This is a genomic window from Aequorivita capsosiphonis DSM 23843, from assembly GCF_000429125.1.
GTDB classification, from domain to species: Bacteria; Bacteroidota; Bacteroidia; order Flavobacteriales; family Flavobacteriaceae; genus Aequorivita; species Aequorivita capsosiphonis.
In genome coordinates this window covers 1-57,671 of record NZ_AUBG01000011.1, presented here as the reverse complement: position 1 = coordinate 57,671, position 57,671 = coordinate 1, and the positions used below count along the sequence as shown (strand labels likewise).

59 protein-coding genes (1 of these 59 running past the window's edge) are annotated in these 57,671 nt (G+C 37.2%); 34 read left to right on the top strand and 25 right to left on the bottom strand.

Annotated elements, in window-relative coordinates:
* The 4 genes from G440_RS0109385 to G440_RS0109370 all read left to right on the top strand — a co-directional run.
* On the top strand, window positions 1-1,127 hold the 3' portion of the coding sequence (locus G440_RS0109385) for a DUF4301 family protein (RefSeq protein WP_026451072.1). The gene continues 397 nt to the left of window position 1, outside the view; 1,127 of the gene's 1,524 nt are visible here — the last part of the coding sequence; its start codon lies off the left edge, out of view; the stop codon is at window positions 1,125-1,127.
* Entirely contained in the window at window positions 1,124-1,525 is a 402-nt protein-coding gene (gene arfB / locus G440_RS0109380; protein ID WP_026451071.1) for an alternative ribosome rescue aminoacyl-tRNA hydrolase ArfB, read from the top strand. The genes G440_RS0109385 and arfB overlap by 4 nt, the downstream gene beginning before the upstream one ends.
* A 217-nt stretch (window positions 1,526-1,742) precedes the next feature.
* Window positions 1,743-2,162: a hypothetical protein gene (locus G440_RS20670; RefSeq protein WP_051285261.1), complete on the top strand. Its 420-nt coding sequence runs from the start codon at window positions 1,743-1,745 to the stop codon at window positions 2,160-2,162.
* A gap of 125 nt (window positions 2,163-2,287) precedes the next feature.
* The gene (locus G440_RS0109370; protein ID WP_026451070.1) at window positions 2,288-3,664 is read left to right on the top strand and encodes a sigma-54-dependent transcriptional regulator; all 1,377 of its coding nucleotides are present in this window, start codon (window positions 2,288-2,290) and stop codon (window positions 3,662-3,664) included.
* A 1-nt stretch (window position 3,665) separates the two neighbouring features.
* On the opposite strand, the gene G440_RS0109365 is transcribed toward G440_RS0109370, so the two are convergent.
* Window positions 3,666-6,125 (bottom strand): ATP-binding protein, encoded by a 2,460-nt coding sequence (locus tag G440_RS0109365; RefSeq protein WP_026451069.1) that lies wholly within the window; start codon window positions 6,123-6,125, stop codon window positions 3,666-3,668.
* A 428-nt stretch (window positions 6,126-6,553) separates the two neighbouring features.
* On the opposite strand from G440_RS0109365, the gene G440_RS0109360 reads away from it, so the two are divergent.
* A complete protein-coding gene (locus tag G440_RS0109360) occupies window positions 6,554-8,746 on the top strand; it encodes a TonB-dependent receptor (protein ID WP_026451068.1) in 2,193 nt (730 codons plus the stop codon).
* A 183-nt stretch (window positions 8,747-8,929) separates the two neighbouring features.
* Here the strand turns inward: G440_RS0109360 and G440_RS0109355 are convergent, their stop codons facing one another.
* Both G440_RS0109355 and G440_RS0109350 read right to left on the bottom strand, forming a co-directional pair.
* On the bottom strand, window positions 8,930-9,586 hold the full coding sequence (locus tag G440_RS0109355) for a hypothetical protein (RefSeq protein ID WP_026451067.1): 657 nt from the start codon (window positions 9,584-9,586) through the stop codon (window positions 8,930-8,932).
* Window positions 9,587-9,618: 32 nt separating this feature from the next.
* Complete coding sequence (locus G440_RS0109350) at window positions 9,619-10,062, bottom strand: hypothetical protein (protein ID WP_026451066.1); 444 nt, start codon at window positions 10,060-10,062, stop codon at window positions 9,619-9,621.
* A 271-nt stretch (window positions 10,063-10,333) separates the two neighbouring features.
* On the opposite strand from G440_RS0109350, the gene greA reads away from it, so the two are divergent.
* Both greA and G440_RS0109340 read left to right on the top strand, forming a co-directional pair.
* On the top strand, window positions 10,334-10,810 hold the full coding sequence (gene greA / locus G440_RS0109345) for a transcription elongation factor GreA (RefSeq protein WP_026451065.1): 477 nt from the start codon (window positions 10,334-10,336) through the stop codon (window positions 10,808-10,810).
* Window positions 10,811-10,812: 2 nt separating this feature from the next.
* A complete protein-coding gene (locus G440_RS0109340; protein ID WP_026451064.1) occupies window positions 10,813-11,202 on the top strand; it encodes an HIT family protein in 390 nt (129 codons plus the stop codon).
* 2 nt (window positions 11,203-11,204) lie between these two features.
* On the opposite strand, the gene G440_RS0109335 is transcribed toward G440_RS0109340, so the two are convergent.
* On the bottom strand, window positions 11,205-11,549 hold the full coding sequence (locus G440_RS0109335) for a hypothetical protein (RefSeq protein WP_026451063.1): 345 nt from the start codon (window positions 11,547-11,549) through the stop codon (window positions 11,205-11,207).
* Window positions 11,550-11,552: 3 nt separating this feature from the next.
* Window positions 11,553-12,707 carry a sensor histidine kinase gene (locus tag G440_RS0109330; RefSeq protein ID WP_026451062.1) on the bottom strand — a complete coding sequence of 385 codons (1,155 nt, stop codon included), beginning with the start codon at window positions 12,705-12,707 and terminating at the stop codon, window positions 11,553-11,555.
* Window positions 12,708-12,826: 119 nt separating this feature from the next.
* On the opposite strand from G440_RS0109330, the gene G440_RS0109325 reads away from it, so the two are divergent.
* The 4 genes from G440_RS0109325 (at window position 12,827) to G440_RS0109310 (ending at window position 16,834) form a co-directional block, all read left to right on the top strand.
* Window positions 12,827-13,720: a flavin reductase family protein gene (locus G440_RS0109325; RefSeq protein ID WP_026451061.1), complete on the top strand. Its 894-nt coding sequence runs from the start codon at window positions 12,827-12,829 to the stop codon at window positions 13,718-13,720.
* A gap of 126 nt (window positions 13,721-13,846) precedes the next feature.
* The gene (locus G440_RS0109320) at window positions 13,847-14,227 is read left to right on the top strand and encodes a DUF3127 domain-containing protein (RefSeq protein WP_026451060.1); all 381 of its coding nucleotides are present in this window, start codon (window positions 13,847-13,849) and stop codon (window positions 14,225-14,227) included.
* A gap of 102 nt (window positions 14,228-14,329) precedes the next feature.
* Window positions 14,330-14,968 (top strand): leucyl/phenylalanyl-tRNA--protein transferase, encoded by a 639-nt coding sequence (gene aat / locus G440_RS0109315; protein WP_026451059.1) that lies wholly within the window; start codon window positions 14,330-14,332, stop codon window positions 14,966-14,968.
* A 117-nt stretch (window positions 14,969-15,085) separates the two neighbouring features.
* Window positions 15,086-16,834: an agmatine deiminase family protein gene (locus G440_RS0109310; protein ID WP_026451058.1), complete on the top strand. Its 1,749-nt coding sequence runs from the start codon at window positions 15,086-15,088 to the stop codon at window positions 16,832-16,834.
* An 81-nt stretch (window positions 16,835-16,915) separates the two neighbouring features.
* Here G440_RS0109310 and G440_RS0109305 read toward each other — a convergent pair whose 3' ends face one another.
* The 8 genes from G440_RS0109305 to G440_RS0109270 all read right to left on the bottom strand — a co-directional run bounded on the left by G440_RS0109305 (window position 16,916) and on the right by G440_RS0109270 (window position 21,707).
* Entirely contained in the window at window positions 16,916-17,485 is a 570-nt protein-coding gene (locus tag G440_RS0109305; RefSeq protein ID WP_026451057.1) for a DNA-3-methyladenine glycosylase I, read from the bottom strand.
* A gap of 25 nt (window positions 17,486-17,510) precedes the next feature.
* Window positions 17,511-18,263, bottom strand: coding sequence for a hypothetical protein (locus G440_RS20665; protein ID WP_051285259.1), 753 nt, complete (start codon window positions 18,261-18,263; stop codon window positions 17,511-17,513).
* Window positions 18,264-18,308: 45 nt separating this feature from the next.
* Entirely contained in the window at window positions 18,309-19,013 is a 705-nt protein-coding gene (gene truB / locus G440_RS0109295) for a tRNA pseudouridine(55) synthase TruB (protein ID WP_026451056.1), read from the bottom strand.
* Window positions 19,003-19,344: a HepT-like ribonuclease domain-containing protein gene (locus G440_RS0109290; protein ID WP_026451055.1), complete on the bottom strand. Its 342-nt coding sequence runs from the start codon at window positions 19,342-19,344 to the stop codon at window positions 19,003-19,005. The genes truB and G440_RS0109290 overlap by 11 nt, the downstream gene beginning before the upstream one ends.
* Window positions 19,337-19,624 (bottom strand): nucleotidyltransferase family protein, encoded by a 288-nt coding sequence (locus tag G440_RS19750; RefSeq protein WP_034259312.1) that lies wholly within the window; start codon window positions 19,622-19,624, stop codon window positions 19,337-19,339. Before G440_RS19750 ends, G440_RS0109290 begins: the two co-directional genes overlap by 8 nt.
* An 82-nt stretch (window positions 19,625-19,706) precedes the next feature.
* On the bottom strand, window positions 19,707-20,498 hold the full coding sequence (locus G440_RS0109280) for an undecaprenyl-diphosphate phosphatase (RefSeq protein WP_026451054.1): 792 nt from the start codon (window positions 20,496-20,498) through the stop codon (window positions 19,707-19,709).
* On the bottom strand, window positions 20,498-20,761 hold the full coding sequence (locus tag G440_RS0109275) for a DUF3098 domain-containing protein (protein WP_026451053.1): 264 nt from the start codon (window positions 20,759-20,761) through the stop codon (window positions 20,498-20,500). The genes G440_RS0109280 and G440_RS0109275 overlap by 1 nt, the downstream gene beginning before the upstream one ends.
* A 67-nt stretch (window positions 20,762-20,828) precedes the next feature.
* On the bottom strand, window positions 20,829-21,707 hold the full coding sequence (locus G440_RS0109270; RefSeq protein WP_026451052.1) for a cell division protein FtsX: 879 nt from the start codon (window positions 21,705-21,707) through the stop codon (window positions 20,829-20,831).
* 239 nt (window positions 21,708-21,946) lie between these two features.
* On the opposite strand from G440_RS0109270, the gene G440_RS0109260 reads away from it, so the two are divergent.
* Both G440_RS0109260 and G440_RS0109255 read left to right on the top strand, forming a co-directional pair.
* Entirely contained in the window at window positions 21,947-25,318 is a 3,372-nt protein-coding gene (locus G440_RS0109260) for a leucine--tRNA ligase (RefSeq protein WP_026451051.1), read from the top strand.
* 132 nt (window positions 25,319-25,450) lie between these two features.
* Window positions 25,451-26,146, top strand: coding sequence for a zinc metallopeptidase (locus G440_RS0109255; RefSeq protein ID WP_026451050.1), 696 nt, complete (start codon window positions 25,451-25,453; stop codon window positions 26,144-26,146).
* A gap of 60 nt (window positions 26,147-26,206) precedes the next feature.
* Here the strand turns inward: G440_RS0109255 and G440_RS0109250 are convergent, their stop codons facing one another.
* Together G440_RS0109250 and G440_RS0109245 are read right to left on the bottom strand one after the other, a co-directional pair.
* Window positions 26,207-27,298 carry an Omp28-related outer membrane protein gene (locus G440_RS0109250; protein ID WP_084426687.1) on the bottom strand — a complete coding sequence of 364 codons (1,092 nt, stop codon included), beginning with the start codon at window positions 27,296-27,298 and terminating at the stop codon, window positions 26,207-26,209.
* Window positions 27,299-27,407: 109 nt separating this feature from the next.
* Window positions 27,408-28,781, bottom strand: coding sequence for a saccharopine dehydrogenase family protein (locus G440_RS0109245; RefSeq protein WP_026451048.1), 1,374 nt, complete (start codon window positions 28,779-28,781; stop codon window positions 27,408-27,410).
* A 71-nt stretch (window positions 28,782-28,852) separates the two neighbouring features.
* Between G440_RS0109245 and G440_RS0109240 the strand changes: the two genes are divergently transcribed.
* Window positions 28,853-29,251, top strand: coding sequence for a DUF423 domain-containing protein (locus tag G440_RS0109240; RefSeq protein WP_026451047.1), 399 nt, complete (start codon window positions 28,853-28,855; stop codon window positions 29,249-29,251).
* A gap of 71 nt (window positions 29,252-29,322) precedes the next feature.
* Entirely contained in the window at window positions 29,323-30,924 is a 1,602-nt protein-coding gene (pckA, locus tag G440_RS0109235; RefSeq protein WP_026451046.1) for a phosphoenolpyruvate carboxykinase (ATP), read from the top strand.
* Between the two features lie 117 nt (window positions 30,925-31,041).
* On the opposite strand, the gene G440_RS0109230 is transcribed toward pckA, so the two are convergent.
* Together G440_RS0109230 and G440_RS21690 are read right to left on the bottom strand one after the other, a co-directional pair.
* Window positions 31,042-31,791, bottom strand: a complete 750-nt coding sequence (locus tag G440_RS0109230) for a uroporphyrinogen-III synthase (protein ID WP_026451045.1) — start codon at window positions 31,789-31,791, stop codon at window positions 31,042-31,044.
* Window positions 31,792-31,820: 29 nt separating this feature from the next.
* On the bottom strand, window positions 31,821-32,474 hold the full coding sequence (locus G440_RS21690; RefSeq protein ID WP_169718953.1) for a DUF4271 domain-containing protein: 654 nt from the start codon (window positions 32,472-32,474) through the stop codon (window positions 31,821-31,823).
* Between the two features lie 115 nt (window positions 32,475-32,589).
* On the opposite strand from G440_RS21690, the gene G440_RS0109220 reads away from it, so the two are divergent.
* From G440_RS0109220 to G440_RS0109210, 3 genes are all read left to right on the top strand, one after another.
* A complete protein-coding gene (locus G440_RS0109220) occupies window positions 32,590-33,339 on the top strand; it encodes a polyprenol monophosphomannose synthase (protein WP_026451043.1) in 750 nt (249 codons plus the stop codon).
* A 61-nt stretch (window positions 33,340-33,400) separates the two neighbouring features.
* Window positions 33,401-34,741 (top strand): dihydroorotase, encoded by a 1,341-nt coding sequence (locus tag G440_RS0109215; protein ID WP_026451042.1) that lies wholly within the window; start codon window positions 33,401-33,403, stop codon window positions 34,739-34,741.
* On the top strand, window positions 34,741-35,172 hold the full coding sequence (locus G440_RS0109210; protein WP_026451041.1) for a DUF4296 domain-containing protein: 432 nt from the start codon (window positions 34,741-34,743) through the stop codon (window positions 35,170-35,172). The genes G440_RS0109215 and G440_RS0109210 overlap by 1 nt, the downstream gene beginning before the upstream one ends.
* On the opposite strand, the gene G440_RS0109205 is transcribed toward G440_RS0109210, so the two are convergent.
* Window positions 35,164-36,177, bottom strand: a complete 1,014-nt coding sequence (locus G440_RS0109205; protein WP_026451040.1) for an NAD-dependent epimerase/dehydratase family protein — start codon at window positions 36,175-36,177, stop codon at window positions 35,164-35,166. The two genes, G440_RS0109210 and G440_RS0109205, sit on opposite strands and share 9 nt — an antisense overlap.
* A gap of 192 nt (window positions 36,178-36,369) precedes the next feature.
* On the opposite strand from G440_RS0109205, the gene tyrS reads away from it, so the two are divergent.
* The 3 genes from tyrS to G440_RS19745 all read left to right on the top strand — a co-directional run bounded on the left by tyrS (window position 36,370) and on the right by G440_RS19745 (window position 38,242).
* Entirely contained in the window at window positions 36,370-37,668 is a 1,299-nt protein-coding gene (gene tyrS / locus G440_RS0109200) for a tyrosine--tRNA ligase (RefSeq protein WP_026451039.1), read from the top strand.
* 31 nt (window positions 37,669-37,699) lie between these two features.
* Window positions 37,700-37,933, top strand: a complete 234-nt coding sequence (locus G440_RS0109195; protein WP_026451038.1) for a hypothetical protein — start codon at window positions 37,700-37,702, stop codon at window positions 37,931-37,933.
* A 105-nt stretch (window positions 37,934-38,038) separates the two neighbouring features.
* Entirely contained in the window at window positions 38,039-38,242 is a 204-nt protein-coding gene (locus G440_RS19745) for a hypothetical protein (RefSeq protein WP_051285257.1), read from the top strand.
* 254 nt (window positions 38,243-38,496) lie between these two features.
* Here G440_RS19745 and G440_RS0109185 read toward each other — a convergent pair whose 3' ends face one another.
* Both G440_RS0109185 and G440_RS20660 read right to left on the bottom strand, forming a co-directional pair.
* Window positions 38,497-39,471, bottom strand: a complete 975-nt coding sequence (locus G440_RS0109185) for a LuxE/PaaK family acyltransferase (protein ID WP_026451037.1) — start codon at window positions 39,469-39,471, stop codon at window positions 38,497-38,499.
* Between the two features lie 89 nt (window positions 39,472-39,560).
* Entirely contained in the window at window positions 39,561-40,538 is a 978-nt protein-coding gene (locus G440_RS20660) for a T9SS type A sorting domain-containing protein (RefSeq protein ID WP_051285255.1), read from the bottom strand.
* Window positions 40,539-40,765: 227 nt separating this feature from the next.
* On the opposite strand from G440_RS20660, the gene G440_RS0109175 reads away from it, so the two are divergent.
* On the top strand, window positions 40,766-41,446 hold the full coding sequence (locus tag G440_RS0109175; protein ID WP_026451036.1) for a response regulator transcription factor: 681 nt from the start codon (window positions 40,766-40,768) through the stop codon (window positions 41,444-41,446).
* Between the two features lie 6 nt (window positions 41,447-41,452).
* The gene (locus G440_RS0109170) at window positions 41,453-42,490 is read left to right on the top strand and encodes a sensor histidine kinase (protein WP_026451035.1); all 1,038 of its coding nucleotides are present in this window, start codon (window positions 41,453-41,455) and stop codon (window positions 42,488-42,490) included.
* Here G440_RS0109170 and G440_RS0109165 read toward each other — a convergent pair.
* A complete protein-coding gene (locus G440_RS0109165; protein ID WP_026451034.1) occupies window positions 42,455-43,531 on the bottom strand; it encodes a glycosyltransferase in 1,077 nt (358 codons plus the stop codon). The genes G440_RS0109170 and G440_RS0109165 overlap by 36 nt on opposite strands.
* A 116-nt stretch (window positions 43,532-43,647) precedes the next feature.
* Here G440_RS0109165 and trmB point away from each other — a divergent pair, with 116 nt between their 5' ends.
* The 10 genes from trmB (at window position 43,648) to G440_RS0109115 (ending at window position 52,550) form a co-directional block, all read left to right on the top strand.
* The gene (gene trmB, locus G440_RS0109160) at window positions 43,648-44,322 is read left to right on the top strand and encodes a tRNA (guanosine(46)-N7)-methyltransferase TrmB (RefSeq protein ID WP_026451033.1); all 675 of its coding nucleotides are present in this window, start codon (window positions 43,648-43,650) and stop codon (window positions 44,320-44,322) included.
* A gap of 38 nt (window positions 44,323-44,360) precedes the next feature.
* Window positions 44,361-44,987 (top strand): LysE family translocator, encoded by a 627-nt coding sequence (locus tag G440_RS0109155; protein ID WP_026451032.1) that lies wholly within the window; start codon window positions 44,361-44,363, stop codon window positions 44,985-44,987.
* A gap of 1 nt (window position 44,988) precedes the next feature.
* A complete protein-coding gene (locus G440_RS0109150; protein ID WP_026451031.1) occupies window positions 44,989-45,312 on the top strand; it encodes an MGMT family protein in 324 nt (107 codons plus the stop codon).
* A 310-nt stretch (window positions 45,313-45,622) separates the two neighbouring features.
* Window positions 45,623-46,762, top strand: a complete 1,140-nt coding sequence (locus G440_RS0109145; protein WP_026451030.1) for an Mrp/NBP35 family ATP-binding protein — start codon at window positions 45,623-45,625, stop codon at window positions 46,760-46,762.
* Window position 46,763: 1 nt separating this feature from the next.
* Window positions 46,764-47,003 carry a NifU family protein gene (locus G440_RS0109140; protein ID WP_026451029.1) on the top strand — a complete coding sequence of 80 codons (240 nt, stop codon included), beginning with the start codon at window positions 46,764-46,766 and terminating at the stop codon, window positions 47,001-47,003.
* A 71-nt stretch (window positions 47,004-47,074) separates the two neighbouring features.
* On the top strand, window positions 47,075-48,127 hold the full coding sequence (locus G440_RS0109135; RefSeq protein ID WP_026451028.1) for an NAD(P)/FAD-dependent oxidoreductase: 1,053 nt from the start codon (window positions 47,075-47,077) through the stop codon (window positions 48,125-48,127).
* A 102-nt stretch (window positions 48,128-48,229) separates the two neighbouring features.
* The gene (locus G440_RS0109130; protein ID WP_026451027.1) at window positions 48,230-48,559 is read left to right on the top strand and encodes a 2Fe-2S iron-sulfur cluster-binding protein; all 330 of its coding nucleotides are present in this window, start codon (window positions 48,230-48,232) and stop codon (window positions 48,557-48,559) included.
* A gap of 91 nt (window positions 48,560-48,650) precedes the next feature.
* Window positions 48,651-49,994: a porin gene (locus G440_RS0109125; RefSeq protein WP_026451026.1), complete on the top strand. Its 1,344-nt coding sequence runs from the start codon at window positions 48,651-48,653 to the stop codon at window positions 49,992-49,994.
* 33 nt (window positions 49,995-50,027) lie between these two features.
* Window positions 50,028-51,110, top strand: a complete 1,083-nt coding sequence (locus G440_RS0109120) for an imelysin family protein (protein ID WP_026451025.1) — start codon at window positions 50,028-50,030, stop codon at window positions 51,108-51,110.
* 57 nt (window positions 51,111-51,167) lie between these two features.
* Window positions 51,168-52,550 (top strand): di-heme oxidoreductase family protein, encoded by a 1,383-nt coding sequence (locus tag G440_RS0109115; RefSeq protein ID WP_026451024.1) that lies wholly within the window; start codon window positions 51,168-51,170, stop codon window positions 52,548-52,550.
* Between the two features lie 12 nt (window positions 52,551-52,562).
* Here the strand turns inward: G440_RS0109115 and G440_RS0109110 are convergent, their stop codons facing one another.
* From G440_RS0109110 to G440_RS0109095, 4 genes are all read right to left on the bottom strand, one after another.
* Window positions 52,563-53,255: an SGNH/GDSL hydrolase family protein gene (locus G440_RS0109110; protein ID WP_034259345.1), complete on the bottom strand. Its 693-nt coding sequence runs from the start codon at window positions 53,253-53,255 to the stop codon at window positions 52,563-52,565.
* A gap of 178 nt (window positions 53,256-53,433) precedes the next feature.
* Complete coding sequence (locus tag G440_RS19735; RefSeq protein ID WP_034259309.1) at window positions 53,434-53,691, bottom strand: DUF2442 domain-containing protein; 258 nt, start codon at window positions 53,689-53,691, stop codon at window positions 53,434-53,436.
* A gap of 4 nt (window positions 53,692-53,695) precedes the next feature.
* A complete protein-coding gene (locus G440_RS0109100) occupies window positions 53,696-53,953 on the bottom strand; it encodes a DUF4160 domain-containing protein (RefSeq protein WP_026451022.1) in 258 nt (85 codons plus the stop codon).
* Between the two features lie 173 nt (window positions 53,954-54,126).
* Complete coding sequence (locus tag G440_RS0109095) at window positions 54,127-55,305, bottom strand: acyl-CoA dehydrogenase family protein (RefSeq protein ID WP_026451021.1); 1,179 nt, start codon at window positions 55,303-55,305, stop codon at window positions 54,127-54,129.
* Window positions 55,306-55,467: 162 nt separating this feature from the next.
* On the opposite strand from G440_RS0109095, the gene G440_RS20655 reads away from it, so the two are divergent.
* On the top strand, window positions 55,468-57,671 hold a 2,204-nt coding region (locus G440_RS20655; RefSeq protein ID WP_051285253.1), incomplete at its 3' end, for a CARDB domain-containing protein.

The window sequence follows — 57,671 nt, the reverse complement described above, 5'->3', positions numbered from 1 at the left end:
AAGAAAAGTATCCCGATTATGTCAGTTTTAAAAAGGGAAAAAGATACTATTTGTTCGTTCAAGAAATGCTTGAAGAGACTGGTTTAAACTTTAGCAATACGCCAAAAGGCCTTGTTCCTTTTCATAAATATGGAGAAGACTACGTTACTGCTTTTGGTGAACAGTTATATGAAGCAGCTTTTTACGCAACTTCCAATGGAACATCAAACCTGCATTTTACCGTTTCTGAAGATCACGAAGAAAAGTTCAAAAAACGCTTTGACGATGTAGAACATATTGTTGAAAAGAAAACAGGAGTGAATTTCGATATTTCCTATTCCTTTCAGAAAAAAGAAACAGATACGATTGCTGCAACGCCAGAAAATGGAATTTTTTTGGATCAAAATAGTGATTTGCTTTTCCGCCCTTCAGGGCACGGCGCGTTGCTTCAGAATTTGAATGATGTGGACGCAGATATCGTTTTTATCAAAAATATTGACAATGTAGTTTCTGAGAGTTATGTTGAAACGATTGCTTTTCAGAAAAAAATGTTGGCTGGAAAACTGATTTCGGTTCAACAGAAAATATTCGGATTTGTAGAAAAACTTCACTCTGAAAATGTTTCTGAAGAAACGTTACGAGAAATAACAAGTTTTATTTTCGAAGAGTTAAATGTTCAAAATATTATAGTGGATAAGGAAAGGCTGCTAAAAATTCTAGAACGTCCCATCCGTATTTGTGGCGTTGTGGAAAACACGGGCGCGCCTGGCGGTGGTCCATTCTTGGTAGAAGACAAAAATGGAAATCTTTCCTATCAAATTGTTGAAATGTCGCAAATTGACATTCATAATCCAGAACAGAAAGCCTTGGTTGATATGGCTACTCATTTTAATCCTGTAGATTTAGTTTGCGGTATTCGCGACTACAAAGGTGTGAAATACAATCTTTTGGAATTTTCAGATCCTGATACTGGTTTTATTTCGAATAAATCTTATCAGGGAAAAGCTATAAAGGCACTTGAATTACCTGGATTGTGGAATGGCGCCATGGCAAACTGGAATACGATTTTTGTAGAAGTGCCGCTTATTACTTTCAATCCTGTAAAAACAGTTAACGATCTTTTAAACGAAGTACATCAACCAAAGTGAACATAGAAGTCTTAATATCAGAACTCAGTTTTAAAGCCATCCGCAGCAGTGGTCCTGGCGGGCAGCATGTTAATAAAACGGCTTCAAAAGTTGAGGTATCGTTTAATTTGAACGCTTCCCAAGCCCTTTCGGAAAGGGAAAAGGAGCGACTAAGGCACAAACTATCTTCAAAAATCTCTTCAGAGGGATTCATAACGCTCCAATGTGGCGAAACTAGAAGTCAACACCGAAACAAAGCTATTGTAATTGAGCGATTGATTCAAATTCTTCAACAAAACCTAAAAGTTGCGAAGCCGCGAAAAAAGACCAAACCATCAAAAGGTGCCATAGAGCGGCGTTTAAAGTCTAAAAAAGAAAACGCTATGAAAAAGGCCAATCGCAAACCTCCCAAATATTAATAGCATTTATACAGAAAGTGTATAAATTTTACACGAATTCATTTCTTCTTACACACTTTTTTAAAAGTTTACTAAACTTATATATTCTCTAAAATACTGATAACCAATATTTTAATATTGGTTTTGGTTATTGTTGTTCTATGGCACTACTTTTTCTATATACAAGACAACAAACAAACTTAGAAACATATATAATAACTAGTAAAAAATACAAACTATGAAAAAGTTAATTTTAAGTGCAGCAATCGTATTAGGAGGTTTAACTGCCGTAACCGCACAAACTGACAAAGAAGTAACTGCAATGAACGAGAAGCCACAAACAGCGGTTGAAGCTCAAGTTGAAAGCCGCTTAGATGCCGCTCAAGATGTTGAGAATACAGCTGTAGAAGAAGTTGCTGCTACTGAAGTTGCCGCTGCCGATGTTGTGCAAGACTACAAAGAAGTAAAGTCTGCTGATTTGCCACAGGCCGTGAAAGATGCAGTTGCTGCAGATTTTGACGGAGCCGCTATTTCTAAGGCTTATGTGAATGCCCAGGGAGATTATAAAATTGAACTTGCCACCGCTGATGCTAAACAAGCAACAGTATATGCAAATGCAAAAGGTGAGTGGATTAAAAATGAATTAAAGAAGCAGTAAGCTGCAGGTATTTTAGATTCAATACTTCTGAAAAAGGCGTCCTATTATTGGATGCCTTTTTTTTGTGATAATTTTAGAGATTGGCCTCTCATATAGTCACTATTTTTACCTTTTTAGAAAATGTGATGACGCAGAAAATACACATAATTGAAGACGACGCAGCTTTTGGAAAAATGCTCACCTCTTTCCTTGAACGGAAGGGTTTTGAAGTTAGCGTTTCCCTTACTGGGGAGGGTGGACGAAAAGCTTTAGACGAAAACCAATTTGATCTTCTAATTACCGACCTAAAATTACCGGATGACTCAGGGCTTGAGCTGTTGGAATACTCCAAAAAGATTGCTCCAAAAACAAAAGTTATTTTAATGACGGGTTACGCCGAAGTGGATACTGCGGTAAAAGCTATCAAAAAAGGTGCTTTAGATTATATTTCCAAACCCTTTAGACCTGAGGAGCTGTTGATGATTATTGAAGAGGATTCTAAACAGAATGATGAATTTACAGTTGAGAATAAAGGTTTTTTGAAAGCGAAATCAAAAGAAGAGAAGCCAGATTCATCAGTTAAACAAAGATCACAACCTAGATTTGTTGTTGGAATCAGTGAGTCTTCAAAGAAGTTTAATGAATATATAAAGCTCGTTGGACCTACAGATATGTGCGTCTTGATTCAAGGTGAAAGTGGAACTGGAAAGGAAGTTGCTGCAAAAGCGATTCATGATTTTAGTTCCAGAAGAAATCAAAGTTTTGTTGCTGTGGATTGTGGTGCGATTCCGAAGGAGATTGCGGCCAGCGAATTTTTTGGTCACGTAAAAGGAAGTTTTACAGGCGCCATAAATGATAAAAAAGGACATTTTGAAGCCGCTCACGGTGGAACTCTTTTTTTAGATGAAGTAGGGAACCTTTCCTATGAAAATCAAATACAATTGCTGCGAGCCTTGCAGGAACGAAAAATAAAACCAGTTGGAAGTAATACTGAAATTGAAGTTGATGTCCGTATTCTTTCAGCTACCAATGAGGATTTGTTAAAAGCTGTTGCTGACGGGAAATTCCGAGAAGATTTATATCATCGGTTGAATGAGTTCTCCATCCATATTCCCTCTTTACAAGAAAGAAAGGAAGATCTATTCCTTTTTATAGAATACTTTTTGGCTGAAGCAAATGCATCTTTAGGAAAAGAAGTTTTGGGACTTTCAAAAGAAGTGGAAGAAGCTTTTAAAAATTACGCTTGGCCAGGAAACCTTCGGGAATTGAAAAATGTTATAAAACGCTCTGTTTTACTAACGAATGCTTCCTTGGTTCCATTGGATGTAATTCCCAGAGAAGTGCTTTTTTCTAAAAAAGTGGAACCAGAAAAAGTAGATTTTTCAAAAGAAAGCAATGAAAAGCAACTAATTCTAAACGCCTTAAAAGAAGCCGAGTTCAACAAAACCAAAGCCGCAAAGTTGCTGAATATTACTCGTAAAACGCTTTATAACAAGTTGGAGCACTATCAAATAGAGCTTTAAGCTATCTGTTTTCTAGAGCCTTTTGTAAATCCCTTATATTCAATATCAGTTTCTCTAGGTCTATTTGTACTTTATTCCAATACGCGTCATTTTTAAATTCATCATATTCTTCCATCCTTTCAAGAATCGGAATCACATTTCTAGCATTTATCTGTCTAAACATGGTTAACATCCGGTGTGCTATTTCCTTGATAGTTTCTAAATCTTTTTCAGCTATACATTGCTTTATTTGCTGCAAATCTTTTTCTGTTTGCACATCAAAAATTGATAGCACTTCTTCCAAAGCTTGTGGGGTGTTTAAAAATGATTTTAAAAGAGAAAGATCAAATTCTTCGGAAGTGGATGAATCTGTTTGAGCTATTTCCTCAAAATCTGAATTTTCAGAAAATCCTTTTTGTTCTGAAAAAATCCGCTCTAAGGCTTTAACCAAGGCCTGTTTTGAAAAAGGTTTGGGAAGCATTTCAGAAAATCCTTTTTCCAGATAGAAATCCCGGCTGTGTTCTCTACTTCCGGTCATTGCGATAATTGGCTGGTTTTTATAAGAAGCTATGGCGCCTTCTTTTAAGCTTTTTAAAACAAAAAAACCATCCGTATTGGGCATTTGAATATCGGTTAATACAAAATCAAAGTCTGTCTCTTTTGCCGCAGATGCAAAATTTGCGTAACTGTTAAATGCTCCAGAAGTAATATCCATTTGTTCAAAAATCTCCTGTAACAGCGAACGCATGGCATCGTCATCATCAATGATAACTGCTTTTAATCCACTAAATGAATTGGTGGTTTCAGTAGAATTTTTAGGAGCAATCCTTTCCGAGTTTTTTAAGGGGAGACTTAATATGAATGTGCTTCCTTCGTCTAGAACGCTTGCCACTTTTAAAGTTCCGCCTAAAAGTTCTGTCAGCTTTTTTGAGATAGCCAATCCCAGGCCACTACCGCCAAACTTGTGGGCAATTTCAGTTTCTGCCTGTGTAAATTCGTTAAAAATTAACTGTTGCTTTTCCTTTGAAATACCAATTCCCGTATCAATGACAGTGATTTGAACGGTGGAAATTTTGTCCTTCTTTTCAACTTCGTCAACTCTTATTTCGACACTTCCATTTTCGGTAAACTTAAATGCGTTGCCTATTAAGTTGTTGATAACCTGCCGAATTCGCAACGGGTCACTTTCAAAAATCTGGTTCTTTATCTTATCAGAAATTGAAATTTTTAATGCTACCGGTTTATCTGGATATTGTTGTTTTACTGCGTTTCCAGCATCTACAATAATATTTTCCAATGAAAATGGAATGCTTTCCATCGGTAATTTTCCAGCTTCCAGTTTTGAATAATCTAGCAAGTCATCTACCAGATGCGAAATAAAATATGAACTTGAAGTAATCTGCCCTAAATAATACTTCTGTTTTTCCGTAAGTGATGAGTTTCCAAACAATTCTGAATAACCGCTTATGGTATTTAAAGGTGTCTTTAAATCGTGACTTACTGTGGAAATGAGTTGTTCGCGACTTTTCAAAAGCATTAAGGCATAGTCCTTCGAATCTTCCAGATTTTTCTTAAACTTTTCAGCTCTAAAAAAGTCGGATAGGATAAAGTATGAAAATAACAAAACTACAATCCCGCCTAAGATCCCGGCAAACTTTAAAACCTCGCCCGTTCTATTCATGGATTGCGCTCTTTGCTCTTTTTCCAAGTTGTTATTCTTAGTAATTTCGTTGTCGAAACTTGTTATAATTTCCCGTAAACGTTCTGAAATTTTAAGATCGTTGCGGATCAATTCGTTTTCCTTTTGCATTAAGGATTTTCGGATTCGAGAGCTTTCCTTCTTAGCTTCCGCAACTATATAGCGGGAAGCTGCCAACATAGAATCTACGGTTTTTGACCGTACCGTTGAGGTGTCGCGTGTTGCATCGCTATTGAGATAATCTGCATAAGATTGATACACTCTACGCTCTCTACTGCTTAATTTTGATGGATTCTGGACTAAGGATTCCACGGAGTTTAATCCTACTGAAGACTCCAATTTACGTACTTCCCGCATGATGTCATCGAGGGAAGTATCTTTTTGATTGGTTAACCGCAGAATCCGCAGCTGCTCGATATTTCGATTTTTATCTTCAAGTAAAAATTTTACGCTATCCAGCTGTACTGCTTGAAAACTGTTGATAGCGAGCAACTTTATCTCTTCTATTTTTTTGAAAAGCGAATCATTTTTTGATGTGTACTTCTCAAAATCTTCATCGCTTTCCGTTAAAAGTGCTAGCCTTGAAAATCCGTCTGTTTCGTAAAGTAAATTAATAAGCGTTCCTGTTTCAATAAACTTTTTTTCACCTTTAGAATCATTGACTGCAGCGGTGTAGTTTTTAAATTCAGAGAATAAAAACACACCCACAAGCACGGATAAAGCGCCTAGTAACAAATAACTAAGAATGATTTTGAAAGTAAATCTATTTTTTGAAGTGGCCATTGGCCAAATGTAAAGACTATCTTAAAATTGAAGTATTAAGGATATGGTAAAAAAATGATACTTTGACTACGCTCAGTAACCGAGAAAACGGAAGGGAAATCGAAATCGAAAATAAAAGTGAATATGAAATCGAAAAAAGATATGTAATTTTGCCGAACATCTCAAAGGGGTGCCAAGGGATTTTAGATTTCGGATTCTAGATTTTTGATTGCAGAAGTAATTCTGAAATCATTAATCGAAATCTACAATCGAAAATCATTCTGGCTGAGATTATACCCAAAGAACCTGGGCGGGTAATGCTGCCAAGGGAAAATAATAGGAACCCCCTGTGATATTGCACGACGCAATGTTATCAGGGTTTTTTTATGTAAGCATTTAATCAACAGAGAATAATGCCCCTTTTATTCGTAAAATCTAAATTATTACGAATGAAAAAATTATTGATTTCCGCAGTTTTTACTTCCATGTTTCTTTCTATTTCTGCTCAGGAAACGCCAAATGAAAAATCACAGGACACTTCAAAAGTTCAAGCTTTGGATGAGGTTTTGGTACAATCGGTCCGTGTGAAGGCAGATTCACCAATTACACATTCCAATCTTGACAAAGAAGAATTGGAAAAAAGGAATCTCGGTCAAGATGTTCCGTATATGCTCAACTATCTTCCTTCTGTTGTTACCACAAGTGATGCGGGAGCTGGGGTGGGTTATACCTCCATTCGCGTTCGTGGTAGTGATGCCTCGCGCGTAAATGTTACCTTAAATGGAATTCCGTACAACGATTCGGAAAGCCAAGGTTCGTTTTGGGTGAATTTACCCGACTTTACTTCATCAGTTCAAAGCTTACAATTACAGCGGGGCGTCGGGACTTCCACCAACGGCTCAGGTGCTTTTGGTGCAAGTTTGAATTTATTGAGCGATGCCGTTTCCAATGAAGCCAATGGAGAAATATCAAATTCCTTCGGAAGCTATAACACACATAAACACAACGTCAAGTTCAGCACTGGCTTACTTTCAGATCATTTTGAATTAGCAGGAAGGTTGTCAACCATCAAATCTGATGGTTATATAGACAGAGCCAGTTCAGACTTGAAATCATATTTTCTACAAGCTGCTTTTGTGGATAGCAACACCTTGATAAAAGCTTTGGCTTTTGGAGGTAAGAACATTACTTATCAATCGTGGAACGGTTTGGAAGATCCTGAAAAACTGAAAAATGACAGAACCTATAATACCGCTGGAATGTACACTGATGAAGATGGAAACATTCAGTTTTATGACAATGAAATAGATAATTATGCCCAGGACCATTATCAACTATTTTGGAATCAGCGTTTTGATAATCACTGGAGTACCAATTTATCAATAAATTATACCAGAGGCCGAGGTTATTTTGAACAATACAAAGAGGATCAGAAATTTAAAACATACGGATTTGAGCCTATCGTGAACGGGAGTGATACCATAAATAAAACCGATTTAATTAGGCGTCGTTGGTTAGATAATCACTTTTATGCAGCCAATGCCAACGTAAACTATAAGAATAATAAAATTGATTTTACTGGCGGAGCCTTTTATAGCTACTACACTGGCGATCATTATGGCGAAGTAATCTGGGCGCGATATGCCAGTAATTCTGAAATTCGAGAGCCTTATTATGATAGCAATGCGAAGAAAACTGAATTCACCGTTTTTTCAAAAGCTACTTATAGAATCAACTCGCAATGGAGTGTTTTTGGAGATTTACAAGGTCGGTTTTTAAACTATAAAACTACAGGAATCACTTCAGATTTGGTTGAAATGATTTATGATGAAAGCTATGCATTTTTTAATCCGAAAGCTGGATTGACCTATAAATTGAGTTCTTCTAATCAATTTTATTTTTCATACGGAAAAGCACATCGCGAACCTTCGCGCAATGATTATGAACAAGGAATCATTACCCCAGAAAAATTGGATGATTTTGAATTGGGATGGCGTTTCGCTTCTGCAAAAACAAAGGTGAATACGAATGTGTTTTATATGAATTATACCGATCAATTGGTGCTTTCAGGTGAATTGAATGATGTAGGTTCAGCTTTAAGAACTAGCAGCGGAAAAAGTTATCGCCTCGGATTGGAAGTAGATGCTGAAGTTCAGCTTTTGAAAAATTTGAGAACCATGCCTAATATAGCATTAAGCACAAATAAGAATATAGATTTTGTTACTTCTCGCGATGGAGAATTGGTGAATCTTGGAAGTACAAACATTTCATTTTCACCAGCTGTTGTTGCTGGAAATATGTTGGAATATACGCCAACAAAAAAATTGCAACTTGGTTTTCTTTCAAAGTTTGTAGGAGAGCAATATATGGGAAATATTGATAGCGAAGCTTCAAAATTGGATAGCTACTTTATTAATGATTTAAATATTGTATATACTTTTGATGGGCTTCCGTGGATAAAGGAAATAGCTCTTTCAGCTTTGGTGAATAACATCTTTAACGTTAAATATGAATCCAACGGTTATTTTTATACTTACGATGATGATTACAGCGATCCAGGAACGGTTACCACTGTTGATGGCGCAGGTTATTATCCGCAGGCAACTATTAATTTTCTTATTGGAGCTACCGTTAAGTTTTAAATTTAATCTGGATGCTTAGAGCAGCCGAAGTATTGGTAGGAAGTATTTTTTACTTTAAAATTTGTGATTTCGGCTCCGCTTTATGAACAACATGGTTGTAGAGCGGAGTAGAAGTAGTTTGGTGTAGGGGTAAACTTTTAGTAGAAATTTTAATAAAGATTTTGGTAGCGTAAATATTTCTTTTTATTTAGTATTCGTTGTTGCTATGTATTCTGCAATAATCTGGGGTATTTCATTTTTTCCTAAGGTATTATTTTCAATCTTCTCCAACAAAGCAGGGTCTTCAGTTAAATGATACATTGCACATCTTTTAAAACCACCGATAACATTGGTAATATAAAACATATTTGCTTTTTCCGCATCTGCTTTTTTAATATATCTTCCGATAGTTGGATAATCAGAGCCTTGTTGGTATCTGTAGAACAAAACGATTTCATCTGTTTCTTCATTTACTCTATATGCTGCAGATTGAATATAAAAAGTAACGTAGTCATTTTTAGCCTCAACCAACATTAAAGCTGTCCCTGAAGAAGAATTTCCTTTTAGTGTATTTACAATTGCCGCTTTTTCATATAAATAGTTTTTACCATTTGGAGATTCAACTTTTAATTTTTGTATAAGATTTCGCTTTAAACTTTCCTTCTCACCATTCAGCGATGTTTTAAAAATTACATTTTTTAATTTTGAAACATTTGGAACTTGAGCAAAACCATTTTTGATAGTTCCGTCAACCATTTCCATTTCTGCTTTCCAAAAAGGATTTGTATTTATATTAAATTGAGCATACGTATTCGCAAAAATGAAAAGTGAAAATATTAGTAGGTATTTTTTGAGGTTCATATTTTTAATTTTACTGCTTTACATATAATTGATCAATTACTAATTATAATATTATTCCCATTGCGCTCGGCACGATATTGCAACATGGGGTATTTTGTATCCGGTTCTGTGGTATGTCTTCCAAGGTTGACTATGTTGTATTCGTTGGTGTCAGTTTCGCACGGACAAGTGGCAATGGGCCCATCTACCTCCATTCTGGAACATTGGCTGGGAACGTGGTTGGGGTCGGAAAGTTCAAAAGCCAAATATTGGGTTTCACTTACACAAAAAACCACAACGCCTTTAATTCCTTGTCCGGTAATTACCGAGTTTCCAGGAAATTTTAAAGAATTGTATTCAGGTAAGTTTAAATTCAACCTTAAGTTAACTAAGGGATCTGCCAAAAATGGATTTCTATCTAATTTGTCATCGCTTTTTGAACATGAAAGCATGATAAAGCCAACGAGAATTAAAAGAAAGAGCGGTTTGTTTTTCATTTGTATGTAGGTATAAAGTAAGAAAGTTTTGACTGTAATGCCAAACTAATTTTTTTTAGCTGCTATATTATTATAATCTGTTATTGAGAGAATTAAAATTTGAGGCCGAAATTACAATAAATAACAAAGCAAGGAAATTTTTAGTATATTTGTTTAATACAATCCCGTCATCGCATGGGATTTTTTCAGTTTATTTAAGTGAGTCCCGCCACTAGTCGGGATTTTGTATATTAAAGAATAGGTATGTTCTACATACACAAACGATGAAATTATGAGTAAAGTATCATATTATAGCCCAGAGGGATTAAAAAAATTAAGAGAGGAGTTAGATCATCTTCGCGATGTTGAACGCCCAAAAGCGTCTAATGCTATTGGTGAAGCCCGAGACAAGGGAGATTTGAGTGAAAATGCTGAATACGATGCCGCCAAGGAAGCCCAAGGAATGCTCGAAATGAGGATATCAAAATTGGAAGAAGTTCTTGCAAACGCCAGATTAATTGACGAATCGAAATTGGATTTGAGCAAAATTTTAGTTCACTCTACAGTGAAGTTAAAAAACCAGGCGAATGGCATGGAAATGAAGTATAAACTTGTTGCCCAAAGCGAAGCCGACCTAAAAAATGGAAAAATTTCCGTAGATTCACCTATTGGGAGAGGATTATTAGGCAAACAAAAGGGAGATGTTGCTGAAATTCAAGTTCCAAATGGAATTCTTAAATTTGATATATTAGAAATATCTAGAGATTAATTATGGCGTCAATTTTCACAAAAATCATTGAAGGCGAAATACCCTGTTACAAAGTAGCAGAAGATGATAATTTCATCGCCTTTTTAGATATAAACCCGAATTCAAAAGGACATACCTTATGTGTTCCAAAAGAAGAAATTGACAAAGTTTTTGATATGGGGGAACATCTGTATCTACAGTTGATGCAATTTTCCCGAAGAGTTGCCCAGGCCATTGAAAAAACCGTTCCTTGCAAACGCGTAGGGATGGCAGTTGTAGGGCTGGAAGTACCTCACGTGCATGTGCATCTTATTCCGTTAAATGAAATGGATGATATGCGTTTCACCAAAAAAGTGAAAATGACTTCCGAAGAGTTTGAAGCTTTGGCGCTTGCCATTAACGAAAAATTCTAGCCTTATGAAGCTATCAAGAAGTAAATTCCTGCGGCAACCAAAATAATTGCCACCACAATCAATATATAAAATAGCGGTTTTACCTGTAAATATTGTTTATTGGTTTCCGCTATTTTTCTGTTATAATCATAAACTCTTTCAATATCTTCTGTCCAGTTTACTGGGTGTATCTGACTTTTGCACTTATGGCAATACAATTTTTCGTCAACCTGCTTTTCGGGTTTGTGGAAAAACGGGGTTTCTTTTTCGTCTTGGGTAAAAGTAAATTCCAAGCCATCTGTTCCGAAACAAGTTGGACAATTGTTGTGAAGTCTTGCAGTATGCAAGCTATGGGTTTTTTTGCTCATCTTTTAATTTTCAATCTTTAATGCAATCTCCATGGTTGTTCCCTGATTTGGAACACTTTTTAAAACGCGTATTTTCCCTTTATGGTATTCCTCAATAATACGCTTTGCAAGTGAGAGTCCAAGTCCCCACCCACGTTTTTTTGTGGTATGGCCCGGTGTAAATATTCTTCTGAATTCACTTTTGGTCAAACCTTTTCCAGTATCTGTTATATGAACCAACGCATATTTTGAGTTTTTGCTTATGGAAATAGTGATAGCTCCTTTTCCTTTCATTGCGTCAATGCCATTTTTTACTAAATTCTCAATCGTCCAACTTAAAAGTTGTGGATTCATTTCAATATAGATAGGTTCTTCAGGAATATTCAGTTGAAAATTAATCATCTTAGAAGTGCGTTTCTGAAGGTAGTAAAAAGTAGTTTTTGTTTCTTCAACTAAATCACAACGCTCCAATTTTGGAATAGAGCCAATTTTTGAAAAACGATCCGTTATCATTTCCAAGCGGCTAATGTCTTTCTCCATTTCTACAATATATTCCGGATTTACATTTTCATCCTTTAATATTTCGGTCCAACCAACCAAGGAGGAAAGAGGCGTGCCAATTTGATGGGCGGTTTCTTTTGCCATTCCTGCCCAAAGTCTATTTTGTTCCGAAGATTTTGAGGTTTTATAAAATAGATATACAGCTAAGATGAAAAGGAATATTATCAATATAAGCGCCGCGGGGTAATATTTCAGTTTGTTTATTAATGGTGAATTCCCGAAATAAATTACAGAAAGAACTTGATCGTTGTATTTTACTTCCAAAGGTTTATACTCTGAAATAAATTGATCGATTTTCTTTTTTAAAGCTTTTTCATTGTTGAGTACTTTCTCATCTATATTCCTTCCAGTGTAACTGTCTTCTTTTAAAGAATGTAAAATCATGGGCGTGGAACTATTACTTTGAATAATAGTTAGCGCAGTCTCACTCAGGCTCACGCCATCTCCAACCTGGCTTTGTTCAAGTTCCTCTTGTGCAACTGCCCAAATCTCCATTTTTCTACGCTCATTTTCCTTTAATTGATTAAAGAAAATATAAGTATTCCATAAAATCAGGCAGACTACAAAAATTGAAGCTAAAATAAAACCCCAACGGGAGAGTGATTTGTTGCGAAACATATAAAATAATTGTTATCCTCTTGGTTTGCCGAAGGCAGGTTTAAATATAAAGCAAATATGTTGATATTATTGTACAATGGAGTTTTTACAAGCTATAATCTTTGGTACATTTGCAGGTTATGATATCAATTGAACCAAACGAATTATCCACTGGAAAGTTGCACGGCTATCTTTTAGGTGCGGTATCGCCAAGACCTATCTGCTTTGCAAGTACTGTGGATGCTGAAGGAAACGTCAATCTTTCCCCATTTAGTTTTTTTAATGTTTTTAGTGCAAATCCACCAATTTTGGTGTTTTCGCCGGCAAGACGTGGGCGCGATAATACGACCAAACACACTTATGAGAATATTCTTGAGGTGCCAGAGGTTGTTATAAACATTGTAAACTATGCAATGGTTCAGCAAGTTTCACTTTCTTCTACGGAATATGCAAAAGGTATAAATGAATTTACAAAAGCTGGTTTTACTGAATTGGATTCAGAGCATATAAAACCACCACGCGTAGCGGAAGCTCCTGTGCAATTGGAATGTAAAGTGAACGATGTTATTAGCCTTGGAAAAGAAGGTGGCGCGGGTAATTTGGTTATTTGTGAAGTGGTAAAACTTCATATAAAAGAAGAAATTCTAGATGAAAATGGATCGATTGATCCCTATAAAATCGACACGGTTTCAAGACTTGGAGGGGGTTGGTACAGCCGGGCGAAATCAGGCCTTTTTGAAGTACCAAAACCTTTAACAACCTTGGGAGTTGGTATTGATAAGCTGTCTGAAGAAATTCGTAATAGTAAAGTGTTAACCGGTAATGATTTAGGGATGTTGGGGAATGTAGAAAGTTTCCCTAATTCAGAAGAAATTATTACCTTTATAAACGCTTCCGAAGAATTAAAAGGAATTTTGAATTCTAATAATTCTGAAGTAATTCATAAAAGAGCTCAAGAGTTTCTTTGTGAAGGAAAAGTGTCGGAAGCTTGGAAGATGTTGCTGGCAAATTCTGGATTCACCCCCGACCCCTAAAGGGGGAGAAGTGACATACGGAATTGCATTCACAGTTGCCGTATTCTCGCGATTTATCGCGTGCCATTTCAATAAAAAATAACAATATAAAATAGAGAATAGCAATAAAGAATAAATAATAAAACAATGGAATTACAAGGAAAAATCAAAATGATAGACGAAACTAAAACCTATGGCAATAACGGTTTTAGAAAGCGAGAGATGGTAATTACTACCGAAGAGCAATATCCACAGCACATAATGATTGAGTTTGTGCAGGATAAAACCGATTTGTTGAACAGCTATAAAGTAGGGCAGGATGTAAAAGTTAGTATCAATGTTCGCGGTCGTGAGTGGGTAAACCCACAAGGCGAAACAAAGTACTTTAACAGCATTCAAGGATGGCGTGTTGAAAACGTATCACAGGATGTGCCTTCAGGAGGAAATATGCCTCCAATGCCTCCAGCAGAAGCATTTGAACCTGCAAAAGACTTTAACGAAGAGGAACACGACGATCTTCCGTTTTAATTTAGATTGTTACAACCATAATTCTATGGATAATTGGAACCCTCGAAGCGTAATTAAATGCTTCGAGGGTTTTTTATGAATAAAAATCAGCAATTTTGAAGGATGCACTACCTCACTAACGAACTTTGGTTTCCAAATCCTGAGCAAGCAACCGCTGATGGTCTGTTGGCTATTGGTGGTAATCTTTCAACCGAGCAATTGCTTCTTGCATATAATTCGGGTATTTTTCCTTGGTTTGAAGATGGGCAACCTGTTTTGTGGTGGAGCCCAGATCCGAGAATGGTTTTGTTTCCTGAAAAATTTAAGGTATCCAAAAGTCTTCGGAAAACAATTAGAAGTGAGAAATTCAAAATCACTTTTAATCAAAATTTTGAAGCAGTAATTTTTAATTGCGCAAATGTGATACGAAATGGACAAGCCGGAACTTGGATAACCAAAGAAATGCAGGAAGCCTATTTAAAACTTCACAATACGGGCCATGCGGTGTCGATTGAGGTTTGGGAAAATGATAAACTCGTTGGCGGTCTTTATGGAATAGATCTTCCCCAGAAAAGAACGTTTTGCGGTGAAAGTATGTTCAGCTTGGTAAGTGATGCTTCAAAAGTGGCGTTTTATCATCTTTCGGAATATGTAAAAAGCAAGAATTATAAATTTATCGATTGTCAGATTTACAATTCACATTTGGAAAGTTTGGGGGCGGAAGAGATTGATAGAAAAGAATTTTTGCAATTTCTTTCTTGATGTATCCATTATTTAGAAAGGAGATTATTTTATTGATTGAAGATTAAACTCTTTTAGTTTTTTTTCAGATGAAATAATTTAATAACCTATCTTCGTATTCCATAACCCGCTAACTTTATGAATACTAGATACGCAAAATACCTATTGGTGTTGTTGATGGCGTTGCAATCTGCATTCGCTATTTCACAGGAAAAACCTAATCTTCCTCACAACCTTACCGAAACGGAGAAAGGTCTGATCACGGAATATCAATTTACAAGTACGCGACTTTCCGCACCGCCTTCAGGTCCCGTGCGAGCCGCCGCGGAATGGGAGGAAGTAGAATATCTTTTGGTTACTTGGAATCCTTCATACCCAAATATTCTTCGGCAAATCGTGGAAGCAGGCCTGCATGAATGTAAGGTTGTTATTACCACTCAGAACGAAGCTTCAGTTTCAAATTACTTGACCACAAACGGTGTAGATATTACGAATGTAATTTTTTTAAATGTTCCTTGGGATAGCATCTGGATTCGTGATTACGCGGGAAATACAATCTATTCAAACGAAGTAGGCGATCTTGCCTTAACCGATTGGATTTACAACCGTCCTCGTCCTAATGATGATGTAATGCCCATCGCACACGCCGCACAAGCTGGAATACCATTATATACTACCAATTCAGGAACCAACGATTTGGTGAATACTGGTGGAAATTATATGAGCGATGGAATGGGGAATGCATTTGCTTCAAAATTGATTTTAAATGAAAACGGTCCTGGAAACCCTTACGGAGTAAGCGTAAAAACCGAAGCTCAAATAGACGGCATTATGCAAGAATATATGGGTATTAACCGATTTGTAAAGATGACGACGCTGCCCTATGACGACATTCATCACATTGACATGCATATGAAGTTGTTGGACGAAGAAACTATTCTTGTTAGCAAATATCCTCCTGGAGTAGCTGATGGTCCGCAGATAGAAGCAAATATTCAATATGTTTTAGACAACTTTCAATCACCTTTTGGTGCACCCTATAACATTGAGTGGATAGATTCCCCTCCAAGCACAAATGGAAACTATCCAGATACTGGTGGTTCTTACAATACGTACAGCAATGCTGTTTTTGTAAATAAAACTATTATGGTGCCCACATATCGTCCAGAAGTCGATGCGCCCGCACTTGCAAAATACGAGGAAATGCTTCCGGGATATACTGTTGTAGGGATAGATGTAGATAATCCTGGTGAAAATTTGATTGTCTCCAAAGGTGCTATTCACTGTATTACACATACCATTGGAGTTGCAGATCCACTTTGGATTGTGCATCAACCTAGTGATGAAGCAAATGCGGGAAGCACTATAGCTATTGAAGCATATATTAGACATAAATCCTTAATAGCACAGGCAAAGGTCTTCTGGCGTGAAGAAGGAGAAAGTGATTATAATGAACTTGAAATGGTGCCAAGCAATAGCGATTATTGGATGGCAGATTTTACCATTCCTAACATTTCTGGGAACATTCAATATTATATTTGGGCAAAAGCTATGAACGGAAAGGAATTAACTCGTCCCATTGTAGCCCCAGCAGGATATTGGACCATTCAAGTGGAAAACCTTTCGGCAGATGCGTGGGCGCAAAATCATATTTCAGCAGCCTATCCAAATCCAACAACTGGTAAAGTTTTTTTTAATATGAATGCTATTCAAGGCCCTGTGAAAGTAGAAATCCATAACCTATTTGGGCAAAAGTTATACGAAGCAAATGTTGAAAGTGGCAACGGGAAGATAACATTAGATTTAAATCAAAATTGGCAGGGAACATTGCTTGTAACCTTTGAAGGTGACTTCGGAAAAATCCACAAAAAGATAATTAAACTATGATTTTTTTTGAAGAAATTTGAATGAAGATTTTTAGTCCTAAGTCCTAAGTCCTATAGTTCTAGGTCTATTTTTAACAATGAATCACACTTCGCTAAATCGAAAACAATCTTCAATATGATCATTTACCATCCCTGTGGCCTGCATGGTAGCATAAATAACAGTGCTTCCTACAAATTTAAAACCGCGTTTTTTTAAGTCCTTGCTCAATGCGTCACTTTCTGGCGTATTTGCAGGAGCATTAGTATGATCTTTCCAAATATTCTTTATAGGTTTATGGTTTACAAAACCCCAAATATAATTGCTAAAACTTCCAAACTCTTTTTGAACTTCCATAAAAGCCCGTGCGTTTGAAACAGCAGAATGAACTTTCAGTTTATTCCGAATTATTCCTTCATTTTGAAGCAATTCGTCAATTTTTGATTGATCGTATTTTGCTATTTTTTTATAATTGAAATTATCAAAAGCTTTTCTAAAATTTTCTCTTTTACGAAGAATGGTGATCCAGCTCAAACCCGCTTGAAAAGTTTCCAAAAGCAGAAATTCGAATAATGTTTTATCATCTTTTACAGGAACGCCCCATTCTTCATCGTGATATTTCACATAAAGCGGATCAGTACCACACCAGCCACAACGCACTTTTTCTGAATTCATAGTTTTTATTTTTTACTGACCACTGCTATTGCTGCCCTGGAAAATTAAATGTAATGGTTCCCAATTGTTTTTCTCTTGATGCATCCGTATTAAAACGAGCTTGTTGAGAATATTCTGAGGCAGCATCAATCAAACATTGGTTGGAAGTTGTAGAAGCGGTTTTATTGTACGAGTTCTTTATCACTTTCCCCAAATTATTTACTTCCACATTTATAACCACTTTTCCCGATCCATAACAAGTATAAACTGGATTGGGTAGGTCAATATCTCTTCGGTTTACCAATTGATAGCTTATCGTCGTGTTTCTATTTCCGCCCTTAACTACAGCTTGACCTTCTTTTTCGCTTTCACTATTAGAAAAATCTGATTTCTTTTTCTTTTCAGGTTTTTTAGTAATCGATTTTTCGTTACCATTATCCGAATTTTGCGATTCTTCCATAGCTTCACTCATTTCTTGGAGCTTTCCCTCTGTGGTCTCTGTGATTTCTTGGTTTTCGTTTTCAACGGAAGAAATATATTTCTCTGCCTCATTATAAGCTCGATTCGTTTCAACCTTCACTTTTTCAGGAGTGAGTGCGGCTAATTCCAAGTCTTCCGGTAAAAGATCTTCAGGGGCAATAAGTACGTCATAGACATCTTCCTTGTTTTCTTCCTGTTGTTTAGAAATTTTTACGCTAAAAAGAAATAATACCAAACACCCCGTAAGTAGGGAGGTTATAAGAAAAGCTCTATATGAATAATTGAAATTCATTACTGCAAGTACCGAAATTTTCAGCAAAATTGCACAAAAACAGCTGAAAATTAAGACGTTATTAGTGATATTTTAACGTGGTAAGGATGTTTCAAAAGCTTCGATGCCAACAGCATTTTTAACTGAAAAATCACCAATTTTAGTTCTTCGAAGCGCTGAAAGGTGAGCGCCATTGTTTAAAGCTTTTCCAAAATCATTAGCCAAGGAGCGAATATAAGTTCCTTTGCTACAAACTATTCTAAAATCTACTTTAGGAAGATCGATCTTCGTTATTTCAAATTCTGAAACAGTAACAGTTCTAAAAGGAATTTCAACTTCTTCTCCATTTCTGGCATATTCATACAAGCGTTTTCCCTCTTTTTTCAATGCTGAAAATACGGGAGGTTGCTGCTGAATTTCGCCTATAAATTGCTTTGTTGCTTTCTTGATTTCTTCCGAAGTAATCTCTGAAATATCAAAAGTTTGATCAATTTCAGTTTCTAAATCGTAGCTCGGTGTTGTTGCGCCTAAGGTGAAAGTTCCGGTATATTCCTTTTCCTGAGCTTGGAAAGTGTCTATTCTCTTCGTGAATTTCCCGCTGCAGATTATCAAAAGTCCTGTGGCCAAAGGATCTAAAGTTCCGGCGTGTCCAACTTTAATTTTCTTTATTCCGAAGGATTTTTTTATCAGCCAGCGAACCTTGTTCACCGCCTGGAAGGAAGTCCATTCCAATGGTTTGTCGATTAGGATTACTTGGCCTTCTTTGTAATCCTCGGCTTGTAGGGTTTTAGTATTCATTTTTGAGGATTTCTGTAATTTGGTCTTTAAAGGGAGGGATTATTTCTGTCGCAATTTGATAAAGTCTGATTGCTTCAATCCCTTCATAGTTATGGGCTGCAATATTTCTAAGACCAATTATTTTCCTAAAAGGAATTACAGAATATTTTGATTTCAATTCCTTTGAGATTTCCTTTGATACTTCCCCAATATTTATAAAATTCAATACACAAGCGTCATATACCATTTCGCTGTGAGTGAATTCTTCAGGCCTCAGATCCTTTGAATATTTTATAATTCGCTCGGAGTACTTTATTATTAAGTCGAGCAAGACGCGATCGGTTTTAATCATTGGGATAAATTTCAATAAGATCTTTTTCTATATATCGGCCAAAGCTTGTGCGGATTCCACATTTTAGGACCAAATCGATTTTTCGATTAAGTTTTTCTTTTAAATCCATATATGCGCCTCCCAAATCTAGCAGGGATAAGTTATAATCAACATCCAAAAGAATATCAATATCACTGTCATCGTTCATTTCACCACGTGCATAACTTCCGAATACACTAATTTGTATTGGATCGAAAGGCAAGAGTGTCTCAATGATTATTTTGTTGATTTCTGGATTCATAGTAAAACAAAGATAGTGAAAAGACCTGTAGAAGTATATAATAATGTGTCTTACGTCCTATCTCCTTCTGTCTTACTCCCCTCTATACCACCGTAAGTTTCATTACAAAAAAGTGGATCAGCAATATCGAAACTCCAGCGAAAATACGGTAGTAACCAAAGATTTTAAAACCGTTTTTACTCAAATAGTCGATAAAAAATTTAATAGCAATCAATGCCACGATAAAGCCAACTACGTTTCCTATAATAAGGTAGTTTACCTGATCAGAAGTCAGTTCAAAACCGGCTTGGTAATAATCATAACTTTTCTTGACGGTTGCTCCCAACATGGTTGGTACCGCAAGGAAGAAGGAAAATTCAGCAGCGGTTTTTCTGGAAAGCTTTTGCGTCATACCTCCTACAATACTGGCGCCACTTCGTGAAACACCGGGAATCATAGCGAGACATTGAAAAAATCCAATTTTAAGAGCCGTTAAATAAGTGATTTCTGCTTCTTCACCTTCTCCATCTCCAAACCAATCGTCAACTTTGATGAGAATAAAACCACCAATTATTAAAGAAATAGCAACGGTCAGTGGGCTTTCAAGAAGGCTGTCGATAACATCATTAAACAATAATCCTAAAAAAACAGCGGGAAGGAAAGCGACGAACAGTTTGTAATAGAAATCCATGCTCTGGAAAAATCGTTTAAAATAGAGCACCACCACAGAAAGAATAGTTCCCAGCTGGATAACAATGGTAAAGAGTTTGGTAAAATCATCTCCGGCAATCCCAAAAAATGAGGATCCTATGATTAAATGTCCTGTAGATGAAACGGGTAAAAATTCGGTAAGTCCTTCAATAATGGCCAGGACTATTGCTTGTAATGTATTCACTAATTTTCTTCTTTACTTTCTGGTTTTAATAATATGGCGTAAACTTCAATGGCAAATCCTATCAATACTAATGCTGGGGCTAAACGAATGCGACGCCAGTTGTAAATTTCCGGATTAAAAACGTTTGGATCGTCACTTCCACCGCCTGACATTAGGATAAAGCCAAGCACAATAAAAGCAATGCCGATCAACATAAACTTGTAGTTTTTTCTGCCAAAAATAAATTCCGGCATATAATCTTCTTTTCGTTTTTTCTCTCCCATATTAAAAAGGTTTCAGGTTCAAAGTTTCAGGTCTAAAATCTCAAGTCTTAAATCTTACATCTCAGATCTAATAATACAAATCGTCCGTGCGTAAATTTAAAAATCGTTGAGTGGCAATAAATGTGCTGATCCAGGTTATGATTATTCCCATTAAAAATATAAACACAAAAAGAACGGTCAACAGGATAGGATCGCTCAATAATTGTAATTGTGGGAAACTATCGTTGAGGTAATAAAGCACCACGCCCATTCCGATCATTGCTACTAAAGCGCCAATTATCCCAAAACGAACGCTTTTCCAAACAAAAGGTTTGCGAATAAACTTTTTAGTGGCACCCACCATTTGCATTGTTTTTATTGTAAATCTTTTGGCGTAAATTGAAAGTCGGATACTACTATTTATAAGCAATACGGCAATAAATGTAAAAATTCCGCTGATTACCAAAATCCAAAAGCTGATTCGTTTCACGTTTTCTGTAAGCTGTGCGATTAATGGTTTGTCGTAAATTACATCGTCCACAAAGCCTTTGCTTTTCAACTCACTGGTAATTTCCTCCATTTTTTGCGGTGTAACATAATCCGCTAAAATGTAAACATCAATGCTATTTTGCAATGGATTTTCGCCCAAATATTCTATAAAATTCTCACCCAAAGTTTCCTGGTGTTCCTTTGCTGCATCCTCTTTTGAGACAAATGCTGCGCTTTTGGTGTATTCCGCCAAGGCTAAACTTTGTTTTAACTGGGTGATTTCTACTTCTTTCGCACTATCTTTTAGAAATACGGTTATAGCAATTTGCTCCTTAAAATAATCGGCTACTTTTTTTGAGTTTAAAACCAGCAAGCCCAACAATCCCAAGAGAAACAGAACCAGTGAAATACTGATAACTACGGAAAAGTAAGAGGAGATTAACCTGCGTTTTTGATATTTTTCAAAAGAAGAACTCATAAGGGTTGCTGAATTTTGCGGTAAAAATACAAGTAATTTTGCATCTTGTGTTAAACAACGTTGAAAGTTTCAAATTTAGTCTTTATTGAATATTTTTTTCATACAAATCGTAATTACCCAAAAGCAATTTTGCATACTTTCTAAAATTGTTACGGCATTTCGTACAATAGCATTAAATTTGTCCGCAAACTCCGAAACTTTTGCGAAGGAGTTACTTTTTTTATCTGAAATAACTATCAATGAGCAAATATCACTTCAACGAAATAGAAGCCAAATGGCAAGAATATTGGGCCAAAAACCAAACATTTAAAGCTGAGAATCTAAGCGACAAGCCAAAATACTACGTTTTGGATATGTTTCCTTATCCATCAGGAGCTGGTTTGCACGTGGGGCATCCACTTGGTTATATTGCCAGCGATGTTTATGCAAGGTTTAAACGCCATCAAGGTTTCAATGTTTTGCATCCTATGGGTTATGATTCCTTCGGACTTCCAGCGGAACAATATGCAATCCAAACGGGGCAGCATCCAGCCGAAACAACCAAAGTGAATATTGAGGGAGGCGTTGACAAGAACGGAAATGAAATTGAGGGCTATCGCAAACAATTGGATAGAATTGGTTTTTCATTCGATTGGAGCCGTGAAGTACGTACTTCAAATCCGGAATACTACAAATGGACACAATGGATCTTTTTGCAACTTTTTGATAGTTGGTACGATAAGGATTTAGATAAAGCGCGTTCCATTGAAGAATTGCGTATTATTTTTTCTTCGGAAGGAAATGTAAAAATAAATGCTGTTTGTGATGAAGGAATTGAACGTTTTATCGCTTCAGAATGGATAGACTTTTCAGAAACCAAGAAACAAGAGATTCTACTTAAATATAGATTGACCTATTTGGCCGAAACTGAAGTAAACTGGTGTCCACAACTAGGAACCGTTTTGGCAAATGACGAAATCGTAAACGGCGTTTCTGAACGAGGAGGATACCCTGTTGTCCGCAAAAAAATGAAACAGTGGAGTATGCGTATCACAGCATACGCCCAACGATTGCTGGACGGACTTAATGAAATCGATTGGCCGCAGCCATTAAAAGATTCACAGACCAACTGGATTGGTAGAAGTAAAGGAGCCACTGTAAAGTTTAAAGTCCTCCCCCCAACCCCCACCCAAGCAGAGGCTAAACTTTGGGGAGAACTGAGGGGTAAGAAACTTGGTTATAAGTTCAGACAACAACATCCTATTGATAATTATATAGTTGATTTTGTATGTCTTGAGAAAAAATTGATAATTGAAGTAGATGGAGAAGTCCATCAATATCAGTTGGAAAAAGACGATGAGAGAGAGTTATTGCTAAAAGAGAAAAAAGGCTATAAAGTTATCAGATTTAATAATCTTGACGTTCTCAATAATCTTCAAACTGTAATATCGAAAATTGAAGCGATATTACAAGTCCTCCCCTCGGGGGAGGATTTAGGTTGGGACTTTCCTAAGGATGAATTGGATGAAAAATTTTCCATAGAAGTTTTCACCACCCGTCCCGACACCATCTTCGGCGTAAGTTTTATGGTTTTGGCGCCGGAACACGATTTGGTTTCAAAAATAACTACTGCGGAACAAAAGGAAGCAGTAGAAAACTATGTGGAAGCAACGGCCAAACGAAGCGAACGCGAACGAATGGCGGATGTAAAAACCATCTCAGGTGTTTTTACAGGTGCCTATGCTGAACATCCATTTTCAGGAGAAAAACTTCCAATTTGGATTGGCGATTACGTATTGGCTGGTTATGGAACCGGAGCTGTTATGAGTGTTCCCTGCGGCGATCAACGTGATCATGATTTCGCGAAACATTTTAATATTCCTATTCCCAACATATTTAAAGATGTGGATATTTCTGAAGAAGCATATTCTGGTAAGGAAAATATAACAATCACTAACAGTGATTTCCTAAATGACCTAACCTATCAGCAAGCTACTGAAAAAATAACCACTGCTTTAGAAGAAAAGGGCATCGGTGAAGGGAAGATAAATTACCGCTTACGCGATGCAGTTTTTAGCCGACAAAGATATTGGGGTGAACCCTTCCCAATTTATTATAAAGATGGAATGCCGCATGCAATCCCAACAGAATATTTGCCATTACGACTTCCTGAGGTTGAAAAATACCTTCCCACGGAAACTGGAGAGCCGCCCTTAGGTCGCGCCACAAAATGGCACTGGGATACGAAAAAATGTTCAGTAGTCAGTAATCAGTTTGCAGACCAAGAAAATGTGTTTCCTCTTGAACTAAATACAATGCCGGGTTGGGCTGGAAGTTCGTGGTATTTTTTTAGATATATGGAGAGTGAAAAACGCGATGAGGTATTTGCTTCAAAGGAAGCCTTGGACTATTGGCAAAACGTAGATTTATATATAGGTGGAAGCGAACACGCAACCGGCCATTTATTATACAGTCGTTTTTGGGTGAAGTTTATGCACGATCGCGGTTTGGTTCCTGTTGAAGAACCATTTAAAAAGCTGATTAATCAGGGGATGATTTTGGGGGAGAGTGCGTTTGCCTATAAGCTTGTTGGCTTAAATGCTAATTATCCTAATTTTATTCATAATACAAATATTTTTGTTTCAAAAACATTAAGAAATCATATTGTTCACAATAAGGAATGGAAGAATGATGATTTTCTAAATATAGTCAAGGGGAATTTAAAATCTAGATTAATTGGGCAAAGTATAATTGATAAAATTGTTGGCTTCACGATAATTCCTTTACACGTAGATGTTTCTTTGGTAGATATTCACAATGAGTTGAATATTAAAACTTTTAGGAATTCAAGAGAAGAATATAAAAACGCAATTTTCATTTCAGAAAACGGAATAGTAATAGATAATAATAATGAAAAATACATTGTAGGGAGAGAAGTAGAAAAAATGTCCAAATCCAAATACAACGTGGTAAACCCCGATGATATTTGTGAGCAATACGGTGCAGATACTTTACGACTGTACGAAATGTTTCTTGGGCCGCTTGAACAAGCAAAACCTTGGAATACTGCAGGGATTACGGGAGTGCACGGATTCCTTAAAAAACTTTGGAAATTATATCATTCCGGAGAAAACGAAAGTTTTTACATGAGCGATACTCCCCCTTCGGGCGCTGGCGGGCTAAAAACGCTTCATAAAACCATAAAGAAAGTTCAGGAAGATATTGAAGAGTTTAGTTTTAATACTTCTGTTTCGTCATTTATGATTGCTGTGAATGAGCTTTCTGCAGAAAAATGTAATGCACGTGAAGTTTTGGAGCCGTTGGCAATTCTTATTTCGCCATATGCGCCTCATATTGCCGAAGAGCTTTGGAATAAGTTAGGGCATTCAGAAAGTGTTTCCACGGCGCCATTTCCAAAATTTGAAGAAAAGTATTTGGTAGAAAGTAGCAAAGAATATCCAATCTCTTTCAACGGGAAAATGCGATTTACACTAGAATTGCCGTTAGACTTAAGTAAAGATGAAATTGAATCTGCCGTAATGGCACACGAGAAAACAGCGGAGTATTTAGAGGGTCGCACGCCTAAAAAGGTGATTATTGTCCCTGGGAAAATCGTAAATATCGTGGGATAAAAATTTGCACGTTATTTGCTATATTGTTACTGAAAACCTTCTTGATCTGTTTGTCTTTTTGGTGAGTAAAGTTTACCACAAAGGCACAGAGAGCACAGAGAGAAAACAAAAAACTTAATAATAATAAAACCTATGTACGGATATTATATAATTGCGGGCGTCATCTTTTTGGTTAGTTGGTTAGTAAGCAACCAACTGAAAAGTAAATTCGAGAAATACAGTAAAATCCATCTTCAAAATGGAATGAGCGGAAAGGAAATCGCCGAAAAAATGCTTGCCGACAACGGAATTACAGATGTAAAAGTGGTTTCAGTAGCGGGTAAATTGACAGATCACTACAACCCAGGAGACAAAACAATAAACTTAAGCGAACCGGTTTATATGCAGCGCAACGCCGCCGCCGCTGCCGTTGCCGCACACGAATGCGGACACGCGGTGCAGCATGCCACCGCCTATGGTTGGTTGAAATTTCGTTCGGCTATTGTACCGGCAGTGGGAGTTGCCAGTAAGCTGTCTAATTTTGTTATTATGGCCGGTCTTATAATGACAGCGATGAATTTTATGGGTGCTTTAGGTACAACCCTATTTTTAGTGGGAATCATTCTTTTTGCGGCAACTACTGTTTTCGCTTTTATCACCTTACCCGTAGAATACGATGCCAGTAATCGTGCTTTAGCTTGGTTGGAAAGTAGCCAAATGCTCACACCGCAAGAACATGCTGGAGCCAAAGACGCGCTAAAATGGGCCGCTAGAACGTATGTAGTTGCAGCCATTGGGTCATTGGCCACCTTACTCTATTTTATCTCTATTTTTATGGGAAGAAGGTAGAAGTATTGACGATTTTTGATTTCAGATGTAAAACAAAACCCGCGAATTTTCGTGGGTTTTTTATTTAACCACCAATTTCTTTGTTAATGAATCAGTAGCCGTTCGAATTGTAACGAAATATACTTCTTTTAATACGTTTTCTACGGAAACTTGTATTGCCTGATCTCCTATATCAAAAGTACCCGAAGCTATTCTTTTTATCTCCTGACCAAATATGTTATACATTATAATATCGGCCGTTATAGTTTCTTTTAAGTTTAAATTTAGAGTAAAGTGATTATTTGTTGGGTTCGGTGAAATGGAAAGTGAGCCAAATAAGCTTTCTTTTTCTATTGATAATACTTCAGACAACGGCTTCTGATCTGCATTTAAAATTTCACGCTGTCCAATTTCAGGAACACTGAAAGCTAAAAATCCAATTACTGAAATTTTCGTTTCATCATAGTTAGCCGGAAGCGTATATATAAAGGTTTCAGAATATATTGATCCAGCACTAACGGATGGTGGAATGATTCCTGCATTTCCATAGACACCTGGCAAATTTGCACGTAAAACATGTCTATGAGTGTATCCAATAATCGGATTTCCGGCCCCTTCAAACGGATGTCCTGAAGCACCGTCATAATAATTTGTTTGATCGAAATCAGATCCAGTCTCAGTAACCTCATCTTCTACTACACTCATCACAAAACGCATATCTCCACTAGCAGAATCAATGAATTCTGCTGTTATTGTACCTGTAATAGTTCGTGTAGCGGAATCATAATTAATGGTAAGGTCAACTTCTGCGGGCGTATAACGAGTTAATTGTTCTACTACATAGTTTCCCCAATCATTACGATTTAAAATCTCATTAGATTCACCTGTAAATTTTTTCCTATCTACCATTCCAACTGGGGTGACTCCATTTGAGAATTCAGGTTCAATCCCATTATCGTATGCCATTCCATCAAGACTATGTATGGAAATACCAATTACATTATCAGGATATTGCGTAAGAATATTTTCCATTATAAAATCCGAATCTGGACAATAACCATTCCAAGCTCCATTGAACTGTTCTAAAACAACTTTTTTTGTAGCTCCATTTGTCTGAGAAAAACTAAAATGCGCCATCAGTATTATAAAGAATAGGAGTGTTATTTTCTTCATTTTATATGATGCTTTTAATTTTTCTTATTTATCTGGTGTCAATGATATTCCAAATTTTGGCAAAGTTTAAGATTTGTTAAGCCGTTACTTTACTGCATACTACTGCTGTCTACCCAATATTAAGATTCTCTGGATTATACCCCAAGTATTCCACTTCCTCTTCCCTAAAAATTACTCCGTTTTCTTCAAGCTCTTTTAAAATGGGTTCATAAACCTCTTTGGCGATTGGGCGTTGTACTCCAGGAGTTGTGATTTTGCCATTGAGAATTTTTATTGCAGCAATTCCAACGGGAAGTCCTACGGTTTTTGCCATAGCCGTGTGTGTTTGGTCTTCACCTATTAAAGCCATATGGCTGTCAATCTGATGTTTTTTTCCATCTAATTCATAACCGAATTTGTGGTACATCACTATCATATCCTTATCTTCTGGCGCCAATGTCCATTTTTCCTCCAATATTTTCTGAAGTGCCATGGCCGGAGTTGCATCCTTAATGCCAATGGTTTTTTCTTTGTTGAAAAGGTCTAATTCCTCTAACTTTTCCCACATCAAATCATCTTGATCGATTTTCAGTGCATAACGTAGTTTAAGTTCAACGCTATCTGACGGCGAATATGCCAAAAATAAGTTTACAAATTCACGGTAGGTCAAATTTTCAGAATCTGGAATGGTGTAAGTATCATCGGTCATTCCCAATTGAACAAACATATTCCAAGCCTTGCTAAACCCTACTCTTCTTATTGTTCCACGATATAATGTGAGAATATTGTCAAGTCCGTAAACCGATTGGTACTGTAGAGAGTTTCTATTGGCTAATACCTCAAACTTCCCATAACCTTCAATATTGATGAATTCTGTTCTTCGGAAAAGTCTGTGATAAGGAATGTATTTAAATTTTCCTTCTTGGATAAATTCTGCTGCTCCACCTTGACCGGCTAAAACCACGTTACGCGGATTCCATGTAAATTTATAATTCCAAAGGTTGTCATCGCTTTCTGGTGCGATTAAACCTCCGCAAAACGATTCGAAAAGCAGCATTTTTCCACCTTTTTCCCGTATTCTATCAATTATTTGCATAGCGCTCATATGGTCTACACCGGGATCGAGACCTATTTCGTTCATCATAACTAGTCCCTTAGCTTTGGCCTGTTCGTCCAAGGCTTGCATTTCATCACTTACGTATGATGCTGTAACCATAGGTTTTCCAAGCTCAATACATTCTCTTGCAACCTCAATATGAAACCGGGCAGGCAACATAGATATTACCAAGTCACTGTTTTTAACAGCTTCTTTTCTTTGCTCATCTTTAAAAACATCGAGCATGATTCCTTTGGCATTTGGGTGGCCTTGAATCAATTTCTGAGCAGATTCTAGTGAGATATCGCCAATGGTGATAAAAAGTTTTTCTTCCTCGCTTTTGTCCAGTAAATAACGAATTAAACTTGTTGCTGATCTACCTGCACCTATAATTAAAATGTTTCTCATTGGGGGGAGTTTTTGTTATCTTTGAAGCTTAATTAAATGAAGGGCGAAATTACTAATTCCAAATTTCAAAAATGACGAATTTTGATAAAAATATGGCTGTAACGGCTTCTTTTCTTGCTGCAGTTACTATTGCTTTGGGTGCTTTTGGCGCACATGGATTAAAGAGTATTGTGGATGCTTCCGCGATCAATACATTTGAAACTGGCGTTCGCTACCAAATGTACCATTGTATTGCAATTTTGATTTTAGGACTAACACCAGCTATTTCAGAAAAGATAAAAAAGACCGTTTTTTGGTTATTTATTGTTGGTATGCTTTTCTTCTCCGGCTCTATATATTTACTAGCGCTGAACGAGGTTTTGCCCTTTAATTCGGCAAAGATTGGATTTATAACGCCTATAGGCGGTTTGCTATTTATTGTAGGTTGGTTTTGGTTGGCATTTTCATTGCTTTCGTTAAAGAAGCGATAAATGTTTTTTATATTTTCCCCAATCTCTTTTAGATTTGCTACTTTTGTAACCTACTAATTATTAAAAAAGGTATGGTCGATAAAAACCAAGCTACGGAAACGATTTCTGTTGATAAATACGGAATCAAAAATGCAAAAGTTAAGTATCAACTTTCTTCTGAAGAACTTCACGACGAAACATTACAAAAGGGTCAAGGGAAAGAAGCCAGTAGTGGCGCACTAGCGGTGCACACTGGTGAATTTACAGGTAGATCTCCCAAGGACAGGTTTATTGTAAAAGACGATGTTACGCGTGACGAAGTATGGTGGGGAAACATAAACATTCCATTTCCGCCAAAGATGTTTGATGCGTTATATAACAAAGTCACTGATTATCTTTCGGAGAAAGAAATTTATGTGCGTGATAGCTATGCTTGCGCAGATAAAGATTACAAGCTCAATATTAGGGTGATTAACGAAACCCCATGGTCCAATTTATTTGCCCACAATATGTTTCTTCGTCCAACCGAAGAAGAATTGGCATCGTTTGACCCTGATTGGCTTATTATAAATGCACCTGGATTTATTGCAGATCCAGAGGTGGACGGAACGCGGCAGCACAACTTTGCTATCCTAAACTTTACTCGCAAAATTGCCTTGATTGGAGGAACTGGTTATACGGGTGAAATTAAAAAAGGTATTTTTTCTGCACTTAACTTTATTATGCCGGTGGATAAAAACACCTTGCCAATGCACTGTTCAGCAAATGTTGGCGATAATGGTGAAACAGCCATTTTCTTTGGTCTTTCAGGTACAGGGAAAACTACACTTTCTGCAGATCCAGAACGTAAATTGATAGGAGATGATGAGCACGGCTGGACACCAGATAACACAATATTTAACTTTGAAGGTGGATGTTATGCGAAGGTTATAAACCTTTCTGAAGAAAATGAGCCAGACATTTTTAATGCTATAAAACCAGGGGCACTTCTTGAAAATGTGGGGATGGACGCAGATGGAAATGTAGATTTTGCAGATACTTTCATTACCCAGAATACTCGTGTAAGCTACCCTATTTACCATATAAACAACATTCAGAAGCCATCAATTGGCCAGAATCCAAAAAATATTTTCTTTTTAACTGCTGATGCTTTTGGCGTTTTGCCTCCTATTTCAAAATTGACTCCAGGGCAAGCGGCCTACCATTTTATTAGTGGTTACACGGCTAAAGTTGCTGGTACGGAAGAAGGAATCAACGAGCCTACTCCGAGTTTTTCAGCTTGTTTTGGGGCGCCATTTATGCCACTTCACCCCACTAGATATGCAGAAATGCTAAGTAAAAAGATGAAAGATGCTGGCGTTAATGTTTGGTTGATTAACACAGGTTGGACCGGTGGTCCTTACGGTGTTGGTAACAGAATGAAGTTGAAATATACGCGTGCCATGATAGCTGCGGTGTTAGAAGGTAAAATGCAAGATGTTGAATTTGTGAAACATCCAATTTTCAACTTAATGATGCCAACTTCTTGTCCAAACGTTCCTTCTGAGGTTTTAAATCCGAAACAAACTTGGAAGAATAAAAGCGCTTATGACATTCAAGCACACGAGCTTTCAAATTCCTTCAAGGAAAACTTTAAGAAATTTGAAGCATACGCTAATGACGAGATTCTTGCAGGAGCTCCGGCTGTTGAATAATTTCGTGATACCATAATATTAAAAAAGGCTTGCCAATTGGCAAGCCTTTTTTTAATTCTATGTAATTGCACTTAAACCTTTAAATTTTTAATGAGACATTTAAAAATATAATGGGTATTATTTTTTGCCGTTCATTTCTTTAATATATTTCTCCAACGCCATGGTCATAGAAGGTGTTTCAGGGGTTGGCGCCTGAATGTCCACGCGAAGGCCCATCTCATTGGCTGCTTTTACGGTTGTGTTCCCAAAAACGGCTATGCGTGTATCTTTTTGATCGAAGTCAGGGAAGTTCTCAAATAATGATTCAATTCCACTAGGACTGAAAAATACCAGGATATCATAATAGACATCACGTAGGTCTGAAAGATCACTAATTACAGTTCTGTAAAAAGTGGCTTCTTTCCAATCGACTTTTAATTCGTTTAGAACTAAAGGAACTTCAGGCTTTAGTTTATCGGAAGTGGGAAGTAGAAACTTCTCGCTTTTATATTTTTTGATTAATGGTGCCAATTCAGGAAATGTCCTTTTGCCCACATAAATCTTTCTTTTTCTATAAACTACATACTTTTGAAGGTAATAGGCCACAGCTTCACTTAAACAAAAATATTTCATGGTGTCAGGAACTTTAAAACGAAGTTCCTCCGCGATTCTGAAAAAATGATCCACAGAGTTCCTGCTGGTAAGAATAATCGCGGTATATTTTGTTAGATCAACTTTTTGCGTGCGAACGTCTTTCCCAGACACACCCTCAACGTGAATAAAAGGTATAAAATCTATTTTCACCTTTTGTCTTTCTATTAAATCAAAATATGGCGAATTCTCAATTTTAGGCTCTGGCTGGGATACTAAAATAGTTTTCACTTTCATAAATAGCTTGTTTTTTTTGGTATTAAAGTTTAAAAAAGACTTTTATAAAGGATAATATAGGGAGCGATTTCAAAAGCGCAAAGGTACACAATAAAATAGAAGAAATTATCCAAAATTAATTTTCCCTTTTTTTTGTAACTGTATAGCAGTGATATAGCGTTTATAAGTACGATCACGCTACCAAAAGCGACCAATGCGATAGCGGAGGGAGTGACTGCATAAAGAAAAAAAAGGTTGCCTATAAAGAATAATATACCAAAAAAATTGCGATAACTCAACTTTTGATATAAATATTCGTTGATAATTCCATCTATAGAGAAAATACTACCAATGATTTTCTCAAGAGATAGTTTTATTAATACAAATACACTATATCCTGTACAAATTTGTATAAACAGCCATTTATTATTTTGAGCTTCAGTAGGATTAAAAACTTCGAAAAGCAGGAAAATAAAAATCGAAACGCAAATAATCTGCCCAACGAAAAGCATCATATTGAAAGGGTGATTCAATTCGTCATTTTTGCCGTAGGCGAAAAAGTATTGATTGTTGATGGGTAATAATGAAAACTGGTGGAACCTTCTAGGATAAAAGTATTTGGATAGCGCCAGAATAATAAAACACCCAACAAGTAGATAGGTAGCCCAATCGTGCGATTCGATAAGTCTTTCACTGAAATCCACCTTCAATTTTTGCGGTAAAGGTACTGTAAATTAAATTTCCTGTTATCAGTATCAATTAGATTTTACTTCACATTTATTTGTTCAAAAAACGGTACATTTGCGGTAAAAGAGGAGTATGTTCAAGGCGCTGGTGGTGGTTCCCACTTACAATGAAATTGAAAACATAGAGCGCTTGTTGCGCACTGTTTTCTCATTGCAGCGAGAGTTTCACGTTTTGGTGGTTGATGATAATTCTCCCGATGGCACAGCCCAGTTAGTTGAAGACAATTTTATAAAATATCCCGAGAAGTTATTTATACTTAAACGTCCAGTCAAAAATGGCTTGGGAAACGCATACATCGCTGGCTTTAAATGGGCTCTTGAAAAAGAGTACGAGTACATTTTTGAGATGGATGCCGATTTTTCGCACAATCCAAATGATCTAGTTAGATTGTTTAACGCATGCCATAAGGAAGGTAATGATGTTGCCATAGGTTCTAGGTATGTAACAGGAGTAAATGTGGTAAATTGGCCAATGAGTAGAGTTTTATTGTCTTGGCTAGCTTCCAAATATGTTCGGTTTGTGATGGGAATGGATATCTATGATACCACGGCTGGTTTTATCTGTTACAAAAGATCAGTTTTGGAAAGAATAAATCTTGACAATATTCGTTTTGTGGGCTATGCTTTTCAAATTGAAATGAAATTCAAGGCACATTTAAGCAAATTTAAAATCATTGAAGTGCCGGTAATTTTTACAGACCGCACCAAAGGAGAATCCAAAATGAGTTCTGGAATAATATCTGAAGCTATTTTTGGAGTTATCGGAATGAAAATAAAAAGTGTATTTAACCGCAAAAGATTCAATAAAACATCCTTTCATTAATGTATATCCAAAGGAGAGCACGTCTCAAATTGTTTCTTAAACATAAATAAATATTAGGTAAATGAAATCAGTTTTAATTAAGAATGCGAATATTGTTAACGAAGGAGAAATTATTAAGGGTGATGTCTTAGTTCAAGATGGTAAAATTGCAGAAATTGCCCATAGCATTAGCATGAAATCTGGTGAAACCAAGATAATTGATGCTGATGGTTGCTATCTATTGCCGGGAATGATTGATGATCAAGTGCATTTTCGCGAACCTGGTTTAACGCATAAGGCAACAATCGAAACCGAATCTAAAGCTGCAGTGGCAGGAGGGATTACTTCTTTTATCGAAATGCCTAACACTGTTCCCCAAGCAACGACCATCGAACTTCTAGAAGAAAAGTTTGATATTGCCGCAAAAACCTCTTGGGCCAATTATTCATTTATGTTTGGCGGCACTAACGATAATTTAGACGAAATTTTAAAAGTTGATCCACAGAAAGTAGCGGGCTTAAAATTATTTTTGGGATCTTCCACAGGAAATATGCTAGTTGATGATCCAAAAACCATAGAAGAAATTTTCAGCAAAACTAAATTGCTTATTTCTGCCCATTGTGAAGATGAAGCTACCATAAAAGAAAATCTGGAAAAGTATAAGGCAGAATATGGCGAAGACATTCCAATGGAATGCCATCCAAAAATAAGAAGTGAAGAAGCTTGTTATATTTCTTCTTCACGAGCGATAAAACTTGCAGAAAAAACCGGAGCGAGACTTCATGTTTTTCATGTTTCGACTGAAAAGGAAACCCATCTATTCAGCAATAAGAAGCCGCTTTCACAAAAGAAAATTACCGCTGAGGTTTGTATTCATCATTTATGGTTTACGGACGAAGATTACAAAGCTAAAGGCACTAAAATAAAATGGAATCCTGCAGTAAAAACGCAAAAAGACAGAGATGGTCTGCTTAAGGCATTACTCGATGATCGTATAGATGTAATCGCTTCAGATCACGCCCCACATACCCTTGAAGAGAAGAACAACAAATATTTGAACGCTCCATCAGGTGGACCTTTGGTGCAGCACGCTTTGGTAGCGCTTTTGGAAATGTATCATAAAGGAAAAATTTCTTTGGAAAAAATTGTCGAAAAAACGGCGCATAATCCGGCTATTTTGTTCCAAATAAAGGAGCGAGGTTATATTCGAGAAGGTTATAAGGCAGATTTGGTTTTGGTAGATATCAATTCGCCCTGGACCGTGAAAAAAGAAAATATTTTGTATAAATGCGAATGGTCACCTTTTGAAGGAACCATTTTCAAATCGCGTGTTACGCATACTTTAGTGAATGGGGTGGTAGTTTATGAAAATTCAAAATTCCCCAATAAAAGCAATCCAGAAAGACTTACTTTTAATAGATAATGAAACAGTTTGCAATTCTTTTTATATCCATTTTAAGCTTTTTTGGTTGCCAAAATGTTGACCAGCCTGAAAAGCCTAAAAATCTTATTCCGAAGAATAAAATGGTTGATATCCTTACAGAGACCTATTTATCTAATGCGGCCAGAAGTGTGGATAACAAATCCATAATAGCCAAGGGTGTAAAAATGGATTCGCTTATCTATCAAAATTTTGGAGTGGATAGTGTACAGTTTGCAAGAAGTAATGCATTTTATGCTGCCGATATAAATGCTTACATGGGTATTTTTCAGGATGTAGAGACCCGATTGGGTGTGATGCGGATAAAAATGGACAGTCTGGTAGAAAAGGAGCGTGATGTTAAAGATAGCATTAACAATTTACAAAGATCGAAAATTGATATATCTAGCGCAAAGAAAGATAGTTTATTGTAACACCTTTCCGCTTTCTTTTGCTATCCGTTTAAGCGTTTCTTCTGTTGTGGTAAATTGAAATCCGAAACGTTTCTTAATTTTTGACGCATCGTAAAGTGAGGTCGTAAACATAGATCGAACTGTTGCCTTTACCACTCTTCGCTTTATTCCAAAAAGTTTGTTTAGCAACCCGTCAATGGTGCTTAAAAAGATCATAAACCCTTTTGAAAGTTTTCTTTTGGGTGGCTTTTTTCCAAAGAGTGGTGCTAGTCTCGAGAGTATTTCTTTATACGAAATGTTTTCGCTCACCAAAATAAAGCGTTCATTTTTTGTATCGGACTCCATCAACAATAGCATTGCTTTTACAACATCTTGAACATCTACTATTCCCATAGAACCAGAGGGGTAAAAGGGGATTCCGCTAGAACCTAGAGGGACTATCATTCCACTTCCACCTTCACTTAATGAGGTTCCCAAAATGATACCAGGATTGACGATTACTGCATCCAAACCTTCTTGCGTACCGCGCCAAACCTCCATTTCAGCTCCGTATTTTGTAATGGCATACACGCTGTTTTTATCATCAGGGTTGTAATGGGTCTCTTCGGTAATTAGATTTTGGTTTAGGGCCGTTCCTAAAGTAGAGACCGAACTTACATAGCATATTTTTTCAACTTTGTTCGCAAGACAGAGATTCACAATATTTGCTGTTCCTTCAACATTCGCTTTTTTGAGCACTTTATATTTTGAAGGGTTAAAATTGATAAATGCCGCACAATGGTAAACCTTGGTAATGTTTTTAAAAGCAATCGTTAGTTCGGGAATGTCGGTGATATTTGCTTCTACCCATTCTATTTTATTGAAAAGTAAATCTACATTAGGCGTGTAAAGTGCAAAGACTTTTTTCACCGATGCAATATCGCTGTTTCTTCTATGAATTGCGCGCACCTTTCCTGTGCCCTCTTTTAAAAGAAGGTATAAGAGATGAGATCCCACCATTCCTGTGCCACCTGTTACTAAAATCATATAGCGAAAATACTGAAAATGAAATCATAAATGAAACTGAAATGTAAACCGAATGTGCTTTTCATTAGATCTAGATTATTGATGGAACCTAAAATGCGAAACTTGGACTTTGAACCTTGAATCTTTAATTGAGAAACGTATCTTTGCATCCTCAAATTCCATAGCCTGAGCGATGGAGTAAAAATTATAAAAATGAAGCTAAAAAATTTCGTTGAAGAACTACAATGGCGTGGCATGATACACGATGTAATGCCTGAAACTGAAGCACACCTAATGGAAAAAATGCGTTCTGCATACGTAGGTTTTGATCCAACTGCAGACTCCTTGCACATTGGTAACCTGGTTCCAATCATGCTTTTGTCGTTCTATCAGCGCTGCGGTCATAAACCGGTTGCCTTGGTTGGTGGTGCCACAGGAATGATTGGTGATCCATCCATGAAAAACAGCGAGCGCAATTTACTTGATGAGGCCACGTTGAAAAAAAATCAGGAAGGTGTAAGAAACCAACTTTCTCAATTCCTCGATTTTTCGGAAAATCTTGAAAACCCTGCAACTCTGGTCAATAATTACGATTGGATGAAAGAATTTTCGTTTCTTGATTTTATAAGAAACGTAGGAAAACACATTACCGTCAATTATATGATGGCGAAAGATTCTGTAAAAACCAGATTGAGCGGCGAAAGTGCAGAAGGTCTTTCTTTTACTGAATTCACCTATCAATTAATTCAAGGATACGATTTTGTTCATTTATACAGAAATCTCGATTGTACATTACAAATGGGCGGTAGCGACCAATGGGGAAATATAACCACTGGTACTGAACTAATACGAAGAATGGATGCTGGAAAAGGTTATGCATTAACCTGTCCACTTATTACCAAAAGCGACGGCAGCAAATTTGGTAAAAGTGAAGGTGGTAACATCTGGCTGGATGCAGACCGCACTTCACCTTACAAATTCTACCAATATTGGTTAAATAGCGCTGACGAAGACGCAGAAAAATATATCAAGATTTTTACATTTCTCGATAAGGAAACTATTGAGGGTTTAATAGCAGAACATCAAGAAGCACCGCATATGCGTTTGCTTCAAAAGCGTTTGGCGGAAGAAGTAACAACTACCGTTCACAGTGCTGAGGAATATGAAAAGGCGGTAAAAGCTTCCGAGATTTTATTCGGAAACTCTACTTCCGAAGATCTTAAAACACTCGATGAAAAAACCTTTCTAGATGTTTTTGACGGTGTTCCACAAGCTGAGATTTCAAAAGAAGAAGTAAATAACGGAATTGATATTATTGCCGCTTTGGCTGAAAAAACAGGCTTTTTAAAATCGAATAGTGAAGCCCGTCGCGCCTTAAAAGAAAACTCTATCTCAGTAAATAAAGAGAAAGTTACTGAAGACTTTAAAGTTTCCGAAAACGATTTAATAAATGGTCAGTTTGTGCTATTACAGCGCGGAAAGAAAAATTATTTTATTATCAAAGCGGTATAATTGCTTATCTTTAGGTTAAATTATTTGAATTATGGAAACCACAGAACTTCGAAAAAAGGTGATAGCCTTTGCAAACCTAGCCGACGAAAGGGCATTGCGGGTTGTATATGCTGTTTTTGAGAATTATGAGGACACAAATGAATATGAACTTCCTGAAGTTGCAGAAAAATTGATTCAGCAGGCGATGGAGGAGAGTGATCAAGGATTAGTAAGGCTTCATAACGAGGTTATTGCTGATTTTAAAAATAGATATATTTCCAAATAAATGGAGGTTTTTTGAACTCCAACGTCGGAAATCACTTATGCAGCAGAGATTGATTTCATTTTAAAAAAATGGAATGAAGAACAAGTAATTCAATTTATTGATTTAGTGGAAGATTATATTTTAACCCTAAAAACAGGAGTGTTGATAGGCAAGGCTTATAAATTCGATAATGTTCGTGTTTCTGTTATTTCAAAGCAAACTACTTTGGTATATAAAGTTTTTGAAAAGGAAGGAAGAATAGATTTGTTATTATTTTGGAACAATAAAAAAAACCCTCAGGAATTTCAAAAATTTCTGAAAGAGATATAAAAGCATTAATACCGCTGATGTGATGCTTCTGTGAATAAAGGAGAATTCATTTCATTAGCAGATTTGGATAAGCAAATGCAAAATTGATATTAAGGCTTACAGTAAAACAAGAAAATCCCCGGCACGAATGCGCGGGGATTTCCAGGTAACTAACCAACCAAATTATGAAAAATCATCACTTTTTCACTGTTATTTGGTCGTAGTGCTATTCAATAACTTACGTTGATTTTCAGCGTTTTGTGTTAAACATTTCCCTATAAAACCATCAAATTACAGCCGCGAACATCACTGGAATCAAAACGTCCCAGAATTTCAAAAGTTCCATCTTCAAGAGTCTTTCCTAAGTCTTGCGTGGCTATAAAAGAGCAGGAGTAGAGGTTGGCCAAATCTATTACATTTATTCCACCAGTTTTTCCTGTAATATAGGTAAGTGCGTCTTCGGTGTCGCGGGTTAGAATTTTCATCCACGGAGGACAAGAAAAAACTCCATCGCCCACAGAATAAGCTTGGGAGAGCAGTTCCGTCATTCCGTATTCACTGTGAATTTTTTGCACGCCGAAACCCTTTTTTAAAATCTCGTGAAGTTCTTCTTTTATCATTTCTTTTCTGCGGCCTTTCATTCCACCGGTTTCCATGACAATCGTATTTCGAAGCTTGAAAGTTCTTTTTTCAATCAAATCCAACAAGGCATAGGACACCCCTATGAGCAGAACTTTTTTATTTTTTTCTTCTAAAGCGATAAGCTTTTCTATCAATGCCTCCGTTTCGTATAAATAAAACCCACTGTTCGGGTTGTCGCTCTTTTCAATTAAACTTTCAACCATATAAATTAGTGAAGAACCTTCCCGTTCTAAATAGGAGGGGAGCAAAGCCAGTATAGTATAATCGCTAACGTCGCCATATTGCTTTTTAAATGCAATCTGGAAACTCTCTTCATAAATAGAAGCATCGGCTACATAGTGTTTGCTTGTATGGCTTCCTGTGGTGCCGCTGCTGGTGAAGATTAATTTTTTAGAATGATTATCTGCTATTATTTTCTGGCTTTTAAAAAATTGAATGGGCAAAAACGGAATTTGTGCGATTTTATTTACTTGGGAAGGATTCGTGTTTAAGAGATTGCAAAAGTTTCGATAGACCGAAACATTTTCATACTGAAAACGGAATATTTGGAGTGCAAGACGTTCAAAATCTTTATCAGAATTAATATTGAATATTTCCTTTTCTAACATATTTAGGGATCTGCAATTTCACTTCAAAAATACTTAAATAAAAAAGCTCCGGCCGAAACAGGAGCTTTAAAATAGAATTTTATGGCAGTTTACTTCATAACCAACTTTTTGGTGGTAGAAGCTTTTCCTTGTTCTATTTTTAGAATATAAACCCCGCTGTTTAAATCTGAAATATCAAGTCGTTCCCCATTCAATTTGGTATTTAAAACTTGTGTTCCCAGCACATCGTAAATTGAAACATTTTTTACCCCATTCATTTTTGAGATGATGTTTATATAGCCATTCGTTGCGGGATTAGGATATATACCAAATTGACCCGCGGCTAAATTTCCTACTCCAATGGCTCCAAGAAACTCAATATTGTCAAACCAAAAAGACTCTGAAGTTGCATTATTGCGTCCTTCAATTATTAATTGAACAGTAGTGTTGGACGAAAGATTAGCAATTACATGTTGCCATTCGAGCTTGTATTTACCCTCTCCTGGATCATAAGGCACAAAATCGTCAAGATCGCTTCCTGTTGAATTGAAAAGGTCGATTTCAACATTATTGGTAAGGTCTTTGGCATAGATTCGCAATCTGTCAGATCCTGCTTCATTAATGGTTCCATCGCCTTCATAGTTTCCATTTGCAGGGTTGCTATTTATAGATAAAAGAAAATCCAACGAAACTGCGGGAGTTGGAACGCCAGATAAATCTACTGGATCAAATTCCAAAATATAGTTTCCATCGGTATCGTTCATTCGGTATCCATTTGCACCATCCGTATAAAATACAGTAGAAGAAGGTTTGGTTTTAGTAACGCCAACATAATCAGCGTCGGTGGAACCAACACCTGGAGTGTCATAAGGAACGTAGGATGCTTTAAAGCCCAATTCTTCACCATCTTTTGTGTGGTTAACGCGTGGTTCTTCGGGATTATTGATAAGATTATGAGCCACATTTGGATCTCCAGTGTCGGTATATTTACCAGAAAATAGCTCTGGGTCCTCAAAACTGGTGCCTGCAATCTGGGAAAAAGAAGCTGCACTTATCAAAAGCGCTGTAACTAAGGTAATGGTTCTCATAGCGTTCTTTTTTAAGGTTAGTTAAGTAAATATATGAAATTAAATTGTTATTTAAAAGCTTGACTATGAATAAATTACAAGTTATTGCTGTAATTGTTAATTTTTATATGATTACTGAAAAGCTTTGTTACTAAAAGGTTATGTTATGGTTAACAATAAGCGTGCTACACATTTGCTGCCGTGAAATAATAGTATCTTTGAAATGCAAAAATGCTTTACTCTAAAATATGAAAAAAAGAGAAATCACGATTTTATTGGTAGATGACGAACCGGATATTCTTGAAATTGTCCGATACAATTTGGCTTCTGAAGGATATAAGGTTGAAACAGCCGAAAATGGAGTTGAGGCTATAGCACAAGCAAAAAAAAGTATTCCGCAACTCATTATCATGGATGTGATGATGCCAAAAATGGACGGGATAGAGGCTTGTGAAAAAATCAGAAAACTCCCAGAGCTTTCGGAAACCATTATTACCTTCTTAACCGCTCGCGGAGAAGATTTCTCTCAAATGGCAGGTTTTGAAGCCGGAGCAGATGATTATATAACCAAACCAATTAGGCCGAAAGTCTTGGTAAGTAAGGTAAAGGCGTTGCTTAGAAGATTTAAGAACAACGGCGAAGTGGATAATCTAAAACATGGCAATCTTACCATAAATCGTGAAGAATATAAAATCTTGCTGGATACCGAAGAAATGATCTTGCCGCGGAAAGAATTCGAATTACTCGCGCTATTAGCTTCAAAACCAGGAAAGGTGTTTAAGCGTGAAGATATTTTAGATATTGTTTGGGGCAATGAAGTAATCGTAGGTGGCAGAACCATAGACGTCCACATTAGGAAACTCCGGGAAAAAATAGGCGATGATAAGTTTAAGACCGTGAAAGGTGTTGGCTATAAGTTTGTAGTTTAATAAATCATGAAATTTTCGAAAAAATATAAATTCGCGGCTTCTACTTCCTTGTTGATTGCCTTTGCTTCAACATTGGCAATTGGCGTTTTTTTGTATTTTCTTTTCCAAATTACTTCCTGGTGGTTGCTGAGCTTCTTTATTGTTTTATTTTTTATCACATTCTTTATTCTTCAATATCGAGTGGAAAAATTTATTTATTTCAGAATAAAAAAGATTTACAAAGACGTTCGGATCTTAAATGAAAAAGATTTTCCAAAACCTGCGGTAACTACCGATATGGAGGTGCTAACGCGTGAAGTGGAGCGCTATGTAAATGTAAAAAAGCTCGAGATTGAAACTTTAAACGTTCGCGAAAACTATCGGAAGGAATTTATGGGGAATATTTCACACGAACTAAAAACGCCTCTTTTTACCGTTCAAAGCTATGTTTTGACACTGTTGGATGGTGCAATGAAAGATAAAACTGTTAGAAAGGAATATCTTAGGCGGGCCAGTAAAGGCGTAGAAAGGCTGATATATATTGTGAATGAGTTAGACATGATTGCCAAACTTGAAGTTGGAGGTCTGGTTCTTAATAAGGAACGTTTTAATATAATAGCCTTGATTCAGAATATTTTTGATTTGCTGGAAATGAAAGCAGCAAAGAAGAATATTTCGCTCGTTTTTGATAAGGAATATGCAGAAGATATTTTTGTAAATGCCGATCGTGAGCGGATTGAACAAGTAATAACTAATTTATTGGTCAACTCTGTAAAATACGGAAAACAGGATGGCACCACAGAGGTGAGCATTGAAAATATAGTTAAAAATAAAGTCTTAGTACGGGTTACCGATAATGGTGAAGGTATCTTAAAAGAAAATCTATCTCGAATTTTTGAACGGTTTTACAGAATAGATAAAAGTGGTTCCCGAAAAGAGGGCGGAAGCGGCTTGGGGCTTTCCATAGTGAAACATATTGTGGAAGCCCACCAAGAAAAAATATATGTTGAAAGTCAGTTCGGCATTGGTTCAGAGTTTTCGTTCACTCTTGAAAGGAGCGAATAATTCGGAGTAATTAACTTCTGATGAGGTTAAGGTACTCAAACCCTTGTAAACCGCAACTTTATCGAGTTCTTCTAATTTGAAATTGTTCTGCTTACAGAAAGGAGCAACTCCCAGTTTTTTAAGATGCTTGGCTAGATATTCTTGTTCGTACTGTCCGGGTGTTGGGATGAAAAAGACTTTCTTCTCAAGTACCGTTAAATCCATTATCGTGGTATATCCTGAGCGACAAATTACTATTTCACTTTTATTTATTGTTTCTTCAAGTTCAGAACTCGTCATATAGTTAACTAGTTCTATACTTCCTAAAGTTTCCCATTTTTGATTTTCTTCAACGACGCCGCGGATCATTATAACTCTTTTTTTACTTTTTTCAAATAAAGGCTTCAACATTTCTTCCAAAGCAGTACGTTGTGGTTCTGGGCCCGAAATCAAAATCAAAATATCAATCGTTTTTGATACTTCTTGTTTTTTCATTCGGCTTAAAACACCAATGTAATTTACTGCTAAATCATTCTTTGTTGGGTGGCCAAGCTTCCCGCTCAGATTCTTAATAACTTCATTTGTATCTGGCACCCAACAAATATTAAATTTTTTGATAATTCGTTGGTGCACTTTACTACTAAAAAATGAAGTGTTTCCGCTTAAAACATTTAATTGGTGTGTAATAAAAACCGAGGGGATCTTGTTGTTTCGAACGCCAAATCTATTGTCGCTGATTATTCCTTGGATTTTATCTTCGGAAACAAGCTGCGCCACAATCCTCTTTTCAGAAGCAATTATTTTCTTCACTTTTGGAATTTGTAGGAGCATTTTCCACTTGAAAAGAATTCTAATTTTAGGATAACTAATATTGTATGAAGGAAGTTCTATTGCTTCCAACTGTGGAAATTCTTTTTGAAGAAGCATAAGCGCCGCACCATCTGAAGCCAACAAAACATGATAGTTATGATCCAGTAATGCCCGGATAATGGGAATGCATCGTGTAGCGTGGCCTAAACCCCAATGGAGAGGCGCAACCATTATTGTTTTACTCTTCGGCATAAAACAAAGGTAGCAATAATTGCTGCCGAAGTATATTTCCTTAATTTTACAGACTCAAATACGAAATGTGAAATATGATTTCATTATTTCGAATTTTAAACCTTGAATTTAAATCTGTGGGAAGTAAAAATAAACTAAGACGCTTTAAAGAAAACGAAACCTTCGCCAATGTGGTACAGCCTTCGCGTGAGGAAGTAATGAACGATTCACTAAAGCTGAAGGGGAATTGGCGTAAAAAATTCTTCAAAAATGAAAACCCATTAGTGCTGGAATTGGGCTGTGGTAAAGGAGAATATTCTGTAAACCTCTCAAAAGCATATCCTGAAGTTAACTTCTTGGGAATAGACATTAAAGGCGCCAGGTTCTGGCGAGGTGCAAAAACCGCATTAGAGGAAGATCTAAATAACGTTGGTTTTTTGCGTACACAAATCGAGTTGGTTGACGAGCTTTTTGAGGAGAATGAAGTAGATGAAATTTGGATAACCTTCCCAGATCCGCAGATAAAATATAAACGAACCAAACACAGATTGACCAACTCGGAATTTCTAGATAAATACAGAAAAATCTTAAAGCCAGGAGGTTTTGTTCACCTTAAAACTGATAGTGAGTTTATGCATGGCTATACGCTTGGTCTATTACACGGTTTAGGTGAAAAAATAGAGTATGCACACCATGATGTTTATGGAAGTGACGGGGCACCAGCTGCGGTCACCAATATCCAGACCTATTATGAACAGCAGTATTTAGAAGTGGGTAAAAAAATCACTTATATCCGCTTTAAGTTCCGTTAGGATTAATTTCAGTATATTCACAAAAACAATCCGCCCGAATGGCAATACTTTACAACTTCCTAATAGGTCTTTTTGGATCTTTTATAGGAGTACTACCGCCAGGTTTGATAAATATGTATGCCGCTAAAATAAGCATGAAAGAAGGCAGAAAACGCGCTTTTCTTTTTTCTGTTGGGGTTTGTATGACGGTAATGGTCCAAACCTATGTTGCGCTACTTCTTGCAGAATATATTGGCAAGCATCCGGAAATAGTGAGTATGCTTCAAAAGGTTGCTCTGGGAATATTTATCAGTCTTACCATCTATTTTATATTTATAGCTAAGGATACGCGTAGAGAGCTTAAGGATCGTGATCAACATTCAAAAAAGAACCGTTTCTTTTTGGGCATTTTTATAGCCTTATTAAATCTTTTGCCACTTCCATATTGGATGTATTTGAGCATTACTTTTTCAACTTTTGGCATGTTTTCTTTTTCGCAACCTGAACTTTTGGTTGCTGTTATTGCTTCTGGATTGGGAACTTATGCAAGCCTGGCTTTATACGTCCAGTTTTTTAGGCCAAAAGAACATTCCAAAAAACTAAAGTTGAATATGAATTATGTTATAGGAATAATTACGGCCATTATTTCTGTAATTACTTTTTTGAAAATCTTAAAGCAAATGTAAGATGGCTAATGAAGGTTTTTTTCAAAAAGTCTATGAAGTCGCAAAGCTTATTCCGTATGGAAGGATTACTTCTTATGGTGCCATCGCGAACTATTTGGGCGCCTCTGGTAGTGCCCGCATGGTTGGTTGGGCATTGAATGGAAGCGACAAAGAAAACGTTCCTGCTCATAGAGTTGTAAACAGAAAGGGTTTGCTTACGGGCAAGCACCACTTTCAAGGTACAAACCTAATGCAGCAACTTTTGGAGAGCGAAGGAGTAGAAGTTGTGGATAATCAAGTGCAGGATTTTGATAAACTCTATTGGGATCCGATGAAGGAACTATAAAGGGAATTCTCCAGTCAAAATAGCTGAAATTTTAATCTTTTATCAAGACTTTGAAATCTTTATATGTTGACAATCCGAATTATAATACCCTAATTTTTATAAAATTCACCAATAGTAGTAATAGAGTGTTGCGAGAATTCACAATTGATCTATGGACAATTTGGGTTTATGGAATTCGCCAATTACTTTGTCTTTGGAAATTAATTCTTATAATTATCGCGATATAATTTATTGCCACTTATCTCTTTAAAATACAAATCATAAAGAGTATATTTGCACTTTAGAATGAATCTAAATATCGTATATAAAAATGAGTATTTCAAAACAAGATGTCCTAAACGCCTTAGAAACAATTACAGTTTCGGGAGAAGGAAAAAATATGGTAGATAGTGGTGCAGTTCAGAATGTTGTAACTTTTGCCGACGAAGTAATTGTTGATCTAAAACTTTCTACACCAGCGCTTCATATAAAAAAACGTGCCGAGGCAGATGTTAAAAAGGCTATTCACGAAAATGTGGATGGCAATGCCAAAGTCCAAGTAAATATAAAAATAGAAGCACCAGCAAAACCACAAAACCCTAATTTAATAAAAGGGAAACCCATTAAGGGAATTCAGAATATTGTTGCAGTAGCCTCTGGAAAAGGAGGCGTAGGTAAATCTACCGTTACAGCAAACTTAGCAGTCTCACTTTCAAAAATGGGATTTAAGGTAGGGATATTAGACGCAGATATCTATGGTCCCTCCATACCGATTATGTTTGATGTTGCTATGGAAAAACCACTTTCCGTTAATGTTGAAGGAAAAAGCAAAATGAAGCCAGTGGAAAATTATGGTATAAAAATACTTTCCATAGGCTTTTTCACTCAGCCCGATCAAGCAGTAATTTGGCGTGGTCCAATGGCAGCAAAGGCTTTAAACCAACTTATTTTTGATGCGGATTGGGGCGAACTTGATTTTATGTTGATAGACTTACCTCCTGGAACGGGTGATATTCATCTTAGTATCATGCAATCCTTGCCTATCACGGGTGCGGTTGTGGTAAGTACACCACAAAACGTTGCTTTGGCAGATGCTAGAAAAGGAGTAGCGATGTTCCGACAAGAAAATATAGATGTTCCCGTTTTGGGAATTATTGAAAATATGTCCTTTTTCACACCTGCGGAACTTCCAGAGAATAAATATTATATCTTTGGAAAGGAAGGTGCTAAAAATTTGGCCCAAGATCTGGATGTACCATTTTTAGGAGAAGTTCCATTGGTACAAAGTATTCGGGAAGCAGGTGATGTTGGTAGGCCAGCAGCTTTACAGACCGCCACACAGATTGAAACATCTTTTGAAGAGATTACAAGGAATGTAGTTCAGGAAACGGTTCGTCGAAATGAAAACCTTCCGCCTACTGAAGCTATAAAAATTACTACAATGGCAGGTTGCAGCGCCGTAAAAAAATAATATGACAACGCAGGAACTAACAATAAAAGTAGAGCAAGCTTTGGACGAAATTCGTCCGTTTTTGCAAAATGACGGAGGCGATATATCACTAGTGTCAATTGATGATGATAAAGTGGTTAACGTCCAATTATTGGGTGCCTGCGTAGGATGTTCGGTTAACCAAATGACTTTAAAAAGTGGGGTGGAAATGACCATAAAGAAATATGCCCCACAAATAGAAAGAGTGGTGAATGTTTCGTAATGATGACAATCGTCATTTATTCAAAATATTTTTACCATTAATTTTGAACGAAAATTAAGAGAGAGTCTTCCATGATAGAAACAGATATTCTCATAATTGGGGCAGGACCTACTGGTCTTTTCACCGTTTTTGAGGCAGGATTGCTTAAATTGAAATGTCATTTAATTGACGCACTTCCACAATCAGGTGGTCAGTGCACAGAAATATATCCCAAGAAGCCTATTTATGATATTCCAGGTTTTCCAGAAGTATTGGCTGGTGATTTGGTAAAAAATTTAATGAGGCAGATTGAGCCGTTTCAGCCAGGTTTTACGCTGGGTGAACGTGCAGATACTATTGAAAAATTAGACGATGGTTCCTTTATAGTTACTACAGAGAAAGGTACAAAACATCACGCACCTATTGTTGCCATTGCTGGTGGCTTGGGTAGTTTTGAACCTCGCAAACCCCCTATAACCAACCTTTCCAATTTTGAAGACAAAGGCGTGGAATACATTATTCGCGATCCTGAATTATACCGTGATAAAAATGTAGTCATTTCTGGCGGAGGAGATTCTGCCTTGGATTGGAGTATATTCTTGACTGATGTTGCAAAAAGCGTCACTCTTATTCATCGTAGAAATGAATTCCGTGGAGCATTAGACAGTGTTGAAAAAGTACAGGAACTTAAAAATCTGGGTAAAATTGAGTTGATAACTCCAGCTGAAGTTGTTGGCTTAGTGGGAACTAATAAATTAGAAGAAGTAGTCATCAAACGAGGGGCTGAGGTCTTTAACCGTGAGTGTGATCACTTTATTCCTCTTTTCGGACTTTCTCCGAAATTGGGTCCTATAGCAGATTGGGGCTTGGAGATTGAAAAAAATGCCATTAAGGTTGATAACTCCCTAGATTATCAAACCAATATTCCGGGTATCTATGCCATAGGTGACGTAAATACCTATCCTGGAAAATTAAAACTGATACTCTGCGGTTTTCACGAAGCTACGTTAATGTGCCAAAGTGCCTATCAGCGTATTTTCCCAGATAAACGATATGTGATGAAATACACCACTGTTGGCGGCGTAGAAGGTTTCGATGGAAGTAAAAAAGAAGCACCAAAAGCTATTGTAAAATCGATTGATTAATTCCCGAAAATCCAAAAGGGAAACCACCTTTTCTTTTTCCTGCAGGTTGTCATCGCGTGACACAAAGCAATCTCCTTGTAGGTCTAAACTCATCATCTTCAAATGAAAGATATCAAAATCACTATCATAGATCGTCAAGGGGTAAAACATCAAGTTGACGCTCCAACCGATATGAATATGAATATTATGGAGTTGGTTCGTTCTTATGAACTAGCACCAGAAGGAACTATAGGCATTTGCGGCGGAATGGCGATGTGTGCTTCTTGCCAATGCTATGTTCAGAGCAATCACGAACTTCCAGAAATGAGTTATGATGAAGATTTAATGCTTGCCGAAGCTTTCCATGTGAAAGACAATAGCCGGCTAAGCTGTCAAATTTTTATAAAAGAAGAACTCAATGATCTCCAAATTGAATTAGCTCCCGAAGTTTAAGATTGTTGCACTTAAATTTTTCTTAAAAAAAATACTTCGTTTTATTTGTATTTAGTCTAAATAAACTACTTTTGTCCCCTAAATAAAAAAAATGAAGGGATTGATATTGACGCTCACGGTCCTAGTGGGTGGGAGTTTATTCTCACAAACCGCACCGGACTCTGTTTCGGTTGCACAATTAAAGAAAGAAATAAAGCAGGAATTGAGGGAAGAGCTTAAAGCCGATTCCAATCTACAGAAAACTCCTGCATTCAGTTTTAAGAATTTTACGCTAAAAGGTTTCGGGGCAGTCAACTATTATCATTACGATTTTGATACCGATCCCTCATTAAAAGACAAGATAGATGTTGAGCGCTTGAATTTATATTTAGGCTATTCGTTTTCCGACAAGATCAGTTTAAAGACTGAAGTTGAATTTGAACACGGCGGAACTGGAGCTTCTATTGGTTTTGATACTCAAGAAGAATTCGGTGAATTCGATCAGGAAATAGAAAAAGGAGGCTCGGTAAAACTGGAGCAAATATATATAGATTTTAAAATTGCACCTTATTTTAATGTTCGTGCGGGAAGAATGAAAGTGCATTTTGGACTTAGTCAAACTCTGGATGAGCCAACGGCCTATTTTACTTCATATCGTCCAGAAATGGAAAATGAAATTCTACCCTTGGGCTGGTATGAAAATGGTGTTCAGTTTTATGGAAGCTTCGCAAAACGATTTTCTTATGAAGCTTCTATTGTAAGTGGTTTAGATGCTTCTGGTTTTTCGTCACGTGGCTGGATAAAAAATGGATACCAACAACGCTTCGAAATGTCAACGGCTGAATCTTTTGCTTTTGCAGGACGTTTAGATTACCATTTTGGCACGCACGACGATACATTTTTTGGTGTGGCTGGATATATAAATGATGCCGCTGCCAACCGTCCCAAAAAGGATATGGACAAAAGTGCGTATGTAACTTTGGTGGAGGGCCATGTAAGTTATAACGAGAAAAATCTTCGTTTTAATGCAGTTGCTTTATACGGTAACCTCGAAAATTCTGATATTGTCTCAAGAAAAAATGCAAATCTTTCCAATAATTTGGGAGTGAAACGTACGCCCGTAGGTAAAAATGCCTTTGGGGTTTCTGCCGAAGTAGGTTACAACATATTGCCCTTGTTTGTCACCAATACGGAGCAGATGCTTTACCCTTTTCTTCGTTATGATTATTACGATACTATGCAAAATGTGGAAGGTGCGATTGTGAAAAATCCACGTTGGCAACGCACCGCCTTTACAGGTGGAATAAACTGGTTTGTCCATCCGCAGATTGTGTTAAAGGCACATTATTCTGATCGCAGATTGGGATCAGAAAATTACAATCCTTCCACGCTTGAATTCACTGGAAAGAAACAACACGAAAAAACATTTTCGGCCGGAATTGGCTTTAAATTTTAGAACCTTTCAAAATAAACCAATAAATAAATCAACATGAAAAAATCAATATTAGTCTTTACTTTATCTACAATAGTAGCTTTTGGATTTACCAGTTGCAGCGACAACGATGCGCCAGAGGAAACTCCAAATAACAATAATGAACTTTATAATGAAGTTTTAAAAGATCTTTCGCTAGATGTTATAACTTCCACATATAACCAGCTTTATATCAATTCGATTGCATTGGAAGAAGCTGCTAACGCAATGAGTGTTGGTGACGAAGCTGCTTTGGAAGATGCAAAAAGCAAATGGCAAGATACGCGTGCGCCTTGGGAAGAATCAGAAGGTTTTTTATACGGACCTGTAGATACCGAAGGAATTGACCCCGCAATAGATTCTTGGCCTGTGGATGTAAATGCTATCAATAATGTTTTAAATAGTAGTAATGCTATAACACAGGCATTACTTGAAAGCAACAACGAGGCACGGGGTTTTCACACTTTGGAATATTTCTTCTGGGGCTTGAATGGCGATAAAACAGCAGCGCAACTTACCGCTCGCGAAATAGAATACATAAAAGCAGCCGCTTCAGATTTACGCTCAAACACAGAACAATTGTACTTTGGATGGTTGCCTTCTGAAGGTAATTTTGCCAATAATTTTGTTAATGCGGGTGAAAGCGGATCTGTATATACTTCAAAGACCAATGCACTTTCAGAAATTGCAGAAGGAGTTACAATAATTGCAGACGAAGTTGCCAATGGAAAAATTGAGGAGCCGCTTAATGGAAACAGTGGTGGACCAAAACCTGCAGCTGAAGAATCTCGTTTTAGCAACAACTCTAAATTAGATTTTGCAAACAATATTCGCAGTATACAGCATATTTATTTAGGAGATTTTAATGGTGTTCAGGGTAGTGGGCTCAGTAATATAGTGAATGTTGAAAACTCAAGTCTTGATGGCGAAATTAAATCAGCTATTTCTGAGGCTATCGATGCTATTGAAGCAATTCCTGGTACTTTCACTCAAGCAATTGTAAATAACCGTGCCGAAGTAGAATTTGCCCAAACAAAGGTGTTGGCGCTTCTAATTAAGTTGCAATCGCAATTGGAACCACTTATATCGAATTTGGATTAACAAGTAATCAAAACGGGCTGCTAGCTTTTTGGTGGCCCGTTCATTAAATATTTTGAAATGAAGCCTTATTATTTTGGTCTTTTATTTTTCGTTCTTCTATTCGCATCCTGTAATAAGGATAACGATTCAGTGTATGAACCTGCACCAGAATTGCAAGAGCGCTTGATGGCGGGTGGTGAAACTACAGTTTTTCTGGCCTCTAGTAACGCATATAGTACACCGGCGGCAAATCTTTCAGGCTCTAAATTAGATTTTCATTTAGATGGTGATTTTCAGTTCGAGACCGTTTTTGTAACAGCTCCTGCCCCTGTAAATAACGGTGTGGGACCTATTTTCAACAACTCTTCTTGCATTGGCTGCCACCCTAAAGATGGACGCAGCGCTTTTCCTACAAATATAAATGCACTTAGTGGTTTCTTTTTAAGAGCAAGTATGCCAGGTATAGGTGATAATAATGCCCCCATTCCAGTTCCGGGATTCGGAGAACAAATACAAAATCAGGCTATTTTCGGTTTTGAACCCGAAGCTAAGTTTCAAGTAAGTTTTTCTCCCATGGTAGAAACACTTGCGGACGGCACGCAAGTAACACTTCAAAAGCCAACTTATTCCTTAGTAGATACTTATATTCCATTTCCTGCCGAAGCGCAACTTTCACCACGTTTGGCATCGCCTGTGTTTGGATTGGGCTTATTGGAAGCAATTCCAGAATACTATATTTTGAGCAATGAAGATGTAAATGATGCAGATGGCGACGGAATTTCTGGCAAAGCAAATTACGTTTACGATAATGTTACTGGGCAAGTTAGATTGGGTCGTTTTGGTTGGAAAGCAAATACGGCAACGGTGATGGAGCAATGTGCTGGAGCTTATGTTCATGATATGGGCGTAACTAATCCTGTTTTCCCGTTTGAAACTGGTTATGGGCAATCCAATGGCGATGATGGACTTAATGACGATGCCGAAATTTCACAGGCTTTATTAGATGAAATAACTTTTTACTGCCAAACCTTGGGCGTTCCTGCGCCTCGAAATTTGGACGATGATTCGGTTAAGCGAGGTTCTGCGCTTTTTGACCAGCTTCAATGTGCAAAATGCCATATTCCTAAAATGATATCAGGTGATTTCTCAGTGGCGGCAGTGGCCAACCAAACTTTTTATCCTTACACTGATATGTTACTACACGATATGGGTGATGGCTTGGCGGACAATCGAGCTGATTTTTTAGCTAATGGAAAAGAGTGGCGAACGAAAGCACTTTGGGGGATAGGACTTACCCAAGTTGTAAATGGGCATACTAATTTCCTTCACGACGGAAGAGCTAAAAATATTACGGAAGCTATTCTTTGGCACGGTGGAGAAGCAGAAAATGCAAAAAATAAATTCAAAAATCTTTCTACTTCGGAAAGAGGTGATTTGTTGAAGTTTATAAACTCACTGTAAATTTTTTCTGAATTATTTCAATATATTTTGAACAATCGAAATTATCTGATCAATAAACTTTTTATAAGCTACTTCTGAAGGATGCAATCCATCTGAAGCTACCAATGCTGGGTTTTCCAATCCCAATTGGGTTATTGGAGTGATGTTTTCAAAACGTACTCCTTTTTCTTTTGAAATTTTTGCTGCGAAAGCATCGTATTTTTTCAGTTCCTGGGTAATTTTTTCCGCTTTTCCAGATTTTTGTCCAAAGGGCGTAAATGCATAATCTGGAATGGAAAGCACAAGTACGTTTTCCGCTTTTCCTTTGGCAAAATCTATTGCTATATCGAGTAGTTTGGGGAATTCTTCTTCATAAAGTGCAAAGGGTTTTCCTTGATATTGGTTGTTCACGCCAATCAGTAAAGTAACCAGATCATAATCTTTTGAGGGCTTTTCAGTAGTGATAGCAGAAAGCAAATCGGTAGTGGTCCAACCTGTTTTTGCAATTATTTTTACTGAAGTTTTTTCAAGTGAAACTTTGTTCATTCTATCGCTCAATTGCTTTGGATAATTGCAATCGCTACAAACGCTCTCTCCAATAGTATAACTGTCGCCGAGGGCCAAATATTTATAAGTGGTTTTTTCTGAAGAATCGCTCTTTTTTGAAATCCCACAAGAAAATGGAATTATGATGAGAAGTATGAAAAGTATTTTATAGTGATTCATCTTTTTATCAATTTTAATTTCCAATCAGCGTTTAGAAATTGCATCCATAATTAATTTTTCTAAAATTCTTTTGTTAGTATTCTGACGCTGTAGCAAATTAGGGATTCTAATAGCGTTGGAAGATATTCTTGACTTTAAGATATACGATGAAATATGCTAGTCGGTTTTAAATGGAGCGTTAGTGAACTTTTAAGTTTTTATTTTCCATGGCCAATTCATATAGAAATTCTGGTGCAAAATCAGCTCCACAATCCCATTCAATAGTCCAACTGTTTTTTTTAAAGGTTTTAAAATAATCTATGTCTTTTAGAGGTTCGAAAACCTTCCCCGTTAAATAATTTTTCAGATTAACTATGTTCTTGGTGCCTTCATTAAACGTCAATTCAATTTGGTAATCTTCTATATATTTAGCTTTTACTATCCAAACTATGTCCATCTCTTTATTTTAAAGGTTCAACTTTTTTAGGAAGCTCATTGTTTTGACAAGCGTTCCAATTTTCCATCAATTGCTCTCTGTGTAATTCTGTCCATTCACGTAACAATTTCAGAGCTCTTTTCGGCATATTTCCTTTAACGCCTTCATGCTCCAAATTTACGATTGCTCTGTAATCTCCATATTCTGCATGGAAATGCGGTGGATTATGGTCGTTGAAAAACATTCGAATTATTATTCCATAAAATCTACTGATTTCTGGCATACTTTAAAAATACGAAAAAAATCGTTTCGATATTGAAAATAGACAAAACAGGTGGATTTTAATGCTTTGGGAATCATTTGAAAGAAATACATTGGTTAAAATTCAAAAGCCACGAATACATGAATATTTTATAATTCGTGTATTCGTGGCTTTAATAAAAATTTTGTTCTCGTCTATGAGAAAGCGTTCAGTCCGGTAATATCCAAGCCTGTAATTAATAGGTGGATATCGTGCGTTCCTTCATAAGTAATCACACTTTCTAGGTTCATAGAGTGGCGCATAATACTGTATTCACCAGTAATTCCCATTCCCCCGAGCATTTGTCTTGCTTCTCTAGCGATATTAATTGCCATATCCACATTGTTTCGTTTTGCCATAGAAATCTGAGCGCTGGTTGCGGTTCCTGCATTGCGCATTACGCCTACACGCCAAGCCAATAACTGTGCTTTGGTGATTTCGGTAATCATCTCAGCAAGTTTTTTCTGCTGAAGTTGGAACTGGCCAATCGGCTTCCCAAATTGCATTCTTTCTTTTGAATAACGAAGTGCGGTGTCATAACAATCCATAGCAGCACCTATTGCACCCCAAGCAATTCCGTAACGTGCAGAATCTAGACAGCCAAGTGGCGCGCCCAATCCTGATTTATTTGGTAATAGATTTTCCTTTGGAACTTTTACATTGTCAAAAATAAGTTCTCCAGTTGCCGAAGCACGAAGCGACCATTTGTTGTGTGTTTCTGGTGTTGAAAAGCCTTCCATACCACGTTCAACGATTAATCCGTGAATTCGTCCTTCTTCATTCTTTGCCCAAACCACTGCTATTTGTGCAAATGGAGCATTGCTGATCCACATTTTAGCACCATTCAAAAGAAAATGGTCGCCCATATCTTTATAATGGGTGGTCATGCCACCTGGATCACTTCCATGGTCTGGTTCGGTTAAACCGAAACAGCCCATCCATTCGCCAGAAGCCAGTTTTGGTAAATATTTTTTGCGTTGTTCTTCGTTTCCGTATTTATAAATAGGGTACATCACCAAAGAAGATTGTACTGATGCTGTGCTGCGAACGCCACTATCGCCGCGTTCAATTTCTTGCATAATCAAACCGTAAGAAATCTGGTCTAGGCCAGCGCCGCCGTATTCTTCTGGAATGTATGGGCCAAAAGCACCGATCTCGGCTAGACCTTTGATAATTTGTTCTGGGAATTCCGCTTTTTGGGCATATTCCTCTATAATTGGTGATACGTCACGCTTTACCCAATCGCGGGCGGCTTGGCGTACCAACTTATGTTCGTCTGAAAGTAATTCGTCAAGATTGTAGTAATCTGGAGCTTCAAATAAATCTGGTTTCATGTTTCTTAAAATTAAAGGAATGCAAATTTATGAATCGTAGGTTGATTCACCTACTTTATATAAGAAAAATGAACTAATAATGTATTTTTTTGGGTGTTTTTTATTGAAATAATAAAAGGAAAAACAATGTATTCGATATATTTGACGTTTTAACAGCATATTATGAAAAAACTAATACTTGCATTTCTTTTATTCATTCCAATTTTTTTGTTTTCGCAGCAAGTAGTTCCTATTGAAGAGTATTTGCAGTTTAATGGTCGTTTTGATTTTACCGCCTTTGGGAATACCTTAAATATTGAGGAGAATGGCGGTTTCGGTGGTTGTACTATTTTAACAGAAAGTTCAGCTGATTTTCAGTTAGATCCCGGGCAAACCTTTGTTTCCGCACAGTTGTATTGGGCCGGCTCTGGGAGTGGAGATTTTGATGTAAAACTTAATGGAACCAGTATAACCGCTGACCGTACATTTGCACTAACTGCAACATCGGGTTTGAATTACTTTTCAGCATACGCAGATGTTACAAATATTGTTGCTCAGAATGGAGAAGGCGCATATACATTTTCAGATCTGGATTTAACAGGGGTTATAGGTCCATACTGTGCTGGGGGAACTAACTTTGGAGGTTGGGCCATTATTATTATTTATGAAGACCCTAGCTTGCTGCTAAACCAAATAACACTATTCGATGGTTTGGATTATGTAGGCTTAAACCACAATAATATAAATATTAGTCTAGAAAACATAAGTGCAGCAACAGATGTAGCAGCTAAAATTGGTTTCTTGGCTTGGGAGGGAGATTCAGGTATTGCTGTTAACGAAAGTCTTAGGCTTAATAATATATTGATAGACAATCCTCCGCTAAATCCCGGTAATAATGCATTTAATGGGACTAATAGTTATACCAATTCCTATGACCTTTACAATATGGACTTGGATTACTATGACCTTCAAGGGTTAGATATTATAGAGCCAGGAGATGATCAAATCGATATCCAATTAAGTTCGGGTCAGGATTTTATAATGGTAAATAATATTGTTGTTAGTGTGAACTCTGAATTACCTGATGCGACCATAACGATTGATAATCTTGGGGTTCTTTGTGAAGATCGAAATATAGAGGTTAATTACACGGTTTCGAATGCCAATAGTACTGCTCTTTTACCAGCAAACGTTCCTATTGCCTTTTATGCCGATGCGGTACTATTGGGACAGACACAGACGCTCAATGACATCCCGATTGGCGCTACTGAAAGTGGCACTATCAATTTAAATATTCCTGTAGGAACACCTCAAGTATTTACATTAAAAGCTGTCGTGGATGATGATGGCAATGGAAATAGTACTGTCTTAGAAACCAACGAGGGCAATAATGAATTTGAACAAGTTGTAGATCTTTCCCAACAAGGCTTGTTGATTTCCGGAGCTGAAGAAAGTTGTGAGGGGCAAACCGAAACCCTAACTGCAAATTTTCCCGATCTAGATGAATATAATTGGTTTCTCAATGGAAACCCTTTTGGTGGAAATACACCAAGTATTCAGGTAACACAATCGGGAGATTATTCAGTAAGTGGAAGTTTAGGATCTTGCGTTGTAGAGGAATCACCTGTATTTACGATTACTTTTACTCCTCCCCCCACCATCAACGATACCCCGGAGCCCTTGGTCACCTGCGACTCTGACAGCAACGGTTTCACGGATTTTTTCCTCCACAGTGCCGATGGGGACATCACGATGGGCGATCCCACGTTGACTGTCACTTATCATTACACGGAACTGGATGCCCAGACCAACGAGGGTATCCTGCCAGAGCCCTTTGAAAATATTATCCCTTATAACGATGTAGTCTACGCAAGGGTTTCGAGCGCGAACACGGGCTGCTATGCCATCGCGGTGCTGGAGCTGCAGGTGCGCGACAGCCCGGTACTTACCGAGCCCACGCCGTACCGTCTCTGCGATGACGACGCCGATGGCTTTGCCATCTTTGACCTGACCACCAAGGCGGACGAGATCCTTGGCGGGCTGGATCCGTTGGAGAACGATCTTTATTATTATAGGCTGGAGCAGGACGCCATCGATGCGGGGAATGCCGCGCTGGAGAACCCTGATTTTTCAGGTGCCATACAGAACATAACGGCCTACCAGAACCAGGTCCAGAACACCCAGACCCTTTATGTGCTCGGGGTTGGTACCGATACCAACACCAGCCCGAACAACGGCGCCCAGGGCTGTTATGATATTGTGGAGCTGGAGCTGATCGTGGACCCCATTCCCTTGGTGGTAGAGCCCGCGGACTATCACCTGTGCGACGATACCCTGAACGGCAGTACGGTCGATGACCAGATAAGCACCTTTGATCTTACCACGCG

Bases quoted from the DNA above. Each gene is read 5' to 3' on its own strand.
- G440_RS20670 (WP_051285261.1), top strand. From the start codon at position 1,743: ATGAAAAAGTTAATTTTAAGTGCAGCAATCGTATTAGGAGGTTTAACT.
- G440_RS0109370 (WP_026451070.1), top strand. From the start codon at position 2,288: ATGACGCAGAAAATACACATAATTGAAGACGACGCAGCTTTTGGAAAA.
- G440_RS0109365 (WP_026451069.1), bottom strand. From the start codon at position 6,125: ATGGCCACTTCAAAAAATAGATTTACTTTCAAAATCATTCTTAGTTAT.
- G440_RS0109360 (WP_026451068.1), top strand. From the start codon at position 6,554: ATGAAAAAATTATTGATTTCCGCAGTTTTTACTTCCATGTTTCTTTCT.
- G440_RS0109355 (WP_026451067.1), bottom strand. From the start codon at position 9,586: ATGAACCTCAAAAAATACCTACTAATATTTTCACTTTTCATTTTTGCG.
- G440_RS0109350 (WP_026451066.1), bottom strand. From the start codon at position 10,062: ATGAAAAACAAACCGCTCTTTCTTTTAATTCTCGTTGGCTTTATCATG.
- greA (WP_026451065.1), top strand. From the start codon at position 10,334: ATGAGTAAAGTATCATATTATAGCCCAGAGGGATTAAAAAAATTAAGA.
- G440_RS0109340 (WP_026451064.1), top strand. From the start codon at position 10,813: ATGGCGTCAATTTTCACAAAAATCATTGAAGGCGAAATACCCTGTTAC.
- G440_RS0109335 (WP_026451063.1), bottom strand. From the start codon at position 11,549: ATGAGCAAAAAAACCCATAGCTTGCATACTGCAAGACTTCACAACAAT.
- G440_RS0109330 (WP_026451062.1), bottom strand. From the start codon at position 12,707: ATGTTTCGCAACAAATCACTCTCCCGTTGGGGTTTTATTTTAGCTTCA.
- G440_RS0109325 (WP_026451061.1), top strand. From the start codon at position 12,827: ATGATATCAATTGAACCAAACGAATTATCCACTGGAAAGTTGCACGGC.
- G440_RS0109320 (WP_026451060.1), top strand. From the start codon at position 13,847: ATGGAATTACAAGGAAAAATCAAAATGATAGACGAAACTAAAACCTAT.
- aat (WP_026451059.1), top strand. From the start codon at position 14,330: ATGCACTACCTCACTAACGAACTTTGGTTTCCAAATCCTGAGCAAGCA.
- G440_RS0109310 (WP_026451058.1), top strand. From the start codon at position 15,086: ATGAATACTAGATACGCAAAATACCTATTGGTGTTGTTGATGGCGTTG.
- G440_RS0109305 (WP_026451057.1), bottom strand. From the start codon at position 17,485: ATGAATTCAGAAAAAGTGCGTTGTGGCTGGTGTGGTACTGATCCGCTT.
- truB (WP_026451056.1), bottom strand. From the start codon at position 19,013: ATGAATACTAAAACCCTACAAGCCGAGGATTACAAAGAAGGCCAAGTA.
- G440_RS0109290 (WP_026451055.1), bottom strand. From the start codon at position 19,344: ATGATTAAAACCGATCGCGTCTTGCTCGACTTAATAATAAAGTACTCC.
- G440_RS19750 (WP_034259312.1), bottom strand. From the start codon at position 19,624: ATGAATCCAGAAATCAACAAAATAATCATTGAGACACTCTTGCCTTTC.
- G440_RS0109275 (WP_026451053.1), bottom strand. From the start codon at position 20,761: ATGGGAGAGAAAAAACGAAAAGAAGATTATATGCCGGAATTTATTTTT.
- G440_RS0109270 (WP_026451052.1), bottom strand. From the start codon at position 21,707: ATGAGTTCTTCTTTTGAAAAATATCAAAAACGCAGGTTAATCTCCTCT.
- G440_RS0109260 (WP_026451051.1), top strand. From the start codon at position 21,947: ATGAGCAAATATCACTTCAACGAAATAGAAGCCAAATGGCAAGAATAT.
- G440_RS0109255 (WP_026451050.1), top strand. From the start codon at position 25,451: ATGTACGGATATTATATAATTGCGGGCGTCATCTTTTTGGTTAGTTGG.
- G440_RS0109250 (WP_084426687.1), bottom strand. From the start codon at position 27,298: ATGAAGAAAATAACACTCCTATTCTTTATAATACTGATGGCGCATTTT.
- G440_RS0109245 (WP_026451048.1), bottom strand. From the start codon at position 28,781: ATGAGAAACATTTTAATTATAGGTGCAGGTAGATCAGCAACAAGTTTA.
- G440_RS0109240 (WP_026451047.1), top strand. From the start codon at position 28,853: ATGACGAATTTTGATAAAAATATGGCTGTAACGGCTTCTTTTCTTGCT.
- pckA (WP_026451046.1), top strand. From the start codon at position 29,323: ATGGTCGATAAAAACCAAGCTACGGAAACGATTTCTGTTGATAAATAC.
- G440_RS0109230 (WP_026451045.1), bottom strand. From the start codon at position 31,791: ATGAAAGTGAAAACTATTTTAGTATCCCAGCCAGAGCCTAAAATTGAG.
- G440_RS0109220 (WP_026451043.1), top strand. From the start codon at position 32,590: ATGTTCAAGGCGCTGGTGGTGGTTCCCACTTACAATGAAATTGAAAAC.
- G440_RS0109215 (WP_026451042.1), top strand. From the start codon at position 33,401: ATGAAATCAGTTTTAATTAAGAATGCGAATATTGTTAACGAAGGAGAA.
- G440_RS0109210 (WP_026451041.1), top strand. From the start codon at position 34,741: ATGAAACAGTTTGCAATTCTTTTTATATCCATTTTAAGCTTTTTTGGT.
- G440_RS0109205 (WP_026451040.1), bottom strand. From the start codon at position 36,177: ATGATTTTAGTAACAGGTGGCACAGGAATGGTGGGATCTCATCTCTTA.
- tyrS (WP_026451039.1), top strand. From the start codon at position 36,370: ATGAAGCTAAAAAATTTCGTTGAAGAACTACAATGGCGTGGCATGATA.
- G440_RS0109195 (WP_026451038.1), top strand. From the start codon at position 37,700: ATGGAAACCACAGAACTTCGAAAAAAGGTGATAGCCTTTGCAAACCTA.
- G440_RS0109185 (WP_026451037.1), bottom strand. From the start codon at position 39,471: ATGTTAGAAAAGGAAATATTCAATATTAATTCTGATAAAGATTTTGAA.
- G440_RS20660 (WP_051285255.1), bottom strand. From the start codon at position 40,538: ATGAGAACCATTACCTTAGTTACAGCGCTTTTGATAAGTGCAGCTTCT.
- G440_RS0109175 (WP_026451036.1), top strand. From the start codon at position 40,766: ATGAAAAAAAGAGAAATCACGATTTTATTGGTAGATGACGAACCGGAT.
- G440_RS0109170 (WP_026451035.1), top strand. From the start codon at position 41,453: ATGAAATTTTCGAAAAAATATAAATTCGCGGCTTCTACTTCCTTGTTG.
- G440_RS0109165 (WP_026451034.1), bottom strand. From the start codon at position 43,531: ATGCCGAAGAGTAAAACAATAATGGTTGCGCCTCTCCATTGGGGTTTA.
- G440_RS0109155 (WP_026451032.1), top strand. From the start codon at position 44,361: ATGGCAATACTTTACAACTTCCTAATAGGTCTTTTTGGATCTTTTATA.
- G440_RS0109150 (WP_026451031.1), top strand. From the start codon at position 44,989: ATGGCTAATGAAGGTTTTTTTCAAAAAGTCTATGAAGTCGCAAAGCTT.
- G440_RS0109145 (WP_026451030.1), top strand. From the start codon at position 45,623: ATGAGTATTTCAAAACAAGATGTCCTAAACGCCTTAGAAACAATTACA.
- G440_RS0109140 (WP_026451029.1), top strand. From the start codon at position 46,764: ATGACAACGCAGGAACTAACAATAAAAGTAGAGCAAGCTTTGGACGAA.
- G440_RS0109135 (WP_026451028.1), top strand. From the start codon at position 47,075: ATGATAGAAACAGATATTCTCATAATTGGGGCAGGACCTACTGGTCTT.
- G440_RS0109130 (WP_026451027.1), top strand. From the start codon at position 48,230: ATGAAAGATATCAAAATCACTATCATAGATCGTCAAGGGGTAAAACAT.
- G440_RS0109125 (WP_026451026.1), top strand. From the start codon at position 48,651: ATGAAGGGATTGATATTGACGCTCACGGTCCTAGTGGGTGGGAGTTTA.
- G440_RS0109120 (WP_026451025.1), top strand. From the start codon at position 50,028: ATGAAAAAATCAATATTAGTCTTTACTTTATCTACAATAGTAGCTTTT.
- G440_RS0109115 (WP_026451024.1), top strand. From the start codon at position 51,168: ATGAAGCCTTATTATTTTGGTCTTTTATTTTTCGTTCTTCTATTCGCA.
- G440_RS0109110 (WP_034259345.1), bottom strand. From the start codon at position 53,255: ATGAATCACTATAAAATACTTTTCATACTTCTCATCATAATTCCATTT.
- G440_RS19735 (WP_034259309.1), bottom strand. From the start codon at position 53,691: ATGGACATAGTTTGGATAGTAAAAGCTAAATATATAGAAGATTACCAA.
- G440_RS0109100 (WP_026451022.1), bottom strand. From the start codon at position 53,953: ATGCCAGAAATCAGTAGATTTTATGGAATAATAATTCGAATGTTTTTC.
- G440_RS0109095 (WP_026451021.1), bottom strand. From the start codon at position 55,305: ATGAAACCAGATTTATTTGAAGCTCCAGATTACTACAATCTTGACGAA.